The organism is Bartonella sp. AP19HLJMH, from assembly GCF_042196245.1.
Lineage (GTDB): Bacteria > Pseudomonadota > Alphaproteobacteria > Rhizobiales > Rhizobiaceae > Bartonella.
On the sequence record NZ_JBHIPX010000006.1, the window covers coordinates 57672 to 103915 of the forward strand.

Below are 46244 nucleotides of genomic sequence, written 5' to 3' on the forward strand. Positions count from 1 at the left end.
TGTTTTGGTTCTTATTGGTGGGCTTTTTGTTGTGGAAGCTTTTTCGGTCGTTATTCAGGTTGGTTATTTCAAATTAACAAGAAAACGCGTGTTTCTTATGGCACCGATACATCATCATTTTGAGAAAAAAGGCTGGACTGAAAGCCAAGTGGTGATACGCTTTTGGATTATTTCGATTGTTCTCGCTCTCATAGGTCTTTCAACACTTAAATTGCGGTGAGATTTTGATTTCTGTTGCGTGTTATAAAGGTCAAAAAGTTGCTCTCTTTGGATTAGGGACGTCGGGATTGGCGGCGGCACAAGCATTGATGTGCGGTGGCGCAGAAGTGGTGGCGTGGGATGATAGTCCTTCAAGCGTGCAAATGGCTTTTCGGCACAATATTCCAACACGAGATCTCCGTTATGAAGATTGGTCAGAATTTGTTGCATTGATTGTAGCTCCTGGAGTTCCTGTAAATTATCCTCAACCCCATTGGGTTGTTGAAAAAGCACGAAAAAAAAATATAGAAATTATCGGTGATATTGAATTATTTGTTCGTGCGCGCCATGATTTTTTACAGCTTTATGGTTTTTGTGACCAAGATGTTCCTTTCATTGCGATTACGGGGACGAATGGGAAGTCAACCACAACGTCTTTACTTGCGCATTTGTTGGAAAAAATGGGCTATGATGTGCAGATGGGGGGAAATATCGGAAAGGCAATATTGACCCTTAAACCGTTTGTAAAAAAACGTATTTATGTGATTGAGTGTTCATCATTTCAAATTGATCTTACTCCCTCTCTTCAGCCGACCATTGGACTTTTATTGAATTTAACACCTGATCATATTGATCGACATGGGAGTTTTGCCTGTTATGTGCAAACCAAAAGGCATCTGATTGCTCAGGCTTCTCAGGCTTTCATTTCAGTTGATGATGCAGCTTGTCGGGTTTTATATCAACAGTTACTTCATGAGGGGAAGCAAATTGAGGCAGTTTCCAAGGATCATTTTGTTGAAAATGGTTTTTATGCAGATGGGACCAAGCTCTTTTCTGTTCGTCAAGGACAGCGCCATATGCTTGCAGATCTTGCTCCTATGGCGGTGTTACGTGGGAGTCATAATGCGCAAAATGCCCTTATGGCATTAGCAACATTGCAGGCTTTAAAAATAACTGATCTTTCTGTGAACAAGCATTTGGCAAGTTATAAAGGGTTGGATCATCGTATGCAGCAGGTGCGTAAAATGGGGGCGGTTTTGTTTATCAATGACAGCAAGGCTACTAATGCAGATGCAACAGCTCCTGCGCTTTCCACCTTTAATGATATTTTTTGGATTGTTGGGGGACAGGCAAAAAAGGGAGGAATAGAGTCTCTTAGAGAATTTTTTCCTAAAATTCGTAAAGCCTATTTGATTGGGAGCGCGGCGGAAGAATTTGCTCGCACTATTGGATCTGCTTTTCCCTTTTCTATGAGCTTAACTTTGAAAAATGCGGTGCGTGAAGCAGCTGTTGACGCAATGGGTTTTCAGGCAAAAGAGGTGACGGTTCTTTTGTCACCTGCTTGTGCAAGTTATGACCAATTTAAAAATTATGAAATGCGAGGCGAAGCATTTGTCTCTTTTGTGATGCAGTTACAATAAAAAAGCATCAGTTATAAAAAAATATTTTTGCGTTAAGACTCCAGAATCTTTTTTTGTGTAATTTAGTTTTTAAAGTGTTTGTTAAACAGGCTGGGGAACCATATCACTTTGAGATAATTTATAAAATGGATAAGGTGGATATCATGGTGACGCGTGCAGATAGAGATCCAATTGCTAATTGGTGGTGGACGATTGATCGCTCTATCTTTGCAGCTTGTTTAATTTTAATGGGAATTGGCATTATGCTGTCTTTTGCTGCCAGCCCTATTATTGCAAAAAAAATCGGAATTGCTGATAGTTTTTATTTTGTTCGGTGGCATATCATTTTTAGCATTTCAGCATTTTTTACGATGGTTACCATTTCCTTTTTTTCGCTTTCTAATATTCGTCGTTTATGTGCTCTTTTGCTCATTGTAACGCTTGCTCTTATGGTTGCAACCTTATTTTGGGGTCCAGAATTAAAGGGAGCACGGAGGTGGATTCTACTATTTGGTTTTTCTGTACAGGCTTCAGAGTTTATGAAGCCAGCTTTTGTGGTTATGTCCGCTTGGCTTTTTTCGGAACAGATACGCAAGAGGGGCATTCTGGGTTATACGTTAGCGATTCTACTTTATGCCATTTGTTGTGTGCTTCTGGTTTTGCAGCCTGATATTGGACAAACAGTTTTAATAAGTGCAACATGGGGGGGGCTGTTTTTTATTGCTGGTGTCCCTCTTACTATTATTTTTCTCTTTCTCATTTTAGGCGTTGTAGGAATTATTTTAGCTTATTTTTTTCTGCATCATGTGCGCGAGCGGATCAATGGTTTTTTGACAGGTGAAGGAGATACTTTTCAAGTAGATGTGGGACGTGAGGCTATTTTGAATGGTGGTTGGTTTGGGCAAGGTCCTGGGGAGGGCACAGTAAAACGTATCATTCCTGATAGCCATACAGATTTTGTATTTTCCGTTGCTGCTGAAGAATATGGTATTATTCTTTGTTTATTAATTATGATGCTGTTTGGCTTTATCGTTATGCGTTCATTGTATATAGCCATGAATACACGTGATTCCTTTATACGTCTTGGTATTACTGGCATAGCAATGATGATTGGCTTTCAATCAGCTATTAATATGGCCGTTAATCTTCACTTAATTCCTCCAAAAGGTATGACATTGCCTTTTATTTCTTATGGTGGTTCTTCGATGGTGGCGATTGCGTTTTCAATGGGCATTTTGCTTAGTTTAACACGTCGTTGGCCAGAAGCGCGCCTTTCAGCTTTTTCTTCCTCTTCTGTCTTGGATACCCCTTATGAATGATAAAAAAGTTATTATTTTGGTGGCTGGTGGTACAGGTGGACATCTTTTTCCTGCTGAAGCCCTTTCTGTTGAATTAAGGCAGCGTGGATATGATGTTCATTTAATAACAGATGAAAGAGCACGCCCTTTTGTTCGGTGTTTTGATGAAGAGCATATTCATATCGTTTCATCGGCAACATTTACACGACGCCATCCTTTTGCTCTGATAAAGACGTTTTGGTCTTTGCTAAGGGGTATGGGGCAATCGTTGGCGTTGTTTTATAAATTACGTCCTGTTCTTGTTGGAGGATTTGGGGGGTATCCGAGCTTTCCTCCTCTTTTTATTGCGGCTTTAACGAGGCGTGTGACATTTATTCATGAACAAAATGCTGTTATGGGGCGTGCCAATCGGATGTTGGCAATTTTTGTGCGTGCAATCGCTGGTGGTTTGTTGTCACCAAGTGGCGCTTATGCTCATAAAATACTTTTGACGGGGAATCCTGTCCGTGAGGCTGTGTTGAAGGCGGCCAAAATTCCTTATCATTCTTCAGGGGGAGAAAAGCCATTTAATTTTTTGATTTTTGGAGGTAGCCAAGGGGCTTCTGCTTTTTCACATATTGTTCCAGAAGCTATTGCTTTATTTGATGATAAGAACCGTAAACGTTTACGAATTGTACAGCAAGTCCGCGGTGAAGCAGGAAGGTTGATCAAAATCTATCGTGATATGGGGGTACAAGCAGAAGTTGCTCCTTTCTTTGATGATATGGCTGAACGTATGGCACATGCTCATTTTATTTTGTCGCGTGCTGGGGCTTCGTCCGTTTGTGAGATAGCGGTGATTGGTAGACCTGCTCTGCTTGTTCCCTATCCCCATGCTTTAGATCATGATCAGGCTGCCAATGCAGCTTTGCTTGCTCGTGTGGGGGGAGCGCAAATTATATCAGAAAAAGATTTAAATGCACAAAAGCTTTCTTCTCTTTTAATGCACGCTTGTTGTGCGCCCCATTTATTGGAAAAACAAGCGCTTGCTGCAAAAAAAGTTGGACAACCTCATGCAACCCGTCGCCTTGCTGATATGGCTGATTCCTTAATTGCAGGGCGATTGTTGTCAGATATAAAAGAGGAGCTTTTTAATGAAAATGCCACTTGATATAGGCGTTATCCATTTTATCGGAATCGGGGGGATCGGTATGAGTGGAATTGCGGAGGTTTTTTATAATCTTGGCTATAAAGTTCAAGGGTCAGATCAAGTTGAAAGTGCAAATGTTGAACGTTTGCGGAAAAAAGGAATTAACGTTCATATAGGTCATTGTGCTGAAAACTTAGGGAATGCAGAGGTTGTTGTTTTTTCTACTGCCGTTAAAAAAACAAATCCTGAGTATATTGCTGCAAAGGAAAGACATTTGCCGCTTGTCAGACGTGCAGAAATGCTGGCGGAGCTGATGCGATTTCGGCGTGCAATTGCAGTGGGTGGTACACATGGTAAAACAACAACCACATCAATGGTCGCAGCCCTTCTTGATGCTGGTCATTTTGATCCAGTGGTGATTAATGGCGGTATTATTAATGCTTATGGTACGAATTCTCGTACAGGAGATGGCGATTGGATGATTGTTGAAGCTGATGAAAGTGATGGTACATTTTTAAAGCTGCCTGCTGATATTGCTGTTATTACTAATATTGACGCTGAGCATTTGGATCATTATGGAAGTTTTGATGCTGTGCGTGAGGCTTTTCGGCAATTCGTAGAAAATGTTCCTTTTTATGGTTTTGCTGTTTTGTGCCTTGATCATCCAGAGGTTCAGTCATTGGCGGGCCGTATTGATGATCGTTGGGTGATCACTTATGGTGCAAATCCACAAGCAGATGTTCGTTTTCTTAATCTTTCGATGGATGGTCAAAAAACGCATTTTGATGTTCTTGTTCGCTCACGCAAAACAGGAAGAAAGATTGAGTTGAAAAATATGCTTTTGCCTATGGCAGGGCAGCATAATGTTGCCAATGCAACGGCGGCGATTGCTATTGCGCATGAACTTGGCATTTCAAATGAAGCTATAAAAAGGGGCTTAGCAGAATTTGGCGGAGTAAAACGGCGTTTTACGCGAACAGGAAGTTGGCGTGGCATTGAAATATTTGATGATTATGGACATCATCCTGTTGAAATAAAGGCTGTTTTGCGTGCTGCACGTGAGAGTGCAAAAGGGCGTGTTATTGCGATTGCACAACCCCATCGGTATTCGCGTTTGTATCATTTATTTGATGATTTTGCTGCTTGTTTTAATGATGCAGATACAGTGTTGATTACGCCCGTTTATGCGGCTGGTGAAGAGCCTATTGTAGGATTTGGTTCTCAAGAATTGGTAGAGCATATTAAAATGGCGGGTCATCGTGATGTGCGCTTGATACATGGTTTGGAAGATGTTGTGTCTCTTGTCTCAAAATTTGCTCAGGCAGAGGATTATGTTGTTTTTCTTGGTGCTGGCAATATCACACAATGGGCTTGTGCTTTGCCTCATCAGTTAGCGGTATTGGATGGTCATGATAAATTTTCAGCACATTGATGGTGAGGCGCTATTGGCGCAATTGCAACCACTGTTGGGTGGCGTGAGAGGAAAGCTTACACCTAATGTTGAGATGCGTAAGGTAACGTGGTTTCGCACGGGCGGGTTGGCAGAGCTTTTTTATCAGCCTGTCGATGAAGAAGATTTGGCTCTCTTTCTTCAAAATTTGCCTGAATTTGTTCCTGTAACAATTGTCGGTATTGGTTCTAATCTTCTGGTGCGTGATGGGGGGGTTCCTGGTGTTGTGATTCGTCTTTCGCCAAAAAAATTTGGGCAAGTGAAGCAAGTTTCTCCAAAAGGCTTTTTAGTTGGTGCTGGTACGGCGGATAAACATTTAGCTGCTGCCGCTTTAGAAGCTGAGATTGCAGGTTTTCATTTTTATCATGGTATTCCTGGAGGTCTTGGAGGAGCTCTCAAAATGAACGCGGGTGCGAATGGTGTTGAAACCGCAGCGCGTGTTGTCGAGGTCTATGCGCTGGATCGTAAAGGGCAACGTCATATCTTGAGTGTGAAAGATATGCATTATTCCTATCGCCATTGTGATATTCCTAAAGATTTTATTTTTACGGCTGCTTTATTAGAAGGAAAAATCGGCAATAAAGATGATATTCGTGCTGCTATGGATGAAGTTGCCCTCCACAGAGAAACAGTGCAACCTATTCGCGAAAAAACAGGGGGATCAACTTTCAAAAATCCTGAGAATACATCCGCGTGGCGCGTGATTGATGAAGCAGGGTGTCGTGGTTTACGGATTGGTGGCGCTCAAATGAGTGAAATGCACTGTAATTTTATGATTAATACAGGGCAAGCAACAGGATATGATCTTGAAGCATTGGGAGAAACAGTGCGTGCGCGTGTTTTTGCAAATTCAGCCCACCTTTTACAATGGGAAATAGAGCGTATTGGTCAATTTGAGCGTGGTCGAAGTGTTTCTCCTTTTGATCCATTTCATTGATTTATTGTTCACTAAAAAGTGAAAATAAAAAATTGAGTCATTTCAAAGAGATAATAAAAAATTTCTATTAAGAATCAATAAATTAACAAAGAATCTCTTGCATCAGGCTTTTGAGTCTGATTCATTATGCAAAATGCTAGGTTATTGATTCGCAAGGATAAACTTTGTTTTTCCTGTATGTAGTGCTGATGTGTTCTATATAGACTACATATAGTATGCGAAAGAGGGTGATTTATTATGAAAGATAAACATATAGCTGTGTTAATGGGAGGTTTTTCTTCTGAACGGTCTATAAGTTTATCTTCAGGGGCGGCGTGTGCTGATGTTTTAGAGGTGCAGGGGTATCGCGTGAGCCGCGTGGATGTTGATGCTCATATTGCTTCTGTTCTTGAACAGTTGCAGCCCGATATTGCCTTCAATGCATTGCATGGTCCATTTGGTGAAGATGGTCGGATTCAGGGGATTCTTGAATATTTAAAAATTCCTTATACTCATTCTGGCGTGATGGCATCTGCTTTGGCAATGGATAAGGGACGTGCAAAAATTATCGTTGCAAATGTTGGGGTTTGTGTTGCTCCTTCTCGTATCATGAGCCGCTTTGCTTTGGGCCGAACGCATCCCATGGAGCCTCCTTATGTAATTAAACCTGTGTGTGAAGGATCAAGTTTTGGTGTTGTCATTGTTCAAGGAAATGAAGCTGCACCGCCGCATAATATTGGGGGAGCTGAGTGGGGGTATGCCGATGAGGTGATGATTGAAAAATATATTCCTGGTCGTGAATTGACTTGTGCTGTTTTGGGGAACGAAGTGCTGGATGTGTGTGAAATTCTTCCCGATAAACACTTTCCATTCTACGATTATGACTCAAAATATAAAACGGGTGGTTCTCTTCACATTTGTCCTGCACAACTTTCACTAAATATTTACCAAAGTGTGCAAAGAATGTCTTTAGCAGCCCATCAGGCGATAGGGTGTCGAGGTGTTAGCCGTTCTGATTTTCGTTTTGATGAAAAAACAGGAGAATTGGTTTGGCTTGAAATTAATACGCAACCAGGTATGACCTCGACGTCTCTTCTTCCTGATATTGCAAAAGCGAGCGGCCGTACTTACGGCGATATTGTTCAATGGATGGTGGAGGACGCATCATGTATGCGTTGAATGTTAATAAAACAAATGTTCCGATGGAGGTGCTTTCAGTGCCGGCTTTGCCACGTCTTTATCGTCGTTTTCTTCGGTTTATGTTTGAGTTTGTTTTTGTCAATATTCATATTCCACGCCATTTCGGCTCTTTTGCTGTTGTGTGGTTTTTCTTTGTTACGGCTTTTTATGGACTTTCATCAAGTGGTCAGATGGCTGTGGTCGTAAATACGATCATATTGGATAGTAGTTTTGTGGTCACTCATGTCGATATAAGCGGTAATAAGCGCTTGGCAAAGCAGGATATTTTTAAAATTTTAAAACTTGATGTTGCGCCTTCTATATTCACTTTTGATGTTGAAAGAGCGCGTTCTCTGTTGGAAAAACAGGCTTGGGTGCAATCGGCTAATGTTCAGAAAATTTATCCCAATAGAATGCGCATTTCCATCGTGGAGCGTGAACCCTATGCCATTTGGCAACATGATGGCATAATGGATATTGTTGATAATACAGGTCGTGTCATTGTGCCTTTTAAAGGAGAAATTGTTCGGGATTTACCTCTTGTGGTTGGGCAGGGTGCACAAAATGCTGCTAAAGTGTTTATTCAAGCGCTGTCAGTCTATCCGGAAGTATATGATCGTATTCGTGCTTTTGTGCGGGTAGGTGATCGACGTTGGGATCTTGTTTTGAATAATGGAATGCGCGTTATGTTGCCTGAAAATGGTGCTCTTGAAAGGCTTTCTTCTCTTTTTTCGTCCGGTACAATGCAAGATCTTTTATCTCGCGATATTCTCAGTGTTGATTTACGTCTTGCTGATCGAATTACTGTTTCTTTATCAGATGAAACGTTGGAGCGTTATCATACTACTGTAGCAGAAGAAGAACGTATTTTAAAAGCGCGAAAGGCAGGAAGCCTATGATGCTACTCAGATCACATCATTTGAAGGGGCGTAAAACACGTTTTTTAACGGTACTTGATGTCGGTTCAAGTAAGATTGTTTGTCTTATTGCTTGTTTGCGTCCTTTGAAGCATGCACACTATTTACATGGTCGTACACATTCTACGGAAATTCTAGGCTTTGGAGTGCAGCGTTCACGTGGTATTAAATCCGGTGTTGTCATGGATATGTTTGCAGCAGAACAATCAATAAGATTGGCTGTTGATGCGGCAGAAAAAATGGCGGGTTTGGTGGTGGATTCAGTGATTGTGAATTTTTCCTCAAGTCGATTACAAAGTGCTTTGATTAATGGAAAGGTTCATTTGAATGGTCGTGAAGTCACTAAGCGTGATATGCGTATGGCCTTTTCAGATGTTTCGCGTAAAGCCTTTGATGCTGAACGTCATGTTATGCACTCAGTACCAGTTTCTTATGTATTGGATGGAGATAAAGGAATTTTTGATCCTATTGGCATGGCAGGGGAAACATTTGGTGTCGACGTGCATGTGGTAACAGCAGAAACAGCCTCTTTGCGTAATTTGGAAACTTGTATTAATCGTGCACATTTGAGTGTTGAAGCAATGGTTGCTACTCCCTTTGCAAGTGGTCTTGCTGTCTTGATGAATGATGAGGCGCGTTTAGGGGCTGCATGTATTGATTTTGGTGGTGGAACAACAACATTTTCAGTGTTTTTTGAGGGGAAATTTATTCATGCAGATGCTCTTGCTGTTGGGGGGCATCATGTCACTCTTGATGTTGCGCGCGGATTTTCTATGTCTTTAACAGAGGCGGAACGTTTAAAAGTTGTTTATGGTTCAGCACTTTTAACAAGTGCTGATGAGCGGCAAATGATTAATGTAGCAGAAATTGGGAGTGAACAGCGTGAAACTCAATATCCTCGCGCGGTTCTTGGGCGTATCATTCGTGCGCGTGTTGAAGAAATTTTAGAAATGGTTCGTGATTGTTTAAATCGTTCTGGTTTTGGTCACATCATTGGTAAACGTGTTATTTTGACTGGGGGAGCAAGCCAGTTAACAGGATTGCCAGAAATGGCACGTACTATATTAGGAAGAAATGTTCGTATCGGGCGGCCTTTAGGTATTTCGAGGCTTCCTTCTCTTGCAAAAGGGGCGGCGTTTACATCTGCTGTTGGGTTGTTAATTTATCCGCAATTGGTGGGTTTTGAAGAAAAAACAATGCAGGCGGCAGGAAATCATTTATCGATGGGCACGCGTGGATATTTTCAGCGTGTTGGTCAGTGGTTGCGTGAGAGTTTTTAGTTAAGTCTAGTTGGATAAATTTCATCGCTTTGGCTTGCGGTGTCTTATGAGAAGGAAAAGAAAATGACGATTAATCTGCATCGGCCAGATATCGCGGAATTGAAGCCACGCATTACCGTTTTTGGTGTTGGAGGTGGTGGCGGGAATGCCGTGAATAATATGATAAATGCTGGTCTTCAGGGAGTTGACTTTGTTGTTGCAAATACGGATGCACAGGCTTTGGCTATGTCAAAGGCTGAACGTGTTATCCAACTTGGGGCAGCTGTGACAGAAGGTTTGGGTGCTGGGGCTTTGCCTGAAGTTGGACAAGCGGCGGCGGAGGAATGTATTGATGAAATTATTGATCATCTTGCAGACTCTCATATGGTTTTCATTACTGCTGGTATGGGGGGAGGAACTGGAACAGGGGCTGCTCCCGTTGTTGCTCGCGCAGCGCGTGAAAAAGGTATTTTGACTGTTGGTGTTGTGACAAAGCCGTTTCAGTTTGAAGGCGCACGTCGTATGAAAACGGCAGAGGCTGGTATTGAAGAATTACAAAAGTCTGTCGATACATTGATTGTTATTCCCAATCAAAATCTTTTCCGTATTGCAAATGATAAGACAACGTTTGCTGATGCTTTTGCTATGGCTGACCAAGTGCTTTATTCTGGTGTTGCTTCCATTACGGATTTGATGATTAAAGAGGGTTTGATTAACCTTGATTTTGCTGATGTTCGTTCTGTTATGCACGAAATGGGTCGAGCCATGATGGGAACGGGTGAGGCATCTGGTGATGGGCGTGCTTTGGCTGCGGCTGAAGCTGCTATTGCAAATCCATTGTTGGATGATACCTCTATGCGTGGGGCGCGTGGTTTATTGATTTCTATTACGGGTGGTCGTGATATGACTCTCTTTGAGGTTGATGAAGCTGCTAATCGTATTCGTGAAGAAGTAGATGCTGATGCGAATGTGATCTTTGGCGCTATTGATGATGAGTCATTGGAAGGTGTTATTCGTGTTTCTGTGGTTGCCACCGGTATTGATCGTGAAGTTAGTGATGTGGTTCAGTCCTCTCATCCTCAGATTCAAAGGCCTGCTTCTTCAATACGCAAGAGCGATCCTGGAACGTCACATAGTTCTTTTCATGTTCAATCATCGCCTCTGCGTTCTGAGTCAATGGTAGAAGTGATAGAATCACTTGAAATAGAGAAGGGTAAATCAACCGGAGAACAGTTCCGTCCCAAAAGTCAAATTTTTGCACATCCTGCAGAAGCAATGACAACACGAAGTGCAACGAATGCTGTTGCGTATGGTTCAAATGCTGTTCAGGAACAGAGATCAAATGTGCCTCGTATGCAAGTAAGCCGTGGTTCTCAACAGGCGATGACGGCTCCTGTGAGTATGGAGGCAACAGCGCATGTTCTTGATGAGATGACAGGGCTTGTGAAGCAAAAAGAAAAGCCAGTGCAACCAAAACAAATGCAACAAATGCAAGCGCGCGCTCCAATGCGTATGCCTGAGTTAAAGGATTTTCCTCCTGTTGCGCATGGACAAAGCCAAAGAACATTTGTGACGGATCAGGGTCCTCGTAATCTTTGGCAGCGTTTGAAACAGAGCTTGACACATCGTGAAGAAGCTGAGCCAGAAGCGAGGCTGGAGCCTGCTGTTAGATCGTCTCAGCAGAAAGAGTCTCATGTTTACAATAAAAACTCTCAGGCGCTTTCTCAAGATGCTTCTGTTTATGTTCCACGTCGTTCTGGTGAGCTGCATCCTCAGGTACCACAAGATCAGTGTACTTTTATAAGTGAAGAAGATCAGTTGGAAATACCAGCATTTTTACGTCGTCAGGCAAATTAATTGATGAAAAATGAGGTAAAGTAAGAAATTTTATTATTTCTTTAATGATCAGACAAAAATTATACAGTAAAATATATTACTGTTTTTTGGATAAAATACTTTGTTTTAAAAAAACCGCTTACAATAAGCGGTTTTTTTGTATTATTTACTATGAATATTTTTTATAGTTTTATAAATTTTGTTAAAAGATGTACAAGCAATTTAATAAAATGATATGATGAATTTAGTACCAAAATATCAGTCTACTCTTAAAAAAGCAGTAACATTTAAGGGGATTGGCGTTCATAGTGGCTGTTTGTCAGTGGTAAAGGTTTGTCCAGCGGATGTTGGGTGTGGTATTGTTTTTAAGCGTTGTGGATTAGACGGAACAGAGAAAATATTTCAAGCCCATGCATCGCAAACAGGAGAAACTGAATTATCAACAGTACTTGGAGATGGAGATGTAAGGGTTGAAACAATTGAACATTTGATGGCGGCAATTGCTGCTTATAATTTGGATAATCTTGTTATTGAAGTGTCACATAATGAGATTCCTATTTTGGATGGTTCAGCGTGGCTATATTGCCAAGCTTTTGAAGATGTTGGTATTGTACAGCAAAATGCGTTGCGTTCTTATTTCATTATAAAAAAGCCGGTGCGGGTTGAAGGAGCTCATGGTGTTGCAGAGCTTTTGCCATTCGATGGACGTCGTTTTGATATAACGATCTCTTTTCCTTCTTCTGTTATTGGTAAGCAACATTTCAGTTTTGATCTTACCACACGAGGGTTTAGGGATAATTTGTCACGTGCGCGCACTTTTGGTTTTATCAAAGACGTGGAAGAATTAAGGCTTTCTGGAAAGGCGAGAGGCGCTTCTTTGGAAAATTCTCTTGTTATCGGCCTTAATGATAAAATTTTAAATCCCGATGGTCCTTATTGGGAGAATGAATGTGTTCGGCACAAGATGCTTGATGCGATTGGTGATACTGCTTTGCTTGGGGCACCTTTTATTGGATTATTTCGTTCTTATTGTAGTGGGCATAGAATTAATGCGCAATTGGTGAAGGCTGTTTTGGCAGACGAATCATATTATGAAAAAAGCTTTTTAGAGAAAAAGTAAAAAAATTGGCAAGATTTTTTTATCGTTTATTTGATTTTTAAGGGGATGATTGACCTAAACTGTTAAATTGGTTATGTGGATTTTAAAGTGATATGGTATAAAACCTTTGATAAATTGTTTTTGCTACAAGGTGATATTCTCTGGAGGCCGGAAAAACTATGAAAAAATCTCATGTGTGCATTGGAAATATGACATATAGAAAATCTAACATTGTACGCAAGATATTGGGGGGGGTACTTTTAGGAAGCACCTGTATGTTAGCGGGATGTCTCTTTAAAGAGAAAAATACCCTTGATCCATCTGCTTATGTTTTGAAAATAGAGCCACCAGATGTTCTCTATAATCAGGCGCTTGCTAGCCTTGAAAGTGGGCGGCTTGGGGATGCATCGAAGAAGTTTTTGAAGATTGAAAAACAGTACGCTTATACAGACTGGGGGCGTAAATCTTTGGTCATGGGTGCTTTTACTAATTATCGACTCGGAAAGTATGATGATTCAATTAGTATGGCTCAACGCTATATTACGCTTTATCCAGGGTCAACTGACTCGGCTTATGCGTACTATATTATTGGTCTTTCTTCTTTCCGTCGGATTCCCGATGTTACGCGTGATCAACGTGATACGAAACGCGCTATTGCTGCTATGCAGCTTCTTATAGAGCGCTATCCAAATTCTGAATATGTCAAGGATGCTAAGGATAAAATCCGTTTTGGGCGCGAACAGCTGGCTGGTAAAGAAATGCAGATCGGCCGTTATTATGAAGAGGGGCGGCGCTATCTTGCGGCAAGTAGACGGTTTCGTACCGTGGTTGAAGAGTATTCTGATACAAATCAAATTGAAGAAGCACTTTTCCGCTTGACTGAGGTTAATCTTGCTCTCGGCTTAACGGCGGAAGCACAGACGGCAGCAGCTATTTTAGGACGTAATTATCCCAAAAGTGAGTGGTATAAATTTTCTTATAATCTCTTGCAGAAGAATAAAATATCACCACGTGAGCATAAATCTTCTTGGATCTCAAATGCTTTAGGTGGTGACAAGAAGAGGGTACGTTGATTCTCTATGTTGGTACAGCTTTCGATTCATAATATTGTTTTGATCGAAACGCTCGATATTCATTTTACAGCGGGGTTGACGGTTTTAACTGGAGAAACGGGTGCGGGGAAGTCTATTCTCCTTGATGCTTTATCACTTGCTCTAGGGGGGCGGGGTGATGCTTCGCTTGTGCGTCATGGGGCTGACCGCGGGCAGGTCACAGCTGTTTTTGATGTGTCTGTTTCACATCCTGCACGTCAACTTATTCGTGAGAATGGTCTTGATGATGAGGGTGATATTATTTTACGACGTGTGCAATCAAGTGATGGACGTAGCCGTGTTTTTATCAATGATCAGGTGTCTAGTGTTGCATTGATGCGGAGTGTTGGCCGTTTGCTGGTTGAAATCCATGGACAACATGATGATCGTGCGCTTGTTGATGTTGCTACACATCGCCAATTATTAGATGCCTTTGGTGGTCTTGAAGATGAAGTGGAAAATTTGCGTCAGTGTTATCACACATGGCGTGAATTTGAGGAGCGTTTGCAACGGCAGCGTCTTAAAGTAGAGAGTGCTGTACGGGAGGTTGATTATCTTCGTGCGTGTGTAGAAGAGCTTGAAAAGCTTGATTTTAAAGTTGGTGAAGAGGAAGCTCTTTCTCTTCGTCGTGCTGATATGCTTAAATTAGAAAAAATAGCGACAGATATTAAAGAAGCGGATGATCTTTTAACGGGTCAAAAATCACCAATCCCAGTGCTTTCTAATTTGGTGAGGCGTTTGGAGCGGAAAATTCCTGAGGCGCAAGAACTTATTGCACCAGTGGTGAAATCTATTGATGAGGCATTGCATGCACTTGCAACAGCACAAGAAGGTATTGAGACGGCAATACGAGCATTAGATTTTGAACCTGATGAATTGGAACGGATAGAAGAGCGTCTTTTTTCTCTTCGGGGTTTTGCTCGTAAATATCAAGTTTCTGCGGATGAATTGATTCAGTTACGCGATAAAATGGACGCAGAACTCGCTGATTTTGAAGAGGCTCAGACTATATTGACATGTTTTGAAGATGAGGCAGAGCAGGCAAAGAAAAATTATGATACATTGGCGCAAGCCTTAACAATAAAGCGTCGGGAGACAGCAAAGCATTTATCTGAAAGTGTTATGGCTGAGTTGCCGGCATTGAAGTTAGAGAGGGCTGAATTTATTGTTGAAATGCAAAGTGATATGGAAAAGCGGAGTGCAGAGGGATGTGATCGTATTGAATATTGGGTGCGGACAAATCCTGGAACACGTGCTGGGCCGATGCTTAGTGTGGCTTCTGGCGGTGAATTATCCCGTTTTTTGCTGGCATTAAAAGTTGTTTTATCTGATCGAGGATCAGCACCGACGCTGATTTTTGATGAAATTGATACAGGCGTTGGGGGGGCTGTTGCAGCGGCTATTGGGCAACGGTTGCAACGCTTATCAGAACATGTCCAAGTTTTCGCTATTACGCATGCTCCACAGGTTGCATCGAAAGCGCATGGTCATTTTCTTATTTCAAAAATTGAGAGTCATGATAAAGGACGCTTTGTTACTGCGATTCATAAAATGAAAGAACATGAGCGTGCAGAAGAAATTGCCCGTATGTTGGCTGGAGAACAGATTACTGAAGAAGCGCGTGCAGCGGCTCAAAAGCTTCTCGCATAAAGGTAATTAGTCAGCGATAAAAATACTAGAAAGCTTATATTTATTGAGATTCACTTGATGAGGAGGCGTGGGAGGCCCTTGTGGCAGCGCTTGTAATTTGGAATAGATTTTATGAACAAAGATGCAGATAAAAATCTCACAGCTGTTGAAGCAGAACGTGAATTAGAGTGGTTGGCAAAAGAGATTGCACGTCATGATGTGCTTTATAATCGTGATGATCAGCCTGAAATTTCTGATGCAGAATATGATGCTTTACGTCGTCGTAATGCAGAAATTGAAGCTCTTTTTCCAGAACTTATACGTATTGATTCTCCTTCACATAAAATTGGAGCACCAATTTCTGAAAAATTTGAAAAATCTGTTCATGCACAGCCTATGCTTTCACTTGATAATGCGTTTAGCTCTGAAGATGTTACTGAATTTGTTGAGCGTATTCGTCGTTTTTTACGGCTTCCAGAAACACAAGTGTTGGAAATAACAGCGGAGCCAAAAATTGATGGTTTATCTTTGTCTTTGCGCTACGAAAAGGGGCAGCTTGTGCGTGCGGCAACGCGTGGGGATGGAACTGTCGGTGAAAATGTGACGGCAAATGCCCGAACAATTGCTGATATTCCACAAGTTTTGCAAGGTGATTTTCCTGATATCATTGAGGTGCGTGGTGAAGTTTATATGGGGCGGGAAGATTTCCAAGCACTAAATATCAGCCAACAAGAGAAGGGCAAGTTAACCTTTGCCAATCCTCGAAATGCGGCGGCTGGTTCTCTCCGTCAGCTTGATTCACGGATAACTGCTAGCAGAAAACTTCAATTTTTTGCTTATGCTTGTGGTGAGGTGAGTGAAATATTGGCAGAAAGTCAAATGGAGATGATGAAAAAGCTAAAAGAGTATGGCTTTGTTATCAATCCATTAACAAAAGTTTTTAAGACAGTAGAAGATATTATTTGCTATTATCACGATATCGAAGAATGCCGTCATTCTTTAAGCTATGATATTGATGGTATTGTTTATAAGGTTAATGATTTGATGCTCCAAAAGCGCTTGGGGTTTGTTTCTCGTTCGCCGCGTTGGGCTATCGCCCATAAATTTCCAGCAGAAAAAGCGATAGCGCTTTTGGAAGATATTGACATTCAAGTTGGTCGCACGGGAGCTTTGACACCTGTTGCACGCCTTACGCCTATTACTGTTGGTGGAGTGGTGGTGACCAATGCTAGTTTGCATAATGAGGATTATATTAAGGGAATTGGTCATAAAGGAGAGCCCATTCGTGAAGGACGTGATATCCGTGTAGGCGATAGCGTGATTGTACAACGTGCTGGTGATGTGATCCCTCAAGTTATTGATGTTATCATTGAAAAACGCCCGAAAGATGCTGCTGTTTTTATTTTTCCTCATTTGTGCCCAGCTTGTGGGAGTCATGCTGTTCGTGAAGTGGGAGAAGCCGTGCGTCGCTGTACAGGGGGGCTTATTTGTCCGGCACAAGCAATTGAACGTATTCGTCATTTTGTTTCACGCAATGCTTTTGATATTGAGGGCTTGGGTAAAAAACAGGTAGAGTTTTTTTTCTATGCTCAAGATGAGGCGCTTTGTATTCATACACCAGCCGATATTTTTACTTTACAACGGCGCCAAGAAAAGTCTTTGATACGTTTGGAAAATATGGAAGGTTTTGGTACTGTTTCAGTGCGAAAATTGTATGATGCCATTAATGCGCGCCGAGAAATTCCTTTGAGCCGTTTTTTGTTTGCATTGGGGATTCGTCATGTTGGCGAAGTGAATGCACGCCGCCTTGCACGTGCTTATAAAAATTATACAGCTTTTGAGACTGCGGCTATGGAAGCATTTATGCCATGTGATAAGGAAAATGAAGAAGGAAATGAGGCTTGGATAGAGCTTACCAATATCGAAGGAATTGGACCACAGGTAGGGAGCGCAATTGTTGATTTTTATCAAGAAGAGCATAACCGTGAGATTTTATCTGTTTTGCTTGAAGAAGTAACTCCTCTTGATGAGGAGCCTATCATAGCAGATTCTTCACCAATAGCGGAGAAGATCATTGTTTTTACAGGAACTTTGGCGCATATGTCACGCGATGAAGCAAAAGCATTGGCAGAGCGATTAGGGGCTAAAACATCTGGTTCACTTTCTAAAAAAACAGATCTTCTTGTTGCAGGACCTGGAGCGGGCTCCAAATTGGCTAAAGCTGAAGAATTAGGTGTTGAGGTTATCGATGAAGAGGCTTGGCTACAGCTGATTGAGAAACATAATGTTTAGAGGATGTTTTCTAGAAGATGCATATGCTGTTTGTGTGGTTATCTCTCTTACATTTGGGGGAGCTGGAATCAAAAAGGAGATAAAGGGGCTATTTTTTGCAAAAACAGAGCGCCATATATTTTAATATTTATTACGTTATTTAAAATAATTAACGTTGAACTTAAATATTAAACTTAAACTATTATGATGAAGAATATACAAGGTTATTATTAGTAAAATTTATAAATTATCATTGTGAAGCAAGGTAAAAATTGTAAATAAATATGCAGAATTTTTGAATCTAAACGACGTAATAAGTTGGTTATAATGGGCGTTTTAGAAATGCGACGCGGAGGGTTACAAAATATAATGAAAATTTCTATATAGCAGAATAAGGCTATAACTCATGTGGAGATGGTGGAGGATAATTGATAAGCATTATCTTTTGCGAGTGTATCCCGTTCTGTTTCAATTTTGGAAGGCTTTTGCCGTATCGGCAAAAAAACTTGAAGTATTTCATAGAAGCATTTTTTGTGTTTGCTGATGGTAAATTCGCACTTCTCTCTTTAAAAGAGAAGGGTGTAGTGTTTTGTAGAAAGGGTAAAAGTTATAGGTTGCTTCATTTAAAGGGGCATTGTTGCTTCTTTTGCCCATTTTTTATCTTCTTCATTTAAGTAAGGTGCATTCATCTGATAAACGCGCGCATGGTAATCATTGAGCCATTGCCGTTCTTCTTGTGTCAAAAGCTCTGGAAGGATTAACCGTCGATCAATGGGGCAATGTGTGAGTGTTTCGAACGAGAGCATTTCTATATCTCCACCATCAATTTTTTGTGCTGGTTTCACAATCATCAAATTTTCAAGACGGATACCAAAAGCGCCTTCGCGGTAATAGCCTGGCTCGTTTGAAAGAATCATACCGGAGATGAGTTCTTGGCACCCTTTGCGAGAAATATTTTGCGGTCCTTCATGGACAGAAAGATAAGATCCAACACCATGACCGGTGCCATGGGCATAATCAAAACCAGCTTTCCACAATGCAATGCGTGCAAGAGCATCAAGGTCTTGTCCACGGGTTCTTTTGGGAAAGCAAGCAGTTGAAAGAGTAATCATGCCCTTGAGAACAAGAGTGAAACAGCGTTTTTCTTCTTCTCCAATATTCCCAATTGCTACTGTACGTGTGACATCAGTCGTGCCATCACGATATTGTCCACCTGAATCAACGAGGTAAAGTTCACCGGCTTTGAGTTGTTTATTTGTTTGCGTTGTTACACGATAATGAATAATGGCACCATTTTCTCCTGTTGCGGAGATTGTATCAAAAGAAAGATCTTCAAGTTTTTCTCCCATTTCTTTTGCTGTATTTATGCGAAATTCTTCTAATTTTTGAGCAGCAGAAATTTCACTTATTGACCCTGGTATTTGTTTATCTAACCAAGAAAAAAAACGGGTTAGGGCAACACCATCGCGTAGATGCGCTTTGCGTGCGCCATTGAGTTCTGTGTCATTTTTAATGGCACGTGGTAGAGCAGCAGGATCGGTAAGTGTGATAAAAGAGCTATTTTTTTCTTCAATAACAGTTCGTAATTTTTCGCATGTTAGCTGTGGATCTAAGGCAAACACTGTCCCTTTTTGAACATACTCTTTGATCTTGGGAATAAGCTGTTCTGGTTCATATAATTTTGCATAACGTTCCAGATATTGTTTCTGTTCTACACCAAGTTTTTTGTTGTCAATGAATAAGGCTGGTGTTTTGTTAAGTGGAATGAGAGCAAAACAAAGGGAAAAAGGCGTGTTGGAAACATCATTGCCCCGTATATTGAATGTCCATGCAATGGAAGAGGGGTCTGTAAAAATAAAAGCATTTGCATGAGTTTGCTGTATATCTTTGTAAATCAAAGCGAGTTTTTCATCTGTATCGCACCCAGCATATTTGAGAGGGTGAATTGATAAGGCAGATTGTGGTAATTTTGGTTGATCATGCCAGAGCAGATCAATGGGATTATGTTGAACTTCTACAAGTTTTCCACCTGCTTTCATTTCTAATGCGTTTTTTAATGCATCGGTGGCAGCAATCGTGTGGAGCCATGGATCAAAGCCAATAGAAAGTTTTTGACCATTTTTTTCAAGCCATTGTGAGGGAGGACAAGTTATGAGATCTTCATAATTAAAAATATCAGGATCAGTTTGTTGGCGAACTTGGAGCTTATATCGCCCATCTGTAAATATGATGGCTTTGTTTTTTAAAATCAGTGCAATCCCAGCTGATCCAGTAAAGCCGGTTAACCAGCTAAGGCGTTGAGCATGAGGAGGGACATACTCTCCTTGGTGTTCATCGCACCGCGGAACAAGAAAACCATCGAGTCCAAGGTGATCGAGTTCTTTACGAAGGCAAGAAATGCGTTCTGCTGCATAAGCAGGATTTGTTGTCGCCTCAAAAGATTGATACATAACGACGTCCTTTTCTTTTATTTTATTTCAGGTGTATCGTAACCCATCCTTGCCGGTGGTATGTTTCGATATGCTTCAGTCCTTGTTTTATATAAGTCTCCAAAACATGGGCATGTTGTTCTTCAAGAATTCCAGAGAGTATAAGTGATCCCCCTTTTTGAAGTGCCGTTACCACTTCTTGCGCAAGTTCAATAAGCGGATTAGCAAGGATATTGGCAACGATGAGATCAAAAGGGGTTCGTGATGCAATTGCATCATGGGAAAAATCTGTTGCTGTAATAGCTGTAATATATTCCTTGACACCATTGAATTCGATATTGTGTTGTGCAACTTGAACAGCAATTGGGTCAATATCGGACGCAAGCACAGTAATGGGTTTGAGCATTGCTATGCCAATGGCTAGTACACCGCTCCCAGTACCAAGATCAAGGGCATTTTTTGGATTTTCGTGTTTCATGACTTTGGCAATCATTTCTAAACAACCGGCTGTTGTTCCATGATGTCCGGTGCCAAAAGCTTGATTAGCTTCAATTTCAATAGGGAGAACATTTGCTGGAATGGCGTTTCGGTTGTGACTTCCATGAAGGAAAAAAGGACCAGCTTGCACAGGTTTTAGTCCTTCTAGGCTTTTTTGTACCCAATCAATGTTGGGTAAAACTTCCATATTAATTTTATCAAAATCTATAGAGAGAACGCTTGCAAAATGTTTTAATGCGTTCTCTTGATTGTCTTGATCGACATATAGAGAAAGCTCATATACAGCATTTTGTTCATCTATCTCTGTAAGAGCAAGAGGATAACCTTCTTCGTCAAAGGCTGTTTCTATAAGGGTATAGAACCGTTCTGCTTCATTTTTAGAAGCAGTATAATAGAGGCGAATTTGTTGCGACATGCTGTTCTTTCTTTTGATCGGCTTTTTTTAGTTTAAGATGAGTTTTTTTAACCGTTCAATGGCGATTTCATCTTTTAATTCGCTATCGCTTTCTTTCGTGTCATAACGAATAACGCCAGCTAATTTTCCACCTTTTTTGAGTAAAAAAATTGCTGCTGTATGGTTATATGTATAGTTTCCATCTGTTTCAGGGACTTTTTCAGCAACGATGTTGAAAGAATTGACCATTTTATGAACTTTATCAGGATCTCCACTAATGCCAACAATTTTATTGTTAAAATTACTGAGATAATCATGGAGTACTTTTGGTGTGTCACGTTCAGGATCAACAGTCACAAACCATATACCTAATTTATCAGCTTCAGGCCCAAGGGCTGTAAGCCATCGATCAAGATTCATCAGTGTGGTAGGGCAGCTTTCAGGACACATAGTGAAGCCGAAAAAAATTATTGAAGGCTTGCTTCGAACATCAGCCTCAGTAATATTTTTTCCATTAGAATCAGTGAGAGTAAAGTTATCACCTAAAGGCTTATTTGTCAGCGTATCATAAATAAAAACACCTGCAAGAAATATGATTGTCAGCCCCAAGATGCGTATTACATTTTTCATAGTTTGACTCTCTTAGATAGATCGAGAAATTGTAACATCGGCAGGTTTGTTTTGCAATGTTTGTTTCATGGTTGATTTTATTGGCTTGATTGGTATGTCTTTCCATATCTATTGATAAAACATTGGTGAAAGATGTATGAATATTGAGAAAGATCTTCGATTTCATGAAAGTGAACCTCGTATCCATACGACAGCGCGGCTGTATGGTTGTAAATTAGGGCGCTATGTGGAAATTAATGAGCGGGTGATTTTACGGGATGTAACCGTTGGAGATTTTTCTTATTTAGAGCGTAATAGTGAGGCTATTTATAGCGATATTGGGCGTTTTTGTTCTATTGCATCTCATGTACGGATGAATGCGTTGGAGCATCCTATGGAGCGCGTTTCAACGCATAAAATAACCTATCGTCCAAACGAATATTTTCGTTATATGGCATTAGATAGTGGTTTTCGTGAAAGGCGTTGTGCAAAACGTGTTATTATTGGGCATGATGTGTGGATTGGACATGGTGCGGTTATTATGCCTGGAGTGACAATTGGTCATGGCGCTATCATTGGCGCGAACGCTGTTATAACGAAAGATGTTATGCCTTATACGATTGTCGTTGGGGTGCCTGCTAAGCGATTGCGGATGCGTTTTCCCAATCATGTGATAGAATGCCTTTTAGATATGGCTTGGTGGGATTGGCCACTTGATAAAATTCACGACGCATTGCCTGATATGCAAAATCTGCCCATTGAAGCCTTTGTTCGTAAATGGAAATGATAGTCAGAATAAAACAAAATGATCTCTTGGAAAAACGGATCATGGTTTGCTTGTAATTAAGCTTTGTTTACAAAATTGTCTAGTACACGCTTTTCTCCGGCTTTTTCGAACATTATTGTCAATTTATGATCGTCTATTGCTGTAATATGACCATAACCAAATTTTATGTGAAAAATCCGATCATTGACAGAAAAATCTGATGGTACATGAGAGATTGATTGAGAGATAACTTTCCCTTCAATATTCTTGTTTTTTTGTGCACGCTTTTGTCTTGGTGTTGCATAGTCATTATAAAAAGAATCGTGATATTGAAAGGAAGATTTTCCATAACCACCATAGGATGTTTCCATTTCTACAACTTCTATATGTTCTGCTGGTAATTCATCTAGAAAACGGGAGGGAAGAGCAGGTTGCCAAAGTCCATGAATTCTTCGATTCGATACAAACCATATATGCAAATGTTTTTTTGCTCTTGTTAGACCTACGTAAGCAAGACGCCGTTCTTCTTCTAATCCTGAACGTCCACCTTCATCTAATGAGCGCTGGTGGGGAAAGAGTCCTTCTTCCCAACCTGGAAGAAAAACTGTTTCAAATTCAAGTCCTTTGGCTGAATGAAGTGTCATGATGTTGACTGCATCCATATTTTCATTATTTTCCGTTTCCATAACGAGTGCAACATGTTCCAAAAAACTTTGAAGATTTTCAAATTGTTCCATGGAACGAATCATTTCTTTAAGATTTTCTAGTCTTGTAGGAGCCTCTGGTGAGCGATCTTCTAACCACATGGTTGTATAACCAGAATCATCAAGGACGATCTCGGCAAGTTCTCTATGAGGAGTGTCTTGAAGCATATTTTGCCAGCGGCGGAAGTTTTCAATGAGGCTTCGTAACGCACTGCGTGCCTTAGGCTTTAATTCATCTGTTTCAATGATGTCTGCGGCAGCAGAAAAGAGAGGAACAGCACGTGCACGTGCACTCTCATAAAGAATGCGCAGGGTTGCATCTCCTATGCCGCGTTTGGGTGTATTAATAACACGCTCAAAAGCTAAATCATCAGTAGGTTGGACAACAACGCGTAAATAAGCCATGGCATCACGTATTTCCATTCGCTCATAAAAACGAGGACCACCAATGACGCGATAATTAAGGCCAAGTGTTACAAAGCGATCTTCAAATTCACGCATTTGAAATGATGCGCGTACCAATATAGCCATATGATTTAATGCATGACCGGTTTGTTGTGCGCGTTCGATTTCTTCTCCGATTGCTCGTGCTTCTTCTGCCGAATCCCATGCTGAATGAATTTTTACCTTTTCTTCCTCACTCTTTATTTGAGCAGAAAAAAGGACTTTTCCCAGTCTTTCTTCATTATGAGCAATGAGATGGGAGGCGGTTTTAAGAATATGAGATGTTGAGCGATAATTGCGTTCTAGACGAATAATTTTAGCAGAAGGAAAATCTTTTTCAAAACGTAATATGTTTTCGACTTTTGCACCACGCCATCCATAAATGGATTGATCATCATCGCCAACACAACAAAGATTAACATGTTGACCTTGAGGATGTTGGGCCAAAAGGCGAAGCCAAAGATATTGTGCTGTATTTGTATCTTGATATTCATCGACAAGAATATAACGAAATTGAGAATGATATTCGCGAAGGATATCTGGATTATGTTGGAAGATAGAGATAGAATGAAGTAGAAGGTCACCAAAATCACAAGCATTAAGATCTTTTAATCGATTTTGATAACTGTGATAAAGTTCACGTCCCATGCCGTTACCAAAGGAATGAGCATCACTTTTTGAGATATGTGTTGGTGAAAGTCCTTGATTTTTCCAAGAATCAATCATCATGGCAAGGTTTCGTGCGGGCCAACGCTTATCGTCTAATCCTTCAGCTTGAATAAGTTGTTTTAAAAGTCGAAGAACATCATCGCTATCGAGAATTGTAAAGTTTCTTTTTAAATCAACAAGCTCTGCGTGACGGCGTAAAATTTTAGCTCCAGTGGAATGAAAGGTTCCAAGCCAAGGCATACCTTCAACAACTTCTCCAATAAGTTCACCAATACGTATTTTCATTTCACGGGCTGCTTTGTTGGTGAAAGTGACAGCAAGTATTTGCTGAGGAGAGGCAAGTCCAGAGCGTAAAATGTGAGAAATACGGGTTGTTAAAACGCGTGTTTTTCCTGTACCAGCACCTGCAAGAACTAAAAGAGGTCCATCAGTATTCATAACAGCTTGTTGCTGTTCTGGATTGAGTTGTTCTAAATAGTCTGTGTTATATGATTTTTGTTCTTTTAGAGTATGGGAGAAAAAACCAGAGCTCTTCTTATCATGGTCTGGAGGGGAATCTTCTTCAAAGAAAGGTATGGTATGATCAGAAAAATTACTCATTATCTCTCTTTTGTAGTCTTTTTTTTATTGAAGTTCTAGATTAAAAAAACTTCTCTTAAAAAGTCACAACAGTTTCAGTTGAACAGACAGAAAGAGAACGTAAAAAAATAAGCACAACCATTAAAGGCTTTGGGTGAGAACGCTTTGAAGGGCATAAACGCGTAACGAAGCCGAAAGATTTACTTGTTGTGGTCTTTTGCTATCAATATCGGTAATAATAAAGGCTAAAGATTGTCCTTTTTTGCGGGCTATATCTTTTAGAATATCTAAAAATGGTGGTTCTAAAGAGACGCTTGTTGCGTGTCCATCAACGCGAACAGATATCTTTCGTGGAATGACTTTTGACCAATCGATAGAATTATTTTCGTGCATTTTTCCACCTTTATTCGTCGTTTCGCAAACGATTTTGATCAAGAAATTTTTGCATTTTTAAAGATTTTTGCTGCTCAAAATTTTTTTCAGTTTTTGTTCGTCCAAAACGATAACGATTTTGCTCAGCACAAAGAGATTTTTCTGTACGTTTTTTTTGTTTTCGAAATTGGCGAAGATTAATCAATTCAGTCATGAGAAAAATTATTTTTTCCGAAAGGAATCTAAAGAGACAACATCAGCACTTTGATTTTGTTTTGCATCGTTATTTGAAGGTTCTTTATTTGTACTGAGATTTTGTTCTTTTGTAAGCGTATTTTCTTTTTTTTGTTTGTTTGATAAGGTAATAGGCGTAGTTGAGGTATTTTCTGAATTTTCACTTTCTCCAGAGGTCAGATTTGAGGGCAGATCAAATGCTGCTTCAAATGCTGCTACAGGATCATAAAAGACCTGAATGGAAGTAAAAGGAATCACGAGCTTTTCGGTTATTTCCCTGAAAGAGAGGGTTACTTCGAAAGCTGTTTCTGAAACACTGAGATCTCTAAATTGATGTTGTAAGACGATTGTCATTTGCTCAGGATAGCGATTTTTTAGCCGAGGAGAAATTTTAACGCCTGGGGCATTTGTCAAAAAAGTTATAAAAAAATGATGATTTCCCGGAAGACCTGCTTTGGCAACTTCCGATAAAACTTTACGGATAACTCCACGAAGCGCATCCTGAACGAGAATATCGTAACGGATTTGATCTTTAACCATCGAAGTTTATTCCTTTTATTTCACGTAGCAGAATGGGGCGTATTGATATTGTGTGACAGAATATATTTTAAATTAGCAGATTTTTTCTACGATGCACCTCAATAAATCGAATAAATACGAAACTCTATGGTAAATAATGTCTGATAATGTCTGAAAGATCAATCAACAACATTTAAAAAAGTGAAGGCTTCTGTTGCCAGGTGCCTCCGAACCCCGCTTAAACCTGCGACGGTTTAAGACTTAAATTGAAACATTCACACCACCTTAAGCGGCGAGACGTGCTTCCGCATAGTTGTCATTTGCAACTACTCATTTAGCCCGATAACGGTGGTACAATGCCGAGTAAAAGAGCGATCTTTACACCCTTGTCGATCCTATTTCGCCCCCACCAAAATATAATTTTGGTTTCTTATATTTTGGTGGAGGCGCCGGGTACCGCCCCCGGGTCCAATAGGTTTATTTCACCGTCCATTTATTACCATAGCTGGTGAACCAGCCCTCTAAATATAGATGAAGAACAGTCTTAGGAAAAGGGGGGTTGTTAATATTTTTAATCCTCTAATTATTTATGGAGCTATATGATGCGGCTGTAAAGTATAGTCCGCTCATTTTTGGAGAGGAGATGATGCAAAATGACAAATAATCTAGCAGATATTAAACTATATGATTCAAATCCCGATGAAGCAGCAGTAGAACGACTTAGCCGTCGTTTAGCTTTAGTGATGAAAAAGCAGGATGCAGCGCTTGTTGCTACATCGGATCTAAAAGAGTTAGAACGTGTTGAAAAATGGGTTCAAGATGTTTTAGAAGCCGATGAGAAGAGTGCTAAAATGGCTGTTTCAAAAGTGGCTGAGATGATGTCTGGAGAGCGTAGAAAAAGTCGTGTGACTTTTTATTATCTAGTTGCTAAGCACCTTAATGCACTTCATAAAATTTAAACAATATTAAATTTGTGATAATGATAAAAAAAAAGCCCAATTTCTTGGGCTTTTTCGTTGATAAAAAGGGTTAATGTTTTTCATCCTCTTGGAGGTAGCCTCCTTTACGCATACTCGGGACAAAGAGAAGAGCAATGAATGCCATGATCATCACGACGGTTATATAAAAATAAAAGAGTGATTCATGACCGTACTTTTTTAATCCAAGCGCAACGTATTCAGCAGAACCACCAAATAAGGCGTTGCCAATGGCATGAGAGATGCTAACGCCTAATGCGCGTATTGAAGAGGGAAACATTGCTGATTTGACGACACCAGAGATGGATGTATACATGCTCATAATGAAGAGCAAGCCAATAATGACGGAAAAGGCAACCCATATACTATGCGTATTACCGATTATCCAGAGTCCAGGAAATGTAAAGATGACAGAGAGTATACTCCAAATGATAAGTAAAGTTTTTGTTCCAATTTTATCGGCTATGATACCAGCTATGGGTTGGAATAGGATGAAAATAAATAGTACAGCTGTCATAATCGTTGTTGCGGTATGTTTATCAAAGCCGGTGGTTGTGATCAGATATTTTTGCATATAAGTCGTAAAGGTGTAAAATGTGAGTGATCCTCCTGATGCAAAGCATGCAATTACGACAACGGCTTTTGTATGCTTGGTGAGAAGTTCCTTAAGACTGCCAGAGTGTTTGTGAGAGCGGCTTTCTTTCGTGGTTGTTTCGTGGAGAGAACGACGCAGATAAATCGCAATCACTGCCCCGAAACCACCAATTACAAAAGGAATGCGCCATCCCCATGCTTTTAACTGATCTTCAGAGAGATAAGATGCTAGAATAAATATAATGAAGCTGGCAAGAAGTTGACCTGTAATAAGGGTGGCAGATTGGAAAGAAGCAAAAAGCCCACGATGTTTTTTGAGGGCAACTTCGCTCATATAAGTGGCTGCTGTACCATATTCACCACCTGCTGAAAGTCCTTGCATCATCCGAGCTAAAAGTAAAAGGATTGCTGATGTTACTCCTAAGGTTTCATAGGTGGGAAGTATGGCGATGAAAAAAGAGCCACCACACATCATAAAAATGGATATAAGCATCGAGCGTTTACGTCCATAACGATCGGCGACAAACCCTAAAAACCAAGCTCCAATAGGGCGCATAAGAAAGCCAATAAAAAACACACCTGCGGTTTTTAACAGTGGCGTAATCGTATCACCATCGGAGGGAAAGAATTGTGATGCAAAATAAATTGATGCAAATGAGTAAACGTAAAAATCATACCATTCTACGAGATTTCCTGATGCGCTTGCTATAATAGCAAAAACACGTTTTCTTGCATCCTGTGATGCTGAAGTTGTTTCATTTTTCATGAATTGTTCCCCTTTTGGATTTATAGTTCATATTTTCTAAACATAATTGTTTATGATTTCCAGAAAAATTCAATGGTATTATAACAATTTCTTAGGGAAACTCTTTAAGATGATTTATTAGAGTTATGTTGTCATTCGTTTTAAGATTTTTACTTGTGTTATAGAATAAAAAGTTATCACGTTGCATTTAAAGGGAGAGGACATTGAAAAGTAGATCAAGATACCTTTAAACTTTATGAGAAGAATGCAATTATTGGCATACCGGAAGATTATAGAAGAGATGGTCTTTATGAGCAGAAAGCCCCAAAACTGAAAATATTTCAAAAAGCTTAAGTAATGTAAAAGGGGATTTTGTGTCCTTAATTATCTTATTGTATCATAACACATCATCATTTAGGAGGGTGAGGTAAGCCTCAGATAAGGTTTTCCGTATGAGGTGTTTTTTAGATATCGTGATAAATATTTAGGGTAGGGCTGCCCATAGAATCTTATCAAGTAAATTACATAAAGAGGGCAGTAACTATAGACAATTTAAAAGAAACTGAGTTGTTTGTAAGACGAATGCGGGGCGGGCTTTTCGTTCTTTACTAGGGTGGAGAGGAGATCAAAAAAAGCCCAATTTCTTGGGCTTTTTTTATCCAGAAAATAAGTTTAATGAAGTCTATCGTCTTTATCGAGATATCCTCCTTTATCTATATCGGGCATAAGAAGAATAGAGATGAGTGCAATGACCATCATACCAACGATGTAAAAAAAGAAAACAGATTCGTATCCCATATTTTTTAATCCAAGCGCTACATATTCAGCAGAACCGCCAAAGAGTGCGTTGCCAATGGCAAAAGCAAATCCAACACCAATTGCTCGGATTGAAGCAGGGAACAATTCTGCTTTTATGATACCAGCAATGGACGTATAAAAACTCATAACACAGAGTATTCCAATAATGATTAAGAGTGCTGTCCATGGATTATGGGCATTACCGATCATTTTAAGTACAGGAATGGTGCAGATAATGGATAATGCCCCCCAACTAATGAGTGAAGCTCTTGCTCCAATTTTATCGGCTAGGGAACCAAAAAGGGGTTGGAGTAGCACAAAAACAAAGAGGGCGGCAGTCATTATCGTTGTTGCGGTTTGTTTATCAAAACCAGTGGTTGTGATCAGATATTTTTGCATATAAGTGGTGTATGTATAAAATGTGAGAGATCCACCAGCTGTAAAGCCAACAACCAAAAAGAAAGCTTTTTTATGATTACGAAAAAGTTCTTTAAGACTACCAGCGTGTTGTTCAGAGCGGCTTTTGAGGGTTGTTGTTTCATGAAGCAAGCTACGCAGATAAATTGCAACGATTGCTCCAAAGCCACCAATGACAAAGGGAATACGCCATCCCCATGCTTTTAACTGATCCTCGTTAAGGTAAATGGCTAAAATAAATATTATAAAACTTGCCAGAAGTTGACCTGAGATCGTTGTTGCATATTGAAAAGAAGCAAAGAGACCACGACGATTTTTGGGCGCAACTTCACTCATATACGTTGCTGCTGTACCATATTCACCGCCAACGGAAAGCCCTTGAAACATACGGACTAAAAGGAGAAGAAATGCTGCTGTTATTCCCAAGGTTTTATAAGTGGGAAGTATGGCAATGAGAAAAGAGCCACCACACATCATAAAAACAGAAATAAGCATTGAGCGTTTACGTCCATAACGATCCGCAATGTATCCAAAGAGCCATGCTCCAATTGGACGCATAAGAAAGCCAATAAAAAAGATTCCTGCCGTTTTTAACAGTTGTGTAACAATATCTTCATCTTCAGGAAAAAATTGTGATGCAAAATAAACCGATGCAAAGGAGTAAGCATAAAAGTCGTACCATTCTACCAGATTTCCTGATGCGCTGGATATGATAGCAAAAATACGTTTCCTTGTATCATGTGGATCTAAAGTTGTTTGATTATTCATGAAGTATTCCCCTTTTAGATTTATAACTTTTCTTCTTTTTAAAGCTATTTACGATGTGCATTATAAAAACGCCATTGTATCATGATAATTTTTTAGGGAAACATAAAGATTTCTTCTAGAGCTATCAGTGGTGTTTTGGGCTCATGGTGTTGTTACATTGCGTAAATCATACGCTTTTTACTATCCTTAAGGAAATATTATTTTTTGTTTGATTGTGAATTATTTGCATATGCAGAGTGTTTATGAAGATATGATACTCTTTAGTTTATATGCTTGATGTTGTTTCGTAAAATGATGTTATTGACTATTTCATGCGAGGTTGGTGTATCAGTTAAAATACTTTTTAGGAATGATCTTAAGTGTTAAGGGGGAGTACAATATTAAGAATTCCTCAATAGTATAATGATAGCGGCTTGCACTTTTATTAAGTGTAAAGAGAGTGATGCCCATGTTTATACTTTACGGGGCTTTTACGTTATGTCATTCACGGGTGCCGTTGTGAAATGGAGTTGGGTGCATTGAGAAATGTTTCTCAAAAAAGTGTGCGAATTCATAATAAAATGGTATTTTCTATTTTTCATGAAAGGATTTGTTTTGCATGAGGGGGTACTATTAAGAACGTATTAAACAAAATCATGAGTGTAATCTTTATTATTGATAAAATTTCTTGAAAGATAATCACTTTTCTTCGATTTTGAGTGGGCATGGGAATATTAAAATAAATCAAACGTTTTTTATCTTCAGTGAATTAAATTCAACTAAAGAAGTATTTATTACATAATAATATGAAGCCATTTATTTTTATAAGCGGCGTGTGCAGGAGGGAACATTGCTTCTTTAAAGTGTTTGAAGGGATAAAAAATTGTGAGCTTTAAACTTCTATCGGAAAGAATATAAAAAAAAGCCCAGTACTCTGGGCTTTTTTGTTAAAATCCTTGTTTGTTAACATTAAAGGTTAATGAATATCGTCTCCTTGTAAATACCCTTTTTTGCGAGCATCTGGCATTAAGAGAACAGCAATGAATGCAATAATCATCATGCCGGTTATATAAAAATAGAAGACAGATTCATATCCAAGATCTTTTAATCCAAGCGCGACATATTCAGCAGAACCGCCAAACAGTGCGTTGGCAATAGCATAAGAGAGCCCAACTCCTATTGCTCGTACTGAAGCGGGAAACATTTCTGATTTTACAATGCCAGAGATAGATGTATAAAAGCTCATAATGCAGAGCATTCCAGTAATGACTGATAAAGCAATCCATGTACTATCAGTACTACCAATCATATTAAGTCCAGGAATGGTAAAGATAATAGATAAGACACTCCAAATAAGGAGTGAAGTTCTTGTTCCAATTTTATCTGCAAGAGCACCAAAGAGGGGTTGGAGTAACATGAAAACAAAGAGTGCAGCCGTCATGATTGTTGTGGCTGTATGTTTATCAAAGCCAGTGGTTGTGATCAGATATTTCTGCATGTAAGTCGTATAGGTGTAGAATGTGAGCGATCCTCCAGCTGTAAAGCCAATAACCAGAAAGAAAGCTTTTCGGTGGTTGCTCAGAAGTCCCCTAATACTACCAGCTTGTGCACTAGAACGACTTTCTTTGGTCGTTGTCTCATGGAGTGTGCGGCGTAGATAAATCGCAACAATTGCGCCGCATCCACCAATGGCAAATGGAATACGCCAACCCCACGCTTTTAGCTGATCTTCGGTGAGATAAAGCGCTAAAATGAATATAACGAGACTGGCTAGAAGTTGACCACCAATCAGTGTGGTATATTGGAAAGAGCTAAAAAATCCGCGGCGATTTTTGAGGGCGATTTCGCTCATATAAGTTGCTGTTGTACCGTATTCACCACCGACAGAAAGCCCCTGAAGCATTCTGAGTAAAAGTAAAAGAATTCCTGCTGCCATTCCAATGGTTTCATAGGTAGGAAGTAGGGCGATTAAGAACGAACCACCACACATCATAAAAACAGAGATAAGCATTGAGCGTTTGCGTCCGTAACGATCGGCAATGAAGCCAAAAAGCCATCCGCCGATTGGGCGCATAAGAAAACCAATAGCAAAAACACCCGCCGCTTTTAAAAGTTGCGTAACGTCATTGCCATCTGAGGGAAAGAATTGTGATGCAAAATAAATAGATGTAAAGGAATAAACATAAAAGTCATACCATTCTACTAGATTACCTGATGCACTGGACACGATAGCCCAGATACGTTTTCTTGTATCATGTGGTTTTAAAGCTTCTTGTTTTTCCATAGTCGATCCCTTTATTTGATGTTCATCCATCTTTGTTCATTTATGTCATTTTTTTAGAAGCTGTCTATAGTATTTTATCTTTTGCATCAAAAATTTAGTTAGATCATGATAATTTCTTGTGTAAGATGTTTTTGGAAAAAGATTTGAATTATGTTTGTACGGATTTTACAGTTTTTATTTTCTATAATAAGAAGAATCGGACATAATACCCTCATGAAATCATATCTTGCTCTTTTATCTCATGTTTTAAATCAGGGTATTGATCGGACAGATCGAACGGGTGTTGGAACGCGATCTATCTTTGGGTATCAGATGCGTTTTGATTTACAAGCAGGATTTCCGTTGTTGACAACAAAGAAACTACACTTACGTTCAATTATTTATGAACTTTTGTGGTTTCTTAAAGGCGATACAAATATCGCTTGGTTGAAAGAGCATGGTGTGTCAATTTGGGACGAGTGGGCTGATGAAAAGGGAAATCTTGGTCCTGTTTATGGTTATCAGTGGCGTTCTTGGCCCGCTCCTGATGGACGCCATATTGATCAAATTAACAATCTTTTAACGATGATTAAGGAAACGCCAGATTCTCGTCGCTTGATTGTATCAGCTTGGAATCCTGCATTAATAGAGGAAATGGCGTTGCCTCCGTGTCATTGTCTTTTTCAATTTTACATTGCGGAGGGGAAATTATCTTGTCAACTTTATCAGCGTTCGGCGGATATTTTCTTAGGTGTTCCATTCAATATTGCATCCTACGCATTGCTAACGATGATGATTGCGCAAGTAAGCGGTCTTAAAGTAGGCGATTTTATTCATACTCTGGGAGATGCTCATCTTTATTCTAATCATTTTGAACAGGCAAAATATCAATTGTCTCGTATACCAAATGCTTTGCCATGTATGCGCATAAATCCAGCGGTAACAGATCTTTTTTCTTTTCAATTTGAGGATTTTGAGTTGCTTAATTATGAAGCACAACCCCATATTAAAGCGCCGGTAGCAATATGACGATTTCCATTTGTTTAATTGCTGCTGTTGCAGAAAATGGTGTTATCGGTCGTGAAGGTGCCATGCCGTGGCATTTATCGACGGATTTGCAACGCTTTAAAGCTTTGACGTTGCGTAAGCCCATTATTATGGGAAGAAAAACTTGGGATTCTATTGGGAGACCTTTACCAGGGCGTACAAATATCGTCATTACGCGTGATTGTACCTTTTGTGCTGAAGGGGCTGATGTTGCTCACTCTTTATCGCAAGCTTGTTCTCTTGCAACAAATGTTGCTTCTCAAAATGATGTAGAGGAAATTTTTATTATTGGTGGGGGTGAAATTTTTCAACAAGGGTTGCATATGGCTGATAAAATATTCCTTACAGAAGTTTTAGCTTCTATAGAAGGTGATAGTTTTTTTCCTGTTTTTGATAAAGAAAAGTGGACTATTGTGCAAACACAAGATATTCCAAAAGGGGATAAAGATAGTCATCCGACACGTTTTGTTGTTTATGAGCGGAAATAATTTTTTGTAATATGAAGTGGAAGGGTTTATCAGTTGTATTGTAATGAGGTAAGAGACACCCTATAAGATCAAGCAAATGGTTGGTGTTCGAGTAGTGGTAATCAGTTAAAGAGGTGATAATGCCCTGGACAAATCAAAATGGTGGTGGCCCGTGGAGTGGCGATAAAAACAGTGGTGACAAAAAAACACCAGCTAAGAATCTCTTTGGTTCTGGTGGCGGTAATGGTGGCGAAAATGGTCCTAATCTTAATGAAATTTTGCGCAAAGGGCAGGATCAGTTTAAACAATTCGGGAGAAGCAGTTTTTCTGTTTTATTCCTTCTGCTTATTGTGTTTTTTTGGCTATACCAGTCAATTTATATTGTTCAGCAAAATGAACAAGCGGTAGAGTTGCGCTTTGGCATCCCTAAAGAAGGCATTATTGGTGATGGGTTGCATTTTCATTTTTGGCCAATTGAGACCTATATGAAAGTCCCTTTAACGGAAAAAACAATCGCGATTGGTGGGAAGCCCGGTCAGGCGCAACAAAGTGATGGTTTAATGCTTTCGAGTGATCAAAATATCGTTAATGTTAATTTTTCCGTTTATTATCGGATTTCATACCCTAGTCAGTTTTTATTCAATGTGAATGATCAAGAGGGAACTGTCCGCCAAGTTGCTGAGAGTGCAATGCGTGAGGTCATTGGTTCGCGGCCGGTTGATGATGTTTTACGTGACAAGAAAGAAGAAGTTGCTAATGACGTTAGAAAGATTATCCAGTTGACTGTGGATAAATATCAACTTGGTGTCGAAATAAGCCGTGTTTCTATCAGTGAAGCTGCTCCTCCGACAAAGGTTGCTGCTGCGTTTAATTCTGTTCAGCAGGCGGAGCAGGAACGTGGAAGAATGATTGAAGAGGGGAATCGTGTGCGTTTTACGAAAATTGGTTTAGCAAATGGTGAAGCTTCACGCACACGGGAAATCGCAAAAGGTGAAAAGGCACAAATGGTTGAAGAGGCAACAGGGCGTGCTGAACGTTTTCAGGCGATAGCTCGAGAGGCTGCGATTTCACCAGAAGCTGCTCGCTACCGTCTCTATATGGAGACGATGGGGCGGATTCTTTCTTCACCAAATAAGCTGGTTCTTGATCAGGCAAATTCTCCAGCGGTGCCTTATTTACCTTTGAATGAATTGTTGCGTAGCAAGTCATCGGAAAAAGTAAAGGCAACAGCAGCGCGTCCTGCGTTACTCTTAGATTCTCGTATTTCTGGAGGAGATTAATTATGCAGCAATCTCGCTTTTTGTTTGTTTTTAGTGCTATAGTGTTTGTTTTGATGATTTTGTGGATGTCCGTATTTATCGTCTATCCTCGTCAACAAGTAGCAATTAAGCGTTTTGGACAAATTGTTCAGGTAGAATCTAATCCTGGAATCTATTTCAAGGCGCCCTTTATCGATAAGATGATCATTGTTGATAATCGGTTATTGCGTTACGATGTTCCTACACAATCTGTACAGGTTCGTGGTGGTGCGTATTATGAGGTGGATGCGTTCTTTATTTACCGTATTACAGATCCTAAGTTGTTTTTACAGCGCATTGCTTCTGGGCGTCCACAAATTGCGGCACGTGAAAACCTTGCACCACGGTTTATTGACGCTTTGCGTGCTGTTTATGGTAAGCGAGAATTTAAAGCAGCCTTATCGGATGAACGAGGCGCGATGATGGCTGAAGTACAGAAGCAATTTTCTGTAGATGCAGGCTCGTTGGGTATTACCATTGTTGATGTGCGTATTCGTAAAACCGATTTGACTGATGCTGTTTCAGAAGATGTCTATCGGCAAATGGCAGCTGAACGTGAAGCTGCTGCGGAAAATATCCGGGCTCGTGGTCAGCAGGAGCGAGATCGTATTGTGGCAGAAGCTAATCGTGAATATGAAGAAATTGTAGCAGCTGCAAAGCGTGATGCTGAAATTACCCGTGGTGAAGGTCAAGCTGAAAGTATTCGTCTTTTATTGAATGCGAGGGAGGCTAATCCGTCTTTTTACGATTTTTGGTTGGCGATGGAACAATACAAGAATTTAGAGAAAACACCGATGGTGATTTCTCCAAATGAGGATTTCTTTTTCTATTTTCGTAATCCGCCGCAGGCAAATAAAGCATTCTTACCGACAATGAATACTGGCCTCAGTAAAACTGATCCAAAATCGGGAGAGAATAGATAAAATAATGGATTGCAGATACGAGATTTTGCATGAAAAGAATGATCTGTGACCATTTTCTTTTATGGTAAAAGTGGTAGAGAGTATCGAGCCGTGCTGGTTTTACGTAGATAAATTTAGTGGGGCTCTTTGCATCTTTGATTAAAGGCATGTCATGGATAGAAGTATCGTGAGTAAAAATACGTTTTTAAAGTTTTTTATCACAAGAGTTGTTTTTTGTGTGACTTTGTTTCTATCAGGATCAGTGAGTTTGTCTTGGGGAGCCGAGACAAGCAAGGCATTGCTTTCTATTCCTGATTTAGCTTCTGAGCTTTTGGAAACAGTTGTGAATATTTCCACGGCGCAGACTGTTGAAGGAACAGAACAGGATGCAAACACCTCGGTACCCGTTATCCCAAAAGATTCATTGCTGGAGGAATATTTCAGTGATTTTTTTACACCCAAGGATGGTCAAAAAGATAGTCAATTTCAAAAGGTGCGTTCTTTAGGCTCTGGTTTTGTGATTGATGCGCAAAAAGGGATTATTGTTACAAATTATCATGTTATTGTAGATGCTGATGATATTGAAGTTAATTTTACGGATGGTACAAAACTAAAGGCAAAGCTTCTTGGAAAGGATAGCAAAACTGATTTGGCGTTGCTTCAAGTCGATGCAGGAAGTAAAAAATTAAAAGCTGTGCGTTTTGGTGACTCAGAAAAAGCACGTATTGGTGACTGGGTTATGGCTATTGGTAATCCTTATGGTTTTGGTGGAAGTGTGACGGTTGGTATTATTTCTGCACGTAATCGTGATCTTAATGCTGGTCCCTATGATAATTTTATTCAAACAGATGCAGCAATTAATCGGGGAAATTCTGGTGGGCCGTTATTTGATAGAAATGGTGAAGTCATTGGCATTAATACAGCAATTGTTTCACCTTCGGGAGGATCTATCGGTATTGGATTTGCTATTCCATCGGATATGGCTCTTTCTGTTATTAATCAATTGCGTGATTTTGGAGAAATAAGGCGTGGTTGGTTGGCTATTCGTATTCAGCCGGTAACAGAGGATATTGCAAAAAGTTTAAAATTGGACAATGCTGTGGGAGCATTGGTGGCTGGTAAAATAGAACAGACGGAAGAAAATAATGTAGATAATAGCCAGTTACAAACTGGAGATGTTATTCTTTCCTTTGGTAATTCCAAAATTAAGCATGCACGTGATTTGCCGCGTTTAGTTGCAGAAAGTTCAGAAGGAAAAGTGGTGGACGTTACTATTTTACGCAATGGGCAAGAAGCAACAGTAAAAGTTAAGCTTGGACGTTTGATTGAAACAGATCCAAATGAAGATACAGAAGAAGTTGATGATAAAAAAAATCAAGATCTGTCGAAAAACGTGACAATGCAATTTATGGGAATGACGTTATCTGAACTGACAGAGGATTTGCGTCATCGTTATTCAATTTCAGATAAACTTCGAGGACTAGTGGTGACATCTGTTGCACAAAATAGTGCCGCGGATAAAAAGCGTATTCGCGTTGGTGAAGTGATTGTTGATATCAATCAGAGTTCTATCACAACAATTAATGAGGCTAAAAAACGTATTCATAAATTACGTGAAGCTGGACGCAAAAATGCTCTATTTATTGTAGCGCGTCCAGATGGAGAGTTACGGTTCGTAACGCTCCTAATGGATTGATCCTTAAAAAATTATTTTTTGTTTTTTATCAGCCTTAGTGTGTGGGATATTTTGCAAGTCAGCCATGTGATGTCCAATATTTCTCAAGCTCATTTCACGATAGAGAGCATGGGGTGTGCAATATAAAATCCATTGGAAATCATTATATCTTTATGCTGAATATCAAAGTATAAATTGGTGTCATCATAGTATTTTTCAGTTCTCAATATTGTAACAGCCTAGACTTTGAAATGCTGCATAAGAGATATTGGTACACCTTTCTTAAGTCCATTTTTATCTCTGCTTGTGATGCGCACGTAAATGGTATTGATATGATACTTTATGAGGCTCTTATTATAAACCGGCGTAGCATGCTATTTTTATAGGAAAAAATAAAGCTATTTGATTGTATAGATTAAACTTAGTATTATTTTCATAAATGATGACAAAGAGTATATTTTTAATGGCCTTAACGGACAGAATTATTATAGCTGTGGTTTGTTATTGAATTATGATAGCAAAAAATGCTTGGAAATTCCTTTGGTGTTGTTATTAAGTCCATTTTTTCTTTTTTATAAGTTTCATAAGGGGCTTTGTCTTAAGGGGAATTTGTGTTCGTATTTTTGTTTGAAGTATTTACTCTATGATAATGGAGAGAAAATACAGGAAGGCTTTGGGGGTGTCTGCATGTTGCAATAAGTTATTGATTGGGAGAAATTGCTATTCATGACACAGAGAACAGTTACATTAATAGCAGGGCCAACGGCAAGTGGGAAGTCAGAACTTGCCTTGCAAATGGCTCAAGAAAAAAATGCTCTCATTATTAATACTGATTCAATGCAGGTTTATAATGTTTTAAATATTTTAACGGCACGGCCGGGGGAGGCTGATACCGCGATTGTTCCCCATTATCTTTATGGTCATGTGAGTCCTACTTTGAACTATTCAGTAGGGCAATGGTTGTGTGATGTCGAGAAGCTATTGGCTACTTTTTCTTTAAGATCAGTTATTTTTGTTGGTGGAACAGGACTTTATTTTCGTGCTCTTTTAGAGGGGATTTCGGAAGTCCCTCATGTTCCAGATGTTGTGCGGCAGAAGTGGCGTTTGCTGCTTGATAAAGAGGGACCTGAAAGTCTTTATCGCCAGTTGTTGCAGATTGATGCTGTTGTTGCTGAAAAAATTTCTTCGCATGATAGGCAGCGTATTGTCCGTGCTTTGGAAGTTTATGATGCAACCGGTAAGTCGCTCAGTTGGTGGCAGAAACAAAAAACAACACCTCTCATTGCGCCAAATTTGACCGAAAAAATTCTTCTCATGCCACCACGTCCTCTGCTTTATGAACGTATTCATAAACGCTTGGATTCTATGATTGAAAGAGGAGCTTTAGAAGAAGTGGTGGCTATGAAAAAACTTAAACTTTCCCCTTCATTACCAGCAATGAAGGCTATTGGTATACCTGAGTTTATGGCTTATTTGGATGGATATAGAAGCTTTGAGAGTGCTCTTGAAGCGGTGAAAATACAAACGAGGAGATATGCAAAAAGACAAATGACATGGTTTCGTAATCAATTTGATGAAGAATGGATGCTTACTTTTTGATAAAAGAGTTAGAGCTTTGCAAAGAAACTTATCGAAAGATAAAAGATAATTCGTGAAAAAGAAATTTTTTAGAAAATATAATTTTTTATTGACGAATGGTATCAATGGAATTAGAAATCTCTCTACAAGGAATTTTTTATATATTTTATACGTTGGAATAATGGGGGTAATCATACAGTATGTGTTGTGTAATGGGCTCCTTTGGGGGCTTTTTTTATGGGCTCCGTTAGGGGCTTTTTTATTGTCCTATAAAGTAGGTGAGTGGGAAAAATGAGAAATGATCCAAGAAAGCAAGAGAGTGCAGATGGAAAAATAATGTCGGGCGCTGAAATAGTGGTTCAAGCTCTTATAGATCAAGGCGTTGAACATATTTTTGGTTATCCTGGTGGGGCTGTTTTGCCTATTTTTGATGTTCTTTATCACCAAGATACACTCCAGCATATTTTGGTGCGCCATGAACAAGCCGCAGGGCATGCAGCTGAAGGCTATGCACGCAGCACAGGGAAGGTAGGGGTTATGCTTGTAACTTCTGGTCCAGGGGCAACGAATGCTGTTACACCTTTGCAAGATGCTCTTATGGATTCGATACCTCTTATTTGTTTTTCTGGGCAGGTGTCAACAACGGTGATTGGAACAAATGCTTTTCAAGAGGCTGATACAGTTGGAATTACAAAGCCTTGTACGAAGCGTAATTGGCTGGTTAAAAATGTCAATGATCTTGCGGCTATTATTCATGAAGCTTTTTTTCTTGCTCAATCAGGTCGTCCTGGGCCGGTTTTGATTGATATTCCTAAGGATGTTCAATTTGCTTCAGGATTTTATAGAGCACCTCAAGTTCAGGAGTCTTTACATTCTTTTCCATCGTTGAAAGGGAATACTAAGGCTATTGAATCTGCCGTTTCTCTTTTAGTTGAGGCAAAACGCCCTATTATTTATTCTGGTGGTGGTGTTATTTCATCGGGGATGAAAGCTATACAGCTTTTACGTAATTTGGTTCAATTGGGGGATTTTCCGATTACTTCAACATTAATGGGACTTGGTGCTTATCCTGCTTCCGGTAAAAATTGGCTTGGAATGCTTGGAATGCATGGAACCTATGAGGCTAATATGGCCATGCATGATTGTGATGTCATGTTAGCTGTTGGAGCACGATTTGATGATCGTATCACCGGGCGCCTTGATGCATTTGCACCTCATGCGCGTATTATTCATATTGATATTGACCCTTCTTCTATCAATAAAATTGTAAAAGCAGAAGTTCCAATTATTGGTGATGTGGCGCATGTTTTGGCAGATATAATGCAACATTTGCATATGCATCAATCAAAGTTCGATAAAGAAAGTCGTAAAACATGGTGGACGCAAATTAACCGTTGGAAAGCTCGTAATTCATTGGCATATGCGGAGAAAAAAGATGTCATTATGCCGCAATATGCTCTTGAACGGCTGTATGCTTTTACCAAAGATGCGAATGCTTATATTACAACGGATGTCGGGCAGCATCAGATGTGGGCAGCGCAGTATTATCATTTTGATGAACCAAAACATTGGATGACTTCTGGTGGTCTTGGAACGATGGGGTATGGTTTACCTGCTGCTATAGGTGTTCAAATAGCGCATCCTGATGCGCTTGTTGTGTGTATTTCTGGTGATGCCTCCATTCAGATGAATATTCAAGAGCTTGCAACAGCTATTCAGCATGACACACCGGTGAAAATTTTCATTTTAAATAATCAGTATATGGGAATGGTCCGCCAGTGGCAGCAATTGCTGCATGGTAATCGTCTTTCTCATTCTTATACGGAATCTATGCCTGACTTTGTGAAATTGGCACAAGCTTATGGAGCCGTGGGAATTCATTGTTCAAAACCCGATGAACTTGATGATAAAATTCAGCAGATGATTGACTGTGATAAGCCTGTTCTTTTTGATTGTCGTGTTTATCATTTAGAAAACTGTTTTCCTATGATCCCATCGGGATGTGCTCATAATGAGATGTTATTACCCGATGAGGCAAGCGAAGAAGCTATTGCAAATGCTATTTCTTCCGAGGGAAAGATTCTTGTATAAAATGAATATGTTAACAAAATGGTGAAGGATGGTGATGATGAAGTCTTTGGAGTCTTCATCTCTGTCACTTCTTTGTGGAGAGTTCCTATTATCCTTAGAGCTCATTTTATGATTTTCATTCTTTGTTTAAAGACATGGGGTGTATTATTATTTGTTCATCTAAAAAATATTATAAGTTGTGTGCACAATTATGTTTGAATTTATTTGTACGCGATGTTTGTTTTTTTAATTCATATGTTCACATTAATAGCTATTTCGTTGCATTTTTTAGATAATACGTTGAATTATCTGTTATAAATTAATTATGTTGTCTCATATATGAAAGATTCCATCGTGCAAGAAAAAAATCCACTGTGCTTGAAGGGGGCAACCATGCAAACCGTCATACTTGTGAAAACAATAGAAAAGTTTGTCACTATGTTTTGGTTTCGCATTATGAAATTACTCCAAATCGCTCTTTCAAGGGATTGATAGGAAAATCTCCCTAGCGGCTTGAAAGGAAGGGCAAATATAACAAAAAGCAAATGCAGCCATAGAAAATCAATAGGTCACCATAGCTTATAATCAGGTAGTAACCTCACCTGATTATGCGGGAGGAATCTATACATATGAGATGTATCGTCAATATATATAAATCAGAATAATACTCACCATTATATCATTATCAGGACATTAGCATTGAAAATCAAATACTCTTTCTTTTATTTGTTCTACATATCTATGATTCCATAAATCTGCAGACACAAACACTCTTTGAATCCACCGCATTGGATTTTCATAACTATCAAATGATCCAGAAAATTTATCTCTAGAGTGTAGAGCCATTCTGTTATCAATGTATAATAATCTTCCTGGTTGTACATCAATTCCAAAAGATACAGCCTTAATAGCTTCATAAAAATGATCTAAAGCTTCCTTGGCTTTTTTTGATTGTGGCTCTAACATGCCTGGATAAAAAACAGCGCTGATATCTGGGAATTCACCGTCCCCTTGAACGAGGGGCACTTTACTTGTAGAAGTTACCCCATTTTTTCTCCATCTATAGGGCACATTAATTATATATAAATTATCCCTTAAGCTCCTCAAATCCTCCTCACTTCAAAGTTTTAAAGCTAGACGTGCATCAGATATTCTCGTTAACGGACCATCAACACCATTGCGAACACCAGATAAAAGTATCCCCTTTAGGAGATAAATTTAAATCCGTTATAAATTTTAGTACAGCATTTTCATATGAAAATCTAACTCAACTTCAGATCCTAATCCTGTATAATCTTTTTTATTATCTTCTAAAGGAACTAGGTTATTTACTATATGTTCGCCTTCAAACTTAATTGAATAAGGCTCTCCGATCAATAAAGAAAACATCATAATTAAATTTTCGCTAATATAGCCACTTTTACAAGACGCATCTAAATTGTAAGGATTAGGTGACATATTAATTTGTCTATCAACAGGAAGGTTTTCAAAGATTAAATATGGTCTAGGGGTAATAGACACTTTTTGGTTCATAAGAATTGTCAATATTCTATGTGGTAGCAGCGAAAATGCTATTTTTTTAACTCAACCGAATATTCAATACCACCGTATGGATCATAAATAACATGGTCTAAAGCCTCTCAAAGTTTGTCTCTTTATTGCTCAACTAAAAAGTATTTTCCATTTATCATTATAATTTCCCCCAATTATATTTCCCTACTTTTTTATTAAAAAAGTGAAAAAACAATAATTAAAATCAGCCATGTTAGTAAATAAGTGTCTGTAAAATCTTGGATTAATCCAAATAATGGTGGAGTAGTAATAATTGCGATTTGATTTACAGATATTGCTAAGCCCAGAGAAAACACAACGCTTTCTTTCGGCTTAAGAGTCTACAATATAAGCAGCCCAAGGGCCATACCATTCCATTCCCAAAAAACTAACCAAGCAGATAAAATAGTTAAATAAATTATGGATCCACTTATGCCCAAAATTAATATTAAAAATCCAAAAACGACTGCAATCATGCAAAACAAGACAGGAAAAAATTGTCCTTTTTTACAATGATCACACTACGCTGCTAAAATAATTCTTCCTAAGGCACCAGAAGCCTGTGAAACAAAAAATAAATAAGCACTTTTATCTAGAGACAGGTGATAGATTCTATAAAAATAGATCGTTATAAAAATGGTTAAAACATATTGAACGATCACAAGTGAAACGCTTGGAAAAATAATATTCTTCATATGAGGCGCAGCCAACAGTGCAAGACGAGATCTTACATTTGCATAGAACGAAATTCTTGCCTTGCTTTTTGGAACGATAGCGATAACTTTTGCTGGTGAGTGATAAAAAATAATAAATATACATCCCCCTAAAAAAGAAACTATGGCACCGACCAAAACGCACCTTGTATGCCATAGACAAGCACACTAGCAGGAAGAACTATTCCAGCTAATGCCCCCACAACCTAATGTTAACCCCGCCTGCCTTATTCCCATTGCAAATCCGCGCTGCGATTGTGGAAACCATGAAGAAACAGATTTAGCGCCACCGGGTTGAGCAGAACTATAAAATTCCCCTATAATTAGCAAACAAACCAAAAGGGAAATATAGTTATCTGCGATTGCTCCCAACAAAAGAACGACAGAAACGCCGACCGCGCCAACTCCAACAATATAGCGCTCGTTAAACTTGTCTAGTAATTCGTCAGCTACAAGTAAGCCAATAATAGGTAGGAATTGCGCTGCTGAAGACAGCAAACCTATTTGAGAGTCACTAAGCGAGAAATCCTTCTTAAAAAATTCAGCTAAAGGACCAATCCCTTGAACAAAGAAGCAGGCTGATGCTTGAGCGATCGTGGCAACAAGCAATATAATCCATCTATAATAATTTTTTCCTATAAATTTATTATTGCTCACTCCGCCCCCCTCCAATTAAAGTGTATTCCAATAAAGTGGCCTTTTTTAATGATTGCAATAATAAATTGTGTATTTTATGCTGATTACATAAAAATCTGTCCATACTATTGGTATTAATATGAAAACTAAGGAATATGCTTAATTTAAGGAAATAAGCTATTATGTGTCGTGCAAATTTGATACGCTAGCGATATAAGATAAATTTTACAAACATTGGCTCAGCCGGCATTAAGCGCTCTTCATAAAAGATGCTATATTTTGGCAAGCTTTTTCAATATAATTCTCAAAGCTTTCTTCAGTCACATAGCCCAGATGTGGCGTGCAAAGAACTCTATCTGATTGCAATAATTTGCTCCCATATACTGGCTCGCTGTCATAAACATCCAGTGCAAAGTAAGTTGAATTTTCCAAACTTAGTATTTTTTCTATCGCCCCTTTTTCAACCAAAGCTGAACGCGCTGTGTTAACAAAAATAGCATGTGGTTTCATGCTCAATAGATCATCTAATTTTATGATTTCTCTGGTTTTATCGCTTAAACGTAAATGTACGGATATAATGTCAGGACGTGTAAAAAATTCATCTTTTGAATGCGTAAAATGATAACCTAAATTTTTTGCTTCTTGCGTTGAACGCTCGCTCCCATAAACTAAAATGGACATGCCAAAAGCTTGAGCATATTGAGCAACCATTTTACCAATACGCCCAAACCCGAATATTCCAAGAGTAGCCCCTTTCATTTGGTTGCCAAATGTTGTTTGCCAGCGTCCTTTTTTCATATCAGACACAGATTTATAGAGTTTTCTACGCGCAGACATAATTAAGAGCCAGGCAAATTCAGCAGCAGAAGTTGGATCTCCACCACCGTCTAATATTTCAATTCCTAAGTCTCTACAAGCTTCTATATCAATATGTGAACCTATAGGGCCTGTTTGGCAGATTAATTTTAAATTTGGCAGTTTCAGGAGAAGATTTCTATCAACTATAGTCCGCTCTCTAATTAAGATAAGAATATCTATCTCTTTGAGCTTATCTTCTAAATTACATTCTTTAGCTAAATTATTTATAACCAGCACTTCATGCGATTTCATTAATTTTGTAATAGACTGTAATGTTAGAGTGGCTTTTTGATAGTCATCTGGAATTAATATTTTCAATTTAAACCTTCCGTTTCATTCATCAATATTTGAGCTCATTATTTCATTTCTAAAACAACCAAAAAGCAATCTCATCGCTGATATTTTGACATAACACCAAGCCTATTAACAAATTATACCCCTTGATTTATTGTTATTTCTAGCAACGGTAACAAATAATAATTAAATCAAAAAGTTATATTTGTAGTAAGGGATTAGGTGCTTATTGATTCTATTATGTTTTTTTATCTCTATCCCTAACTTTTTTGGAGCTTTTGTATCGATTCAAGGGAGAGTTTTTTGCGATCTGCGCTCTTGGTATAAAGAGATGCCATACTGTCATTTGTCCAGCCAAAGAGTGCTTTCAATTGTGATACTGTTGCACCAGAGTTAGCTGCGCGTGTTGCTGCTAATTTTCTTAAGCCATGCGCTGATTTTTTGATACCTGCTTGGGTACAAGCATTATAAAATGTAATTCCGAAGCTTTTTTTGGGTATTTTTTTCCCGCGTTTACCACAAATGAATGTTTCTTCTCCAATAGGACCAACTTCAAGCGTTTTGGCTAAGTCCGGTAAAATAGGTAGAAAGACATCTGTTTTAAATTGGCTCTTTTCTGTTTTGATGTGAATGATATTATCTTTGACGTCTTTCCAGCCAATGCGGACCGCATCACCACGATGCAAACCCGTATACAAAAGGACATCAATCCAAACGCGTTCATG

At 39.3% G+C, this 46244-nt stretch carries 39 protein-coding genes and 1 other RNA gene (1 of these 40 only partly in view); 23 read left to right on the plus strand and 17 right to left on the minus strand.

Annotated elements, in window-relative coordinates:
• The 14 genes from mraY to ligA form a co-directional block, all read left to right on the plus strand.
• Window positions 1-220, plus strand: partial view of a phospho-N-acetylmuramoyl-pentapeptide-transferase gene (gene mraY / locus ACFINR_RS04575; protein WP_375611992.1) — the end only. Its footprint begins 851 nt before the window's first position; only the last 220 of its 1071 coding nucleotides appear in the window; the start codon falls outside the window, past its left edge; it ends in the stop codon at window positions 218-220.
• A 4-nt stretch (window positions 221-224) separates the two neighbouring features.
• A complete protein-coding gene (murD, locus tag ACFINR_RS04580) occupies window positions 225-1619 on the plus strand; it encodes a UDP-N-acetylmuramoyl-L-alanine--D-glutamate ligase (RefSeq protein ID WP_375652718.1) in 1395 nt (464 codons plus the stop codon).
• 143 nt (window positions 1620-1762) lie between these two features.
• Window positions 1763-2917 carry an FtsW/RodA/SpoVE family cell cycle protein gene (locus tag ACFINR_RS04585; protein WP_375621370.1) on the plus strand — a complete coding sequence of 385 codons (1155 nt, stop codon included), beginning with the start codon at window positions 1763-1765 and terminating at the stop codon, window positions 2915-2917.
• On the plus strand, window positions 2910-4046 hold the full coding sequence (gene murG, locus ACFINR_RS04590; RefSeq protein WP_375652722.1) for an undecaprenyldiphospho-muramoylpentapeptide beta-N-acetylglucosaminyltransferase: 1137 nt from the start codon (window positions 2910-2912) through the stop codon (window positions 4044-4046). The genes ACFINR_RS04585 and murG overlap by 8 nt, the downstream gene beginning before the upstream one ends.
• A complete protein-coding gene (gene murC / locus ACFINR_RS04595) occupies window positions 4030-5457 on the plus strand; it encodes a UDP-N-acetylmuramate--L-alanine ligase (RefSeq protein ID WP_273790779.1) in 1428 nt (475 codons plus the stop codon). Before murG ends, murC begins: the two co-directional genes overlap by 17 nt.
• On the plus strand, window positions 5435-6412 hold the full coding sequence (murB, locus tag ACFINR_RS04600; protein ID WP_375652726.1) for a UDP-N-acetylmuramate dehydrogenase: 978 nt from the start codon (window positions 5435-5437) through the stop codon (window positions 6410-6412). The genes murC and murB overlap by 23 nt, the downstream gene beginning before the upstream one ends.
• A gap of 237 nt (window positions 6413-6649) precedes the next feature.
• Window positions 6650-7570 (plus strand): D-alanine--D-alanine ligase, encoded by a 921-nt coding sequence (locus ACFINR_RS04605; RefSeq protein ID WP_375611998.1) that lies wholly within the window; start codon window positions 6650-6652, stop codon window positions 7568-7570.
• The gene (locus tag ACFINR_RS04610) at window positions 7558-8469 is read left to right on the plus strand and encodes a cell division protein FtsQ/DivIB (protein ID WP_375613371.1); all 912 of its coding nucleotides are present in this window, start codon (window positions 7558-7560) and stop codon (window positions 8467-8469) included. The genes ACFINR_RS04605 and ACFINR_RS04610 overlap by 13 nt, the downstream gene beginning before the upstream one ends.
• Window positions 8466-9767, plus strand: coding sequence for a cell division protein FtsA (ftsA, locus tag ACFINR_RS04615; protein WP_375613372.1), 1302 nt, complete (start codon window positions 8466-8468; stop codon window positions 9765-9767). Before ACFINR_RS04610 ends, ftsA begins: the two co-directional genes overlap by 4 nt.
• 63 nt (window positions 9768-9830) lie before the next feature.
• The gene (gene ftsZ, locus ACFINR_RS04620) at window positions 9831-11603 is read left to right on the plus strand and encodes a cell division protein FtsZ (protein ID WP_375632334.1); all 1773 of its coding nucleotides are present in this window, start codon (window positions 9831-9833) and stop codon (window positions 11601-11603) included.
• Between the two features lie 214 nt (window positions 11604-11817).
• Window positions 11818-12702: a UDP-3-O-acyl-N-acetylglucosamine deacetylase gene (lpxC, locus tag ACFINR_RS04625; protein WP_375652730.1), complete on the plus strand. Its 885-nt coding sequence runs from the start codon at window positions 11818-11820 to the stop codon at window positions 12700-12702.
• Window positions 12703-12860: 158 nt separating this feature from the next.
• Window positions 12861-13754: an outer membrane protein assembly factor BamD gene (locus tag ACFINR_RS04630; protein ID WP_375652734.1), complete on the plus strand. Its 894-nt coding sequence runs from the start codon at window positions 12861-12863 to the stop codon at window positions 13752-13754.
• A 6-nt stretch (window positions 13755-13760) separates the two neighbouring features.
• Window positions 13761-15422 carry a DNA repair protein RecN gene (gene recN, locus ACFINR_RS04635; RefSeq protein WP_375652737.1) on the plus strand — a complete coding sequence of 554 codons (1662 nt, stop codon included), beginning with the start codon at window positions 13761-13763 and terminating at the stop codon, window positions 15420-15422.
• Between the two features lie 111 nt (window positions 15423-15533).
• Entirely contained in the window at window positions 15534-17693 is a 2160-nt protein-coding gene (gene ligA, locus ACFINR_RS04640) for an NAD-dependent DNA ligase LigA (protein ID WP_375652741.1), read from the plus strand.
• A 602-nt stretch (window positions 17694-18295) separates the two neighbouring features.
• Here ligA and ACFINR_RS04645 read toward each other — a convergent pair.
• From ACFINR_RS04645 to ACFINR_RS04655, 3 genes are read right to left on the minus strand one after another with little or no spacing between them, the layout of a single operon-like run.
• Window positions 18296-20122 carry an aminopeptidase P family protein gene (locus tag ACFINR_RS04645; protein WP_375652745.1) on the minus strand — a complete coding sequence of 609 codons (1827 nt, stop codon included), beginning with the start codon at window positions 20120-20122 and terminating at the stop codon, window positions 18296-18298.
• 22 nt (window positions 20123-20144) lie between these two features.
• Window positions 20145-21014 carry a 50S ribosomal protein L11 methyltransferase gene (locus tag ACFINR_RS04650; protein ID WP_375632340.1) on the minus strand — a complete coding sequence of 290 codons (870 nt, stop codon included), beginning with the start codon at window positions 21012-21014 and terminating at the stop codon, window positions 20145-20147.
• 27 nt (window positions 21015-21041) lie between these two features.
• A complete protein-coding gene (locus ACFINR_RS04655; protein WP_375628847.1) occupies window positions 21042-21623 on the minus strand; it encodes an SCO family protein in 582 nt (193 codons plus the stop codon).
• A 136-nt stretch (window positions 21624-21759) separates the two neighbouring features.
• Here ACFINR_RS04655 and ACFINR_RS04660 point away from each other — a divergent pair, with 136 nt between their 5' ends.
• Window positions 21760-22389 (plus strand): DapH/DapD/GlmU-related protein, encoded by a 630-nt coding sequence (locus ACFINR_RS04660; RefSeq protein ID WP_375652750.1) that lies wholly within the window; start codon window positions 21760-21762, stop codon window positions 22387-22389.
• A 56-nt stretch (window positions 22390-22445) separates the two neighbouring features.
• On the opposite strand, the gene ACFINR_RS04665 is transcribed toward ACFINR_RS04660, so the two are convergent.
• From ACFINR_RS04665 to ssrA, 5 genes are all read right to left on the minus strand, one after another.
• The gene (locus ACFINR_RS04665; protein ID WP_375652753.1) at window positions 22446-24785 is read right to left on the minus strand and encodes an ATP-dependent helicase; all 2340 of its coding nucleotides are present in this window, start codon (window positions 24783-24785) and stop codon (window positions 22446-22448) included.
• 120 nt (window positions 24786-24905) lie between these two features.
• The gene (locus ACFINR_RS04670) at window positions 24906-25157 is read right to left on the minus strand and encodes a ribbon-helix-helix domain-containing protein (RefSeq protein WP_375612010.1); all 252 of its coding nucleotides are present in this window, start codon (window positions 25155-25157) and stop codon (window positions 24906-24908) included.
• 10 nt (window positions 25158-25167) lie between these two features.
• Window positions 25168-25350 (minus strand): DUF4169 family protein, encoded by a 183-nt coding sequence (locus tag ACFINR_RS04675; RefSeq protein ID WP_375612011.1) that lies wholly within the window; start codon window positions 25348-25350, stop codon window positions 25168-25170.
• Window positions 25351-25358: 8 nt separating this feature from the next.
• Window positions 25359-25910 (minus strand): SspB family protein, encoded by a 552-nt coding sequence (locus ACFINR_RS04680; protein WP_375612012.1) that lies wholly within the window; start codon window positions 25908-25910, stop codon window positions 25359-25361.
• Between the two features lie 179 nt (window positions 25911-26089).
• Window positions 26090-26446, minus strand: a transfer-messenger RNA (tmRNA) gene (gene ssrA, locus ACFINR_RS04685).
• A gap of 96 nt (window positions 26447-26542) precedes the next feature.
• Here ssrA and ACFINR_RS04690 point away from each other — a divergent pair.
• Window positions 26543-26848, plus strand: coding sequence for a DUF2853 family protein (locus ACFINR_RS04690; protein ID WP_375652758.1), 306 nt, complete (start codon window positions 26543-26545; stop codon window positions 26846-26848).
• A gap of 70 nt (window positions 26849-26918) precedes the next feature.
• Here ACFINR_RS04690 and ACFINR_RS04695 read toward each other — a convergent pair whose 3' ends face one another.
• From ACFINR_RS04695 to ACFINR_RS04705, 3 genes are all read right to left on the minus strand, one after another.
• Window positions 26919-28226 carry an MFS transporter gene (locus ACFINR_RS04695; RefSeq protein ID WP_375612014.1) on the minus strand — a complete coding sequence of 436 codons (1308 nt, stop codon included), beginning with the start codon at window positions 28224-28226 and terminating at the stop codon, window positions 26919-26921.
• Window positions 28227-28877: 651 nt separating this feature from the next.
• Window positions 28878-30188 carry an MFS family transporter gene (locus ACFINR_RS04700; RefSeq protein ID WP_375612015.1) on the minus strand — a complete coding sequence of 437 codons (1311 nt, stop codon included), beginning with the start codon at window positions 30186-30188 and terminating at the stop codon, window positions 28878-28880.
• A gap of 955 nt (window positions 30189-31143) precedes the next feature.
• Window positions 31144-32451, minus strand: coding sequence for an MFS family transporter (locus ACFINR_RS04705; RefSeq protein WP_375612016.1), 1308 nt, complete (start codon window positions 32449-32451; stop codon window positions 31144-31146).
• Between the two features lie 213 nt (window positions 32452-32664).
• Here ACFINR_RS04705 and ACFINR_RS04710 point away from each other — a divergent pair, with 213 nt between their 5' ends.
• The 7 genes from ACFINR_RS04710 to ACFINR_RS04740 all read left to right on the plus strand — a co-directional run bounded on the left by ACFINR_RS04710 (window position 32665) and on the right by ACFINR_RS04740 (window position 41488).
• Window positions 32665-33459 carry a thymidylate synthase gene (locus tag ACFINR_RS04710; protein ID WP_273722957.1) on the plus strand — a complete coding sequence of 265 codons (795 nt, stop codon included), beginning with the start codon at window positions 32665-32667 and terminating at the stop codon, window positions 33457-33459.
• Window positions 33456-33965 carry a dihydrofolate reductase gene (locus tag ACFINR_RS04715; protein ID WP_375628859.1) on the plus strand — a complete coding sequence of 170 codons (510 nt, stop codon included), beginning with the start codon at window positions 33456-33458 and terminating at the stop codon, window positions 33963-33965. Before ACFINR_RS04710 ends, ACFINR_RS04715 begins: the two co-directional genes overlap by 4 nt.
• A gap of 119 nt (window positions 33966-34084) precedes the next feature.
• On the plus strand, window positions 34085-35224 hold the full coding sequence (gene hflK / locus ACFINR_RS04720) for an FtsH protease activity modulator HflK (protein ID WP_375612019.1): 1140 nt from the start codon (window positions 34085-34087) through the stop codon (window positions 35222-35224).
• 2 nt (window positions 35225-35226) lie between these two features.
• Window positions 35227-36165 carry a protease modulator HflC gene (hflC, locus tag ACFINR_RS04725; protein ID WP_375606990.1) on the plus strand — a complete coding sequence of 313 codons (939 nt, stop codon included), beginning with the start codon at window positions 35227-35229 and terminating at the stop codon, window positions 36163-36165.
• Window positions 36166-36316: 151 nt separating this feature from the next.
• A complete protein-coding gene (locus tag ACFINR_RS04730) occupies window positions 36317-37840 on the plus strand; it encodes a Do family serine endopeptidase (protein WP_375652762.1) in 1524 nt (507 codons plus the stop codon).
• A gap of 705 nt (window positions 37841-38545) precedes the next feature.
• Window positions 38546-39418 (plus strand): tRNA (adenosine(37)-N6)-dimethylallyltransferase MiaA, encoded by an 873-nt coding sequence (miaA, locus tag ACFINR_RS04735; RefSeq protein ID WP_375652766.1) that lies wholly within the window; start codon window positions 38546-38548, stop codon window positions 39416-39418.
• Between the two features lie 270 nt (window positions 39419-39688).
• Window positions 39689-41488, plus strand: coding sequence for an acetolactate synthase 3 large subunit (locus ACFINR_RS04740; RefSeq protein WP_375652769.1), 1800 nt, complete (start codon window positions 39689-39691; stop codon window positions 41486-41488).
• Between the two features lie 672 nt (window positions 41489-42160).
• Here the strand turns inward: ACFINR_RS04740 and ACFINR_RS04745 are convergent.
• The 6 genes from ACFINR_RS04745 to ACFINR_RS04770 form a co-directional block, all read right to left on the minus strand.
• A complete protein-coding gene (locus ACFINR_RS04745) occupies window positions 42161-42574 on the minus strand; it encodes a TauD/TfdA family dioxygenase (RefSeq protein ID WP_375652772.1) in 414 nt (137 codons plus the stop codon).
• A gap of 129 nt (window positions 42575-42703) precedes the next feature.
• Complete coding sequence (locus tag ACFINR_RS04750; RefSeq protein WP_375632346.1) at window positions 42704-43000, minus strand: hypothetical protein; 297 nt, start codon at window positions 42998-43000, stop codon at window positions 42704-42706.
• Between the two features lie 539 nt (window positions 43001-43539).
• Entirely contained in the window at window positions 43540-43869 is a 330-nt protein-coding gene (locus tag ACFINR_RS04755) for a hypothetical protein (RefSeq protein ID WP_375632347.1), read from the minus strand.
• A 30-nt stretch (window positions 43870-43899) separates the two neighbouring features.
• Window positions 43900-44388 carry an MFS transporter gene (locus ACFINR_RS04760; protein ID WP_375652777.1) on the minus strand — a complete coding sequence of 163 codons (489 nt, stop codon included), beginning with the start codon at window positions 44386-44388 and terminating at the stop codon, window positions 43900-43902.
• A gap of 228 nt (window positions 44389-44616) precedes the next feature.
• Window positions 44617-45543: a D-2-hydroxyacid dehydrogenase family protein gene (locus tag ACFINR_RS04765; RefSeq protein WP_375652781.1), complete on the minus strand. Its 927-nt coding sequence runs from the start codon at window positions 45541-45543 to the stop codon at window positions 44617-44619.
• A gap of 236 nt (window positions 45544-45779) precedes the next feature.
• Window positions 45780-46244: tyrosine-type recombinase/integrase (locus ACFINR_RS04770; RefSeq protein ID WP_375652785.1), on the minus strand; the 465-nt coding region annotated here is incomplete at its 5' end.

Excerpts from the sequence above, each read along its gene's own strand:
- ACFINR_RS04585 (WP_375621370.1), top strand. The coding sequence starts at position 1,763 with ATGGTGACGCGTGCAGATAGAGATCCAATTGCTAATTGGTGGTGGACG.
- murG (WP_375652722.1), top strand. The coding sequence starts at position 2,910 with ATGAATGATAAAAAAGTTATTATTTTGGTGGCTGGTGGTACAGGTGGA.
- murC (WP_273790779.1), top strand. The coding sequence starts at position 4,030 with ATGAAAATGCCACTTGATATAGGCGTTATCCATTTTATCGGAATCGGG.
- murB (WP_375652726.1), top strand. The coding sequence starts at position 5,435 with ATGATAAATTTTCAGCACATTGATGGTGAGGCGCTATTGGCGCAATTG.
- ACFINR_RS04605 (WP_375611998.1), top strand. The coding sequence starts at position 6,650 with ATGAAAGATAAACATATAGCTGTGTTAATGGGAGGTTTTTCTTCTGAA.
- ACFINR_RS04610 (WP_375613371.1), top strand. The coding sequence starts at position 7,558 with ATGTATGCGTTGAATGTTAATAAAACAAATGTTCCGATGGAGGTGCTT.
- ftsA (WP_375613372.1), top strand. The coding sequence starts at position 8,466 with ATGATGCTACTCAGATCACATCATTTGAAGGGGCGTAAAACACGTTTT.
- ftsZ (WP_375632334.1), top strand. The coding sequence starts at position 9,831 with ATGACGATTAATCTGCATCGGCCAGATATCGCGGAATTGAAGCCACGC.
- lpxC (WP_375652730.1), top strand. The coding sequence starts at position 11,818 with ATGATGAATTTAGTACCAAAATATCAGTCTACTCTTAAAAAAGCAGTA.
- ACFINR_RS04630 (WP_375652734.1), top strand. The coding sequence starts at position 12,861 with ATGAAAAAATCTCATGTGTGCATTGGAAATATGACATATAGAAAATCT.
- recN (WP_375652737.1), top strand. The coding sequence starts at position 13,761 with ATGTTGGTACAGCTTTCGATTCATAATATTGTTTTGATCGAAACGCTC.
- ligA (WP_375652741.1), top strand. The coding sequence starts at position 15,534 with ATGAACAAAGATGCAGATAAAAATCTCACAGCTGTTGAAGCAGAACGT.
- ACFINR_RS04645 (WP_375652745.1), bottom strand. The coding sequence starts at position 20,122 with ATGTATCAATCTTTTGAGGCGACAACAAATCCTGCTTATGCAGCAGAA.
- ACFINR_RS04650 (WP_375632340.1), bottom strand. The coding sequence starts at position 21,014 with ATGTCGCAACAAATTCGCCTCTATTATACTGCTTCTAAAAATGAAGCA.
- ACFINR_RS04655 (WP_375628847.1), bottom strand. The coding sequence starts at position 21,623 with ATGAAAAATGTAATACGCATCTTGGGGCTGACAATCATATTTCTTGCA.
- ACFINR_RS04660 (WP_375652750.1), top strand. The coding sequence starts at position 21,760 with ATGAATATTGAGAAAGATCTTCGATTTCATGAAAGTGAACCTCGTATC.
- ACFINR_RS04665 (WP_375652753.1), bottom strand. The coding sequence starts at position 24,785 with ATGAGTAATTTTTCTGATCATACCATACCTTTCTTTGAAGAAGATTCC.
- ACFINR_RS04670 (WP_375612010.1), bottom strand. The coding sequence starts at position 25,157 with ATGCACGAAAATAATTCTATCGATTGGTCAAAAGTCATTCCACGAAAG.
- ACFINR_RS04675 (WP_375612011.1), bottom strand. The coding sequence starts at position 25,350 with ATGACTGAATTGATTAATCTTCGCCAATTTCGAAAACAAAAAAAACGT.
- ACFINR_RS04680 (WP_375612012.1), bottom strand. The coding sequence starts at position 25,910 with ATGGTTAAAGATCAAATCCGTTACGATATTCTCGTTCAGGATGCGCTT.
- ACFINR_RS04690 (WP_375652758.1), top strand. The coding sequence starts at position 26,543 with ATGACAAATAATCTAGCAGATATTAAACTATATGATTCAAATCCCGAT.
- ACFINR_RS04695 (WP_375612014.1), bottom strand. The coding sequence starts at position 28,226 with ATGAAAAATGAAACAACTTCAGCATCACAGGATGCAAGAAAACGTGTT.
- ACFINR_RS04700 (WP_375612015.1), bottom strand. The coding sequence starts at position 30,188 with ATGAATAATCAAACAACTTTAGATCCACATGATACAAGGAAACGTATT.
- ACFINR_RS04705 (WP_375612016.1), bottom strand. The coding sequence starts at position 32,451 with ATGGAAAAACAAGAAGCTTTAAAACCACATGATACAAGAAAACGTATC.
- ACFINR_RS04710 (WP_273722957.1), top strand. The coding sequence starts at position 32,665 with ATGAAATCATATCTTGCTCTTTTATCTCATGTTTTAAATCAGGGTATT.
- ACFINR_RS04715 (WP_375628859.1), top strand. The coding sequence starts at position 33,456 with ATGACGATTTCCATTTGTTTAATTGCTGCTGTTGCAGAAAATGGTGTT.
- hflK (WP_375612019.1), top strand. The coding sequence starts at position 34,085 with ATGCCCTGGACAAATCAAAATGGTGGTGGCCCGTGGAGTGGCGATAAA.
- hflC (WP_375606990.1), top strand. The coding sequence starts at position 35,227 with ATGCAGCAATCTCGCTTTTTGTTTGTTTTTAGTGCTATAGTGTTTGTT.
- ACFINR_RS04730 (WP_375652762.1), top strand. The coding sequence starts at position 36,317 with ATGGATAGAAGTATCGTGAGTAAAAATACGTTTTTAAAGTTTTTTATC.
- miaA (WP_375652766.1), top strand. The coding sequence starts at position 38,546 with ATGACACAGAGAACAGTTACATTAATAGCAGGGCCAACGGCAAGTGGG.
- ACFINR_RS04740 (WP_375652769.1), top strand. The coding sequence starts at position 39,689 with ATGAGAAATGATCCAAGAAAGCAAGAGAGTGCAGATGGAAAAATAATG.
- ACFINR_RS04750 (WP_375632346.1), bottom strand. The coding sequence starts at position 43,000 with ATGAACCAAAAAGTGTCTATTACCCCTAGACCATATTTAATCTTTGAA.